The 56,710-nt window shown below is 62.7% G+C and carries 52 protein-coding genes, 1 tRNA gene, 1 pseudogene and 1 riboswitch (1 of these 55 cut by a window edge); of the genes and pseudogenes, 34 read left to right on the top strand and 20 right to left on the bottom strand.

The genetic code is table 11. The features are described from left to right. The 3 genes and pseudogenes from ACX3P1_RS16900 to ACX3P1_RS16910 all read left to right on the top strand — a co-directional run. Nucleotides 1-403 (top strand): annotated as a pseudogene (locus tag ACX3P1_RS16900) (ATP-binding cassette domain-containing protein); the annotation flags it as partial. 19 nt (nt 404-422) lie between these two features. Next, nucleotides 423-599: a TOBE domain-containing protein gene (locus tag ACX3P1_RS16905; RefSeq protein WP_459080764.1), complete on the top strand. Its 177-nt coding sequence runs from the start codon at nt 423-425 to the stop codon at nt 597-599. Between the two features lie 280 nt (nt 600-879). Then, nucleotides 880-1,722, top strand: a complete 843-nt coding sequence (locus tag ACX3P1_RS16910) for an outer membrane protein (RefSeq protein ID WP_459080765.1) — start codon at nt 880-882, stop codon at nt 1,720-1,722. A 15-nt stretch (nt 1,723-1,737) separates the two neighbouring features. On the opposite strand, the gene ACX3P1_RS16915 is transcribed toward ACX3P1_RS16910, so the two are convergent. Continuing rightward, the gene (locus tag ACX3P1_RS16915; RefSeq protein WP_459080766.1) at nt 1,738-2,730 is read right to left on the bottom strand and encodes a LysR family transcriptional regulator; all 993 of its coding nucleotides are present in this window, start codon (nt 2,728-2,730) and stop codon (nt 1,738-1,740) included. A gap of 294 nt (nt 2,731-3,024) precedes the next feature. Between ACX3P1_RS16915 and chvE the strand changes: the two genes are divergently transcribed. The 4 genes from chvE (at nt 3,025) to araD1 (ending at nt 8,121) form a co-directional block, all read left to right on the top strand. Continuing rightward, nucleotides 3,025-4,101 carry a multiple monosaccharide ABC transporter substrate-binding protein gene (chvE, locus tag ACX3P1_RS16920; protein ID WP_459080767.1) on the top strand — a complete coding sequence of 359 codons (1,077 nt, stop codon included), beginning with the start codon at nt 3,025-3,027 and terminating at the stop codon, nt 4,099-4,101. Between the two features lie 143 nt (nt 4,102-4,244). Next, nucleotides 4,245-5,780 (top strand): multiple monosaccharide ABC transporter ATP-binding protein, encoded by a 1,536-nt coding sequence (gene mmsA, locus ACX3P1_RS16925; RefSeq protein WP_459080768.1) that lies wholly within the window; start codon nt 4,245-4,247, stop codon nt 5,778-5,780. Beyond that, nucleotides 5,777-6,991, top strand: coding sequence for a multiple monosaccharide ABC transporter permease (gene mmsB, locus ACX3P1_RS16930; RefSeq protein ID WP_459080769.1), 1,215 nt, complete (start codon nt 5,777-5,779; stop codon nt 6,989-6,991). Before mmsA ends, mmsB begins: the two co-directional genes overlap by 4 nt. A gap of 137 nt (nt 6,992-7,128) precedes the next feature. Next, the gene (araD1, locus tag ACX3P1_RS16935; RefSeq protein WP_459080770.1) at nt 7,129-8,121 is read left to right on the top strand and encodes an AraD1 family protein; all 993 of its coding nucleotides are present in this window, start codon (nt 7,129-7,131) and stop codon (nt 8,119-8,121) included. On the opposite strand, the gene ACX3P1_RS16940 is transcribed toward araD1, so the two are convergent. Beyond that, nucleotides 8,118-9,212: a 2'-deoxycytidine 5'-triphosphate deaminase gene (locus ACX3P1_RS16940; protein ID WP_459080771.1), complete on the bottom strand. Its 1,095-nt coding sequence runs from the start codon at nt 9,210-9,212 to the stop codon at nt 8,118-8,120. The genes araD1 and ACX3P1_RS16940 overlap by 4 nt on opposite strands. A 93-nt stretch (nt 9,213-9,305) precedes the next feature. Beyond that, nucleotides 9,306-9,383, top strand: a riboswitch (SAM riboswitch). Nucleotides 9,384-9,438: 55 nt separating this feature from the next. Here ACX3P1_RS16940 and ACX3P1_RS16945 point away from each other — a divergent pair. Next, on the top strand, nt 9,439-10,629 hold the full coding sequence (locus ACX3P1_RS16945; RefSeq protein ID WP_459080772.1) for an O-succinylhomoserine sulfhydrylase: 1,191 nt from the start codon (nt 9,439-9,441) through the stop codon (nt 10,627-10,629). A gap of 105 nt (nt 10,630-10,734) precedes the next feature. Further along, nucleotides 10,735-11,127 (top strand): Co2+/Mg2+ efflux protein ApaG, encoded by a 393-nt coding sequence (gene apaG, locus ACX3P1_RS16950; RefSeq protein ID WP_459080853.1) that lies wholly within the window; start codon nt 10,735-10,737, stop codon nt 11,125-11,127. A gap of 32 nt (nt 11,128-11,159) precedes the next feature. Here apaG and ACX3P1_RS16955 read toward each other — a convergent pair whose 3' ends face one another. The 3 genes from ACX3P1_RS16955 to ACX3P1_RS16965 all read right to left on the bottom strand — a co-directional run bounded on the left by ACX3P1_RS16955 (nt 11,160) and on the right by ACX3P1_RS16965 (nt 14,393). Then, nucleotides 11,160-12,149, bottom strand: coding sequence for an Hsp33 family molecular chaperone (locus ACX3P1_RS16955; RefSeq protein WP_459080773.1), 990 nt, complete (start codon nt 12,147-12,149; stop codon nt 11,160-11,162). Nucleotides 12,150-12,251: 102 nt separating this feature from the next. Next, on the bottom strand, nt 12,252-13,163 hold the full coding sequence (gene argF / locus ACX3P1_RS16960) for an ornithine carbamoyltransferase (protein ID WP_459080774.1): 912 nt from the start codon (nt 13,161-13,163) through the stop codon (nt 12,252-12,254). A gap of 12 nt (nt 13,164-13,175) precedes the next feature. After that, nucleotides 13,176-14,393 (bottom strand): acetylornithine transaminase, encoded by a 1,218-nt coding sequence (locus tag ACX3P1_RS16965; RefSeq protein WP_459080775.1) that lies wholly within the window; start codon nt 14,391-14,393, stop codon nt 13,176-13,178. Nucleotides 14,394-14,734: 341 nt separating this feature from the next. Between ACX3P1_RS16965 and ACX3P1_RS16970 the strand changes: the two genes are divergently transcribed. After that, entirely contained in the window at nt 14,735-15,259 is a 525-nt protein-coding gene (locus tag ACX3P1_RS16970) for a GcrA family cell cycle regulator (RefSeq protein ID WP_459080776.1), read from the top strand. A 71-nt stretch (nt 15,260-15,330) separates the two neighbouring features. Here ACX3P1_RS16970 and ACX3P1_RS16975 read toward each other — a convergent pair whose 3' ends face one another. The 3 genes from ACX3P1_RS16975 to ACX3P1_RS16985 all read right to left on the bottom strand — a co-directional run bounded on the left by ACX3P1_RS16975 (nt 15,331) and on the right by ACX3P1_RS16985 (nt 18,431). Continuing rightward, nucleotides 15,331-16,338, bottom strand: a complete 1,008-nt coding sequence (locus ACX3P1_RS16975) for a magnesium and cobalt transport protein CorA (RefSeq protein WP_459080777.1) — start codon at nt 16,336-16,338, stop codon at nt 15,331-15,333. Between the two features lie 88 nt (nt 16,339-16,426). Continuing rightward, a complete protein-coding gene (gene phoU / locus ACX3P1_RS16980; RefSeq protein ID WP_459080778.1) occupies nt 16,427-17,152 on the bottom strand; it encodes a phosphate signaling complex protein PhoU in 726 nt (241 codons plus the stop codon). Nucleotides 17,153-17,279: 127 nt separating this feature from the next. After that, nucleotides 17,280-18,431, bottom strand: a complete 1,152-nt coding sequence (locus ACX3P1_RS16985) for a sensor histidine kinase (RefSeq protein WP_459080779.1) — start codon at nt 18,429-18,431, stop codon at nt 17,280-17,282. Nucleotides 18,432-18,618: 187 nt separating this feature from the next. Here ACX3P1_RS16985 and ppk2 point away from each other — a divergent pair, with 187 nt between their 5' ends. Beyond that, nucleotides 18,619-19,515 carry a polyphosphate kinase 2 gene (ppk2, locus tag ACX3P1_RS16990; RefSeq protein ID WP_459080780.1) on the top strand — a complete coding sequence of 299 codons (897 nt, stop codon included), beginning with the start codon at nt 18,619-18,621 and terminating at the stop codon, nt 19,513-19,515. On the opposite strand, the gene ACX3P1_RS16995 is transcribed toward ppk2, so the two are convergent. After that, nucleotides 19,481-21,484 carry a glycosyltransferase gene (locus tag ACX3P1_RS16995; RefSeq protein WP_459080781.1) on the bottom strand — a complete coding sequence of 668 codons (2,004 nt, stop codon included), beginning with the start codon at nt 21,482-21,484 and terminating at the stop codon, nt 19,481-19,483. The genes ppk2 and ACX3P1_RS16995 overlap by 35 nt on opposite strands. Before the next feature lie 330 nt (nt 21,485-21,814). Here ACX3P1_RS16995 and ACX3P1_RS17000 point away from each other — a divergent pair, with 330 nt between their 5' ends. Further along, nucleotides 21,815-22,663: a transporter substrate-binding domain-containing protein gene (locus tag ACX3P1_RS17000; RefSeq protein ID WP_459080854.1), complete on the top strand. Its 849-nt coding sequence runs from the start codon at nt 21,815-21,817 to the stop codon at nt 22,661-22,663. A 141-nt stretch (nt 22,664-22,804) separates the two neighbouring features. Further along, nucleotides 22,805-24,454 (top strand): lysine--tRNA ligase, encoded by a 1,650-nt coding sequence (locus ACX3P1_RS17005; RefSeq protein ID WP_459080782.1) that lies wholly within the window; start codon nt 22,805-22,807, stop codon nt 24,452-24,454. Here the strand turns inward: ACX3P1_RS17005 and ACX3P1_RS17010 are convergent. The 4 genes from ACX3P1_RS17010 to pgi all read right to left on the bottom strand — a co-directional run bounded on the left by ACX3P1_RS17010 (nt 24,417) and on the right by pgi (nt 28,341). Further along, nucleotides 24,417-25,268 carry a thermonuclease family protein gene (locus ACX3P1_RS17010; protein WP_459080783.1) on the bottom strand — a complete coding sequence of 284 codons (852 nt, stop codon included), beginning with the start codon at nt 25,266-25,268 and terminating at the stop codon, nt 24,417-24,419. The genes ACX3P1_RS17005 and ACX3P1_RS17010 overlap by 38 nt on opposite strands. A gap of 8 nt (nt 25,269-25,276) precedes the next feature. Further along, complete coding sequence (locus tag ACX3P1_RS17015) at nt 25,277-25,921, bottom strand: S24 family peptidase (RefSeq protein ID WP_459080784.1); 645 nt, start codon at nt 25,919-25,921, stop codon at nt 25,277-25,279. A gap of 96 nt (nt 25,922-26,017) precedes the next feature. Then, nucleotides 26,018-26,728: an HAD family hydrolase gene (locus ACX3P1_RS17020; RefSeq protein WP_459080785.1), complete on the bottom strand. Its 711-nt coding sequence runs from the start codon at nt 26,726-26,728 to the stop codon at nt 26,018-26,020. A 5-nt stretch (nt 26,729-26,733) separates the two neighbouring features. Next, nucleotides 26,734-28,341 (bottom strand): glucose-6-phosphate isomerase, encoded by a 1,608-nt coding sequence (gene pgi / locus ACX3P1_RS17025; protein ID WP_459080855.1) that lies wholly within the window; start codon nt 28,339-28,341, stop codon nt 26,734-26,736. A gap of 300 nt (nt 28,342-28,641) precedes the next feature. On the opposite strand from pgi, the gene pdxR reads away from it, so the two are divergent. From pdxR to msrB, 6 genes are all read left to right on the top strand, one after another. After that, the gene (gene pdxR, locus ACX3P1_RS17030) at nt 28,642-30,135 is read left to right on the top strand and encodes a MocR-like pyridoxine biosynthesis transcription factor PdxR (RefSeq protein WP_459080786.1); all 1,494 of its coding nucleotides are present in this window, start codon (nt 28,642-28,644) and stop codon (nt 30,133-30,135) included. 158 nt (nt 30,136-30,293) lie between these two features. Further along, the gene (locus ACX3P1_RS17035; RefSeq protein WP_459080787.1) at nt 30,294-31,847 is read left to right on the top strand and encodes a trimethylamine methyltransferase family protein; all 1,554 of its coding nucleotides are present in this window, start codon (nt 30,294-30,296) and stop codon (nt 31,845-31,847) included. Nucleotides 31,848-31,899: 52 nt separating this feature from the next. Then, the gene (locus ACX3P1_RS17040; protein WP_459080788.1) at nt 31,900-32,439 is read left to right on the top strand and encodes a sigma-70 family RNA polymerase sigma factor; all 540 of its coding nucleotides are present in this window, start codon (nt 31,900-31,902) and stop codon (nt 32,437-32,439) included. Beyond that, nucleotides 32,436-33,155 (top strand): anti-sigma factor, encoded by a 720-nt coding sequence (locus tag ACX3P1_RS17045; protein WP_459080789.1) that lies wholly within the window; start codon nt 32,436-32,438, stop codon nt 33,153-33,155. Before ACX3P1_RS17040 ends, ACX3P1_RS17045 begins: the two co-directional genes overlap by 4 nt. Before the next feature lie 104 nt (nt 33,156-33,259). Next, nucleotides 33,260-33,817, top strand: coding sequence for a fasciclin domain-containing protein (locus ACX3P1_RS17050; protein WP_459080790.1), 558 nt, complete (start codon nt 33,260-33,262; stop codon nt 33,815-33,817). A gap of 181 nt (nt 33,818-33,998) precedes the next feature. Next, the gene (msrB, locus tag ACX3P1_RS17055) at nt 33,999-34,502 is read left to right on the top strand and encodes a peptide-methionine (R)-S-oxide reductase MsrB (protein ID WP_459080791.1); all 504 of its coding nucleotides are present in this window, start codon (nt 33,999-34,001) and stop codon (nt 34,500-34,502) included. Between the two features lie 12 nt (nt 34,503-34,514). Here msrB and yihA read toward each other — a convergent pair whose 3' ends face one another. The 5 genes from yihA to rpmH form a co-directional block, all read right to left on the bottom strand. Then, the gene (gene yihA / locus ACX3P1_RS17060) at nt 34,515-35,165 is read right to left on the bottom strand and encodes a ribosome biogenesis GTP-binding protein YihA/YsxC (RefSeq protein WP_459080856.1); all 651 of its coding nucleotides are present in this window, start codon (nt 35,163-35,165) and stop codon (nt 34,515-34,517) included. A 5-nt stretch (nt 35,166-35,170) separates the two neighbouring features. Further along, nucleotides 35,171-35,809, bottom strand: coding sequence for a CatB-related O-acetyltransferase (locus tag ACX3P1_RS17065; protein WP_459080792.1), 639 nt, complete (start codon nt 35,807-35,809; stop codon nt 35,171-35,173). Between the two features lie 126 nt (nt 35,810-35,935). After that, nucleotides 35,936-37,744, bottom strand: a complete 1,809-nt coding sequence (gene yidC / locus ACX3P1_RS17070; RefSeq protein WP_459080793.1) for a membrane protein insertase YidC — start codon at nt 37,742-37,744, stop codon at nt 35,936-35,938. A gap of 12 nt (nt 37,745-37,756) precedes the next feature. Beyond that, nucleotides 37,757-38,089: a ribonuclease P protein component gene (rnpA, locus tag ACX3P1_RS17075; RefSeq protein WP_459080794.1), complete on the bottom strand. Its 333-nt coding sequence runs from the start codon at nt 38,087-38,089 to the stop codon at nt 37,757-37,759. Nucleotides 38,090-38,123: 34 nt separating this feature from the next. Next, a complete protein-coding gene (rpmH, locus tag ACX3P1_RS17080) occupies nt 38,124-38,258 on the bottom strand; it encodes a 50S ribosomal protein L34 (RefSeq protein WP_459080796.1) in 135 nt (44 codons plus the stop codon). Nucleotides 38,259-38,536: 278 nt separating this feature from the next. Here rpmH and ACX3P1_RS17085 point away from each other — a divergent pair, with 278 nt between their 5' ends. The 15 genes from ACX3P1_RS17085 (at nt 38,537) to ACX3P1_RS17155 (ending at nt 54,338) form a co-directional block, all read left to right on the top strand. After that, nucleotides 38,537-40,024, top strand: a complete 1,488-nt coding sequence (locus ACX3P1_RS17085; RefSeq protein ID WP_459080798.1) for a sensor histidine kinase — start codon at nt 38,537-38,539, stop codon at nt 40,022-40,024. Nucleotides 40,025-40,188: 164 nt separating this feature from the next. Beyond that, nucleotides 40,189-40,265 (top strand) — tRNA-Arg (locus ACX3P1_RS17090). Between the two features lie 98 nt (nt 40,266-40,363). Continuing rightward, a complete protein-coding gene (locus ACX3P1_RS17095; protein ID WP_459080799.1) occupies nt 40,364-40,531 on the top strand; it encodes a hypothetical protein in 168 nt (55 codons plus the stop codon). A 268-nt stretch (nt 40,532-40,799) separates the two neighbouring features. Continuing rightward, on the top strand, nt 40,800-42,590 hold the full coding sequence (locus tag ACX3P1_RS17100; protein WP_459080800.1) for a GtrA family protein: 1,791 nt from the start codon (nt 40,800-40,802) through the stop codon (nt 42,588-42,590). Nucleotides 42,591-42,666: 76 nt separating this feature from the next. After that, nucleotides 42,667-44,016, top strand: coding sequence for a putative bifunctional diguanylate cyclase/phosphodiesterase (locus tag ACX3P1_RS17105; protein ID WP_459080801.1), 1,350 nt, complete (start codon nt 42,667-42,669; stop codon nt 44,014-44,016). A 136-nt stretch (nt 44,017-44,152) separates the two neighbouring features. Then, the gene (locus ACX3P1_RS17110) at nt 44,153-44,920 is read left to right on the top strand and encodes an SDR family NAD(P)-dependent oxidoreductase (RefSeq protein WP_459080857.1); all 768 of its coding nucleotides are present in this window, start codon (nt 44,153-44,155) and stop codon (nt 44,918-44,920) included. Beyond that, a complete protein-coding gene (locus tag ACX3P1_RS17115; protein ID WP_459080802.1) occupies nt 44,917-45,855 on the top strand; it encodes a 2-dehydro-3-deoxygalactonokinase in 939 nt (312 codons plus the stop codon). The genes ACX3P1_RS17110 and ACX3P1_RS17115 overlap by 4 nt, the downstream gene beginning before the upstream one ends. Next, nucleotides 45,852-46,490, top strand: a complete 639-nt coding sequence (locus ACX3P1_RS17120) for a 2-dehydro-3-deoxy-6-phosphogalactonate aldolase (protein WP_459080803.1) — start codon at nt 45,852-45,854, stop codon at nt 46,488-46,490. The genes ACX3P1_RS17115 and ACX3P1_RS17120 overlap by 4 nt, the downstream gene beginning before the upstream one ends. Continuing rightward, nucleotides 46,490-47,560: a D-alanine--D-alanine ligase family protein gene (locus ACX3P1_RS17125; protein WP_459080858.1), complete on the top strand. Its 1,071-nt coding sequence runs from the start codon at nt 46,490-46,492 to the stop codon at nt 47,558-47,560. Before ACX3P1_RS17120 ends, ACX3P1_RS17125 begins: the two co-directional genes overlap by 1 nt. A gap of 78 nt (nt 47,561-47,638) precedes the next feature. Beyond that, the gene (locus tag ACX3P1_RS17130) at nt 47,639-49,288 is read left to right on the top strand and encodes an ABC transporter substrate-binding protein (protein ID WP_459080804.1); all 1,650 of its coding nucleotides are present in this window, start codon (nt 47,639-47,641) and stop codon (nt 49,286-49,288) included. Between the two features lie 18 nt (nt 49,289-49,306). Continuing rightward, the gene (locus tag ACX3P1_RS17135; protein ID WP_459080805.1) at nt 49,307-50,374 is read left to right on the top strand and encodes an ABC transporter permease; all 1,068 of its coding nucleotides are present in this window, start codon (nt 49,307-49,309) and stop codon (nt 50,372-50,374) included. A 55-nt stretch (nt 50,375-50,429) separates the two neighbouring features. Beyond that, nucleotides 50,430-51,356: a nickel transporter permease gene (nikC, locus tag ACX3P1_RS17140; protein ID WP_459080806.1), complete on the top strand. Its 927-nt coding sequence runs from the start codon at nt 50,430-50,432 to the stop codon at nt 51,354-51,356. After that, nucleotides 51,353-52,189, top strand: a complete 837-nt coding sequence (locus ACX3P1_RS17145; RefSeq protein ID WP_459080807.1) for an ABC transporter ATP-binding protein — start codon at nt 51,353-51,355, stop codon at nt 52,187-52,189. Before nikC ends, ACX3P1_RS17145 begins: the two co-directional genes overlap by 4 nt. Further along, nucleotides 52,186-52,935 (top strand): ABC transporter ATP-binding protein, encoded by a 750-nt coding sequence (locus ACX3P1_RS17150; RefSeq protein WP_459080808.1) that lies wholly within the window; start codon nt 52,186-52,188, stop codon nt 52,933-52,935. Before ACX3P1_RS17145 ends, ACX3P1_RS17150 begins: the two co-directional genes overlap by 4 nt. 128 nt (nt 52,936-53,063) lie before the next feature. Further along, entirely contained in the window at nt 53,064-54,338 is a 1,275-nt protein-coding gene (locus ACX3P1_RS17155; protein ID WP_459080809.1) for a 4-aminobutyrate--2-oxoglutarate transaminase, read from the top strand. A gap of 485 nt (nt 54,339-54,823) precedes the next feature. Here ACX3P1_RS17155 and ACX3P1_RS17160 read toward each other — a convergent pair whose 3' ends face one another. After that, nucleotides 54,824-55,360 (bottom strand): L-2-amino-thiazoline-4-carboxylic acid hydrolase, encoded by a 537-nt coding sequence (locus tag ACX3P1_RS17160; RefSeq protein ID WP_459080810.1) that lies wholly within the window; start codon nt 55,358-55,360, stop codon nt 54,824-54,826. Between the two features lie 68 nt (nt 55,361-55,428). After that, a protein-coding gene (locus tag ACX3P1_RS17165) for an aldehyde dehydrogenase family protein (protein WP_459080811.1) crosses the window boundary here: on the bottom strand, nt 55,429-56,710 show its 3' portion. It continues 1,115 nt past the right edge of the window; 1,282 of the gene's 2,397 nt are visible here — the last part of the coding sequence; its start codon lies off the right edge, out of view — the gene reads right to left on this strand; its stop codon occupies nt 55,429-55,431.

Genomic DNA, 56,710 nt, shown 5'->3' on the forward strand with positions numbered 1-56,710 from the left:
GCCCGACGAAGTCTATGCTATGGCGGAAATGACGGAGCAGTTGGCGGCGTAGAAACAACCCGATCCACCTTAGCCAAGCCGCCCGCCAAACTGTCTCAGCAGGCGGGTCCACCTCACTTTCCGCTGGAGATGGCCAAGCGCCCCAAGGCGGAGATCGAGCGCAAAGTGGCGGAGGCGGCAAAAATCCTGCACCTCGAAGCCTATTTGAACCGCAAGCCGCGCGAACTCTCCGGGGCAGCGCCAGCGCGTCGCCATCGGCCGCGCCATCGTGCGCCAGCCCGATATATTCCTGTTCGACGAACCGCTGTCGAACCTCGATGCCGAACTGCGCGTGCAGATGCGCATAGAAATCGCGCGCCTGCATCAGCAACTCGGCACGACGATGATCTATGTGACGCACGACTAGGTCGAAGCCAGGCCAGGTGACGCTCGTCGAATGCCTCGGAAACGTCACCTATTTTCATGCGGTGCTCGCCGACGGTTCGATGATAACCGTCCAAAGCCAAGGGAACGCCAGACCTGCGGTCGGCGAAACGAGCATCATCGGCCTGAATGCCGCCCGCGTATTCTTGTTTGACGCAGCCGGCATGCGGCTATGAAGACACAATCAAATTTCGGGCCTGCTCTTCCAATGTTTGCGGCGACTTGCGTTTCGTAATTTCGGGAAAGCCAATGGTTGGCTTGCCGGTGTGCTGCTTCCTATTGGTGAATACAACCGGCTTCCCAAGCTGAACGCGCGGGTTCTTTTCCCGCTGGCGTGTCGTCCCCTCGAATGTCGAGCGAAGGCTTTATCGCTTGTTAACCATACTGGCCTGATAGTGCGGCTACGCACTTTTGGAACGGCACGATGTCTGCGCCGTCAAGACACAGGTAGTCGACATGACTTTCGCAACACGCATGACAACGCTGGCTGTCGCGCTGGTGATGAGCGCCCCCGTTCTTGCCGCCGACCTCTATGTCGAGGAAGCACCGCCGCCGGTCGTCCAGCCTGCCCCCTATTCGGGATGGTACATACGGGGCGACGTCGGCTACGTGTTCAAGTCGCGCAACGAGGGAGACTGGGATTTCTACAACCAGTTTCCGGGCGTGGAAGGGATCGATGGCACCTTCCGCTACGACCATCTCGATTTCGGCGGCGCTGCAAGCCTCGGCGGCGGTGTTGGCTACCGCTTCAACGATTATCTCCGCGCCGACGCAACGCTCGACTTTTTCCACGCCAAGATTTCGGGCGGCACGGATTGCCCCTACATGATCAAGACGGACCCGCAGCATGCGTTGCCGATGGGCGCCGATTGCCATTATGAAAACCAGGCTTCCGCCAATGTGTGGGCGCCGATGCTCAACGCCTATGTCGATCTGCCGGCGTGGGGAGCGATCACGCCCTATGTGGGCCTCGGCATCGGCGCGGCCTTCGTGGACTATGGCAAGCTTAGCGTGCAGGAAGTCTGCGCGCTCTGCCAGCCGGGCTACACGCCCTACACGGCAACCAATGAGGGGCTGAGCAGTTGGCGGCTTGCCGGCTCGGCCATGGCCGGCCTGTCTTATCGTCTTTCCGACCATTTCCTGCTCGACGCCGGCTACAAATATACGCGGGTCGGAAGCGGCAAGGCATTCGCCTATGACGCCGCAGACAAGGCGTTCGGAGCCAAGGGCGAGCAGATCCGCGACAACGGCTTCGACTTCCATGCCCTGCGCCTCGGCGTCCGCTACGAACTCAACTAAGTCGGAAGCGGGCAGCTACCCCACCTGGCGCAAGATGGAATCATACAGCATCTTGGCCGCAGGCGAGAGTACGCGGTTGCGGACCGTAATCAGGCTGTAGGGCCGGACCTCGATGTCGAATTCCGTCGGGATGATGTCGATCGCGCCGGCCAGTCCTTCGGGACTCTGGATGAACTTCGCCACCTGAATGGACACCGGTGCAATGGCGTCGGACTGCGCCACCATGACCAGCGTCAGCAACAGCGAGCTTGTGTTCAAAATCCGTTCCGGCAAGGCGATGTTGCGGTTGAGGAAATTCGCCTCCATCGCCTGGCGCAGCGGCGATCCACCCGACTGGAAGACCCAATCGTAAGCGCCGGTCTGTTCAAGCCGCACGGCCGCGCCCCGGCTTGTGAGGGGATGGCCGCGCCGGACGATCAGGCAGGCCTTCTCGATGCCGATCACGCGCGATTCGAACAGGCGCGGATTGAGATCGTCGGGAATGCGGGCGATGATGAAATCGTGGCGGCTGGCGACCAGTTCGCGCGCCAGCACGTTGGATGTCTCGACCTGCATGGTGATTTCGATGCGCGGATAGAGGCGGCGGATTTCCCGGATCGCCGGCACGGCCAGTTCGATTGCCGGGGCCGTCACCGCGCCCAGGAACACCGAACCGCCCTTGCCCGCCTTGAGTTCTGAAATATCGCGGCCCGCCTCGCGCATTTCGAGCAGGATCGAGCGCGCCCGCCGCGCCAGCGCCTTGCCATAGGGCGTCAGCGCGACGCCGCGCGGCAGCCGTTCGGCCAGCTTCACGTCGAGGATGGCTTCCATTTCCGCAATGATGCGCGACGCCGCCGGCTGCGAGATGTTCATCACCTGGGCAGCCGCGCTGACGCGGCCATGGTCGTCCAGCGCCACGATCATGCGCATGTGGCGCAGGCTCAGGCCGCTGCGCAGCAGGGTTTCGCCACCGCCCGAAAATCTGTCGAGCTTGGCGGTAGCCCCATCCTGGTTTCGAAAAGCAGCCATACCGATCTCCCCTCCAAACGTCAGTGGTAAGCCTGTATCCCCGGCCTATCCATATCATTTCCGATATACCAATCATCGTAGATCGCATTTGACAGTTATGGCAATGCAACACAAATTTCGCGTGCCTTGCGCAGCACCGGTCGATGGCGAAGACTATCGCATCGATTGAAATTACTGACGCACGGCCGGGAGGATACCGAATATCGACACAATGGCGGGGCGCGTCGGCGCGCTGCCTGAATTGCGCAGCCGTCAGGCGCGTCGCCTCGCGCAACAACCAGGGAGACAGTGAACGTGAAAATCATCCGGACGTTAATCGCCGCATTGACGGTAGGCCTCGCGGCCACGACCTATTCGGTACAGGCACAAGCCCAGGACAAGGGTACCGTGGGCATCGCCATGCCGACCAAGTCTTCGTTGCGCTGGATCAGTGACGGCAACGAACTGGTCAAGGCGCTGGAAGCGAAGGGTTACAAGACCGATCTCCAGTTTGCCGAAGACGACATCCCCAACCAGCTCGCCCAGATCGAGAACATGGTGACCAAGGATGCCAAGGTGCTGATCATCGCTTCGATCGACGGCACCACCCTGTCGGCCGTGCTGCAGCAGGCGCACGACAAGGGCGTCAAGGTCATCGCCTATGACCGCCTCATCCGCGACAGCCCGAATGTCGACTACTACACCACTTTCGACAATTTCCAGGTCGGCGTGCTGCAGGCCAATTCGATCCTCAAGGGTCTTGGCTACCCGGAAAAGAAGGGGCCGTTCAACCTCGAACTGTTCGGCGGCTCGCCGGACGACAACAACGCCTTCTTCTTCTACGACGGCGCGATGAGCGTCTTCCAGCCACTGATCGACAAGGGCGATTTCGTCGTCAAGTCGGGCCAGATGGGCATGGACAAGGTCGGCACGCTGCGCTGGGACGGCGCGGTTGCGCAGGCGCGCATGGACAATCTGCTTTCGGCCAACTACTCGGACGGCAGCCGCGTCGATGCGGTTCTGGCGCCCTATGACGGCCTGTCGCGCGGCATCATCTCGTCGCTGCGCGGCGTCGGTTACGGCACCGCCGACCAGCCATGGCCGATCATTTCCGGCCAGGACGCGGAAGTCCCCTCGATCAAGGCGATCATAGCGGGCGAACAGTATTCGACCGTCTACAAGGACACCCGCGAGCTTGCCAAGGTGACGGCCGGCCTCGTCGACGAAGTCATGCAGGGCAAGGAGCCTTCGCAGGTCAACGACACCAAGACCTACAACAACGGCGTCAAGGTGGTGCCGTCGGTGCTTCTGACCCCGTATGAAGTCGACAAGTCCAACTACAAGGAAAAAGTGGTCGACTCGGGCTACGTCAAGGCCGAAGACCTGCAGTAAGCAACCCTCTGGAGGGGTTTCGCCCTTGGCGGAACCCCTTTCAATCCCGCTTCCCTTCTGTATCATCTGCCGAGTTCGATCCGGCCGGTTTCGCGCACCATTTGGGTGAAGTCGGGACGCTCTGGCAAAAATGGGTTTCCGCAATGGAAAAGACCATTCTGGAGATGCGCGGCATCACCAAGACCTTTCCCGGCGTCAAGGCTCTTCAGGACGTCAACCTGGATGTCCGGGAGGGTGAGATACACGCCATCGTCGGCGAGAACGGCGCCGGCAAATCCACGCTGATGAAGGTGCTCTCGGGCGTCTATCCGCACGGCGCCTATTCCGGCGACATTCGCTTTCTCGGCCAGGAATGCCGGTTCGGCGGCATCCATGACAGCGAGAAGGTCGGCATCGTCATCATCCACCAGGAACTGGCGCTGGTGCCGTTGCTGTCGATTGCCGAAAACATCTTCCTCGGCAACGAGCAGGCGCATAACGGCATAATCGACTGGAACCTGGTGCGCTCGCGTGCATCCAAGCTTCTCGCCCGCGTCGGCCTCAAGGAAGACCCCGACACGCTCATCACCAATATCGGCGTCGGCAAGCAGCAACTGGTCGAGATCGCCAAGGCGCTGTCGAAAGAGGTCAAGCTCTTGATCCTCGACGAGCCGACCGCCTCCTTGAGCGAAAAGGACAGCGACGCGCTGTTGTCGCTGCTGGTCGACTTCAAGCAGAAGGGCATCGCCTCGATCCTGATTTCCCACAAGCTGAACGAGATCGACAAGGTCGCCGACCGCATCACCATCCTGCGCGACGGCAAGACCATCGAGACGCTCGATCCGCACGACATCAGCGAAGCGCGTATCATTACCTCGATGGTCGGCCGCTCGCTCGACGACCGTTTTCCGGCGCGTACGCCAAACATCGGCGAGACCATCTTCGAGGTGAAGAACTGGGTCGTCCATCATCCGCAACATTGCGACCGCCAGGTGGTGAAGGGCGTCAACCTTTCCGTTCGCAAGGGCGAAGTCGTCGGCATCGCCGGCCTGATGGGGGCCGGCCGCACCGAATTCGCCATGAGCGTCTTCGGCAGGAGCTACGGCCAGGGCATCAGCGGCGACGTGTTCCTGCACGGCAAGAAAATCGATACGTCGAGCGTCGACCGCGCCGTTGCCCACGGCATCGCCTATGCGACCGAGGACCGCAAGACTTTCGGCCTCAACCTCATCGACCATATCAAGCACAACATCACCATCGCCAATTTGAAAGCCGTATCCTCTGCCGGCGTGCTTGACGAAATGCGCGAACTCAACGCCGCCAACGACTATCGCAAGAAGACCAATATCCGCTCGTCCAGCGTCTACCAGATCACCGGCAACCTTTCCGGCGGCAACCAGCAGAAGGTGGTGCTGTCGAAGTGGCTGTTTTCCAGCCCCGACATGCTGATCCTCGACGAGCCGACGCGCGGCATCGATGTCGGCGCGAAATACGAGATCTACACCATCATCAACCGGCTGGCGGACGAGGGCAAAGGCGTCCTCGTCATCTCGTCCGAAATGCCCGAACTGCTCGGCATCTGCGACCGCATCTACGTCATGAACGAGGGCCGCATCGTCGGCGAGATGGCGGCCAAGGAAGCGTCGCAGGAAAAGATCATGCGGGCAATCGTCCACGCGGAAGCAAAGGCAGCATCATGAGCACCGACACCCTTCCGAACGCCGAACGCAATGCGCGCGCTTCCGCCATGAGCGCGCTCAAGGAAAATCTGCGCGACTATGGGCTGGTGATCGCGCTTATCCTGATCATGCTGTTCTTCCAGTATTTCACCAATGGCGTCTTGTTCAAGCCGGTGAACCTCACCAACATCGTGCTGCAGAACAGCTACATCATCATCATGGCGCTCGGCATGCTTCTGGTCATCGTCGCCGGGCATATCGACCTTTCGGTCGGTTCGGTGTCCGGCTTCGTCGGCGCCATCGCTGCCGTCTTGATGGTGCAATACCACATGAACCCGTTCCTGGCCGGGCTGATCTGCCTGATCGCCGGCGGCGTCATCGGCGCCAGCCAGGGCTACTGGATCGCCTATCTGAAGATACCCTCCTTCATCGTCACGCTGGCCGGCATGCTGGTGTTCAAGGGGCTGGCGCTGTGGCTTCTGGGCGGCATGTCGGTCGGGCCGTTCCCGCGCGAATTCCAGTTGCTTTCAGCCGGCTTCATCCCGGACGTCATCGGCCCAATCACGCTCGGCGCCACCAAGCTGCATGCAACGACGCTGGTGATCGGCATCGCGATCGTCGCCGCCATGCTCAATTTCGCGCTGAAGAGCCGACGCAACCGCGAGAGCCATGGCTACGAGGCCGAGCCGTTCGCTCTGTTCGTTGTCAAGAACGTCATCCTCTCGGGGGTGATCCTGTTCCTCACCACCATGATGGCGTCTTATCGCGGCCTGCCCAACGTGCTGATCGTCATGGGCATCCTGATCGCGCTGTTCGTGTTCCTGACCAAGCGCATGACCATCGGCCGGCGCATCTACGCCATGGGCGGCAACGTCAAGGCGGCCGCCCTGTCCGGCATCAAGACCGAGCGGCTGACCTTCTACGTGTTCATCATCATGGGCGTGCTGTCGGCCCTTGCCGGCCTGATCTTCGCCGCGCGCCTCAATACGGCGACGCCGAAGGCCGGCCTCGGCTTCGAACTCGACGTGATCGCGGCCGTGTTCATCGGCGGCGCCTCGATGGCCGGCGGCGCCGGTCAGGTCGCGGGCGCTGTCATCGGTGCGTTCATCATGGGCGTGATGAACAACGGCATGTCGATCATGGGCGTCAACATCGACTGGCAACAGGTCATCAAGGGGCTGGTGCTGCTCGGTGCGGTCGTCTTCGACGTCTACAACAAGAACAAGAACTGAGCCGGGAGCCACCGGACCCATAACCCCGAACGGAGCAAGGGCGCTCCACATGAACAGCCGGTCATGGCGCGAGCTTCGCGCGCCGTGCAGGGCAACGATTGCCGCGCGACCTGCGACTATGGAGAGAAAGAGCTGCCATGCTGATTTCCCAAATCCTCGACGAGAGTGAAACGATCCGGGTAGCCGCGCGCGAAGGCGGCAAGGCGCGCATCGTCAACGGCGCGCGCAGCGTCTATTCGCTGGCGCTGGAAGCGGCGCGCACAGGCCTTGGCCTTGCGGCGCTGATAGAGCGCAAGGGCCTGGGCGAGACCGTCGACCTCGAAAGCGCGTACAAGAAGGGCCGGGTGCTCTCGCCGATCAACCATCCGGACCCGGCACACCTGCACCTCACCGGCACCGGGCTGACCCACCTTGGATCGGCGGCGACGCGCGACAGCATGCACAAGAAGCTCAGCGCGGAGGGCGAGGAGCAACTGACGGATTCCATGAAGATGTTCCGCATGGGGCTCGAAGGCGGCAAGCCTCAGGGCGGAATACCCGGCGTGCAGCCGGAGTGGTTCTACAAGGGCAACGGCACCATGGCGGTGGCGCCGGGCGCGCCGCTGGTCTCGCCGGCCTTTGCCGCCGACGCCGGCGAAGAACCCGAGATTGCCGGCATCTACATCATCGGCGACGACGGCCAACCCTTCCGCGTCGGCTTCACGCTCTCCAACGAATTTTCCGATCACGTCACCGAACGGGTGAACTACCTTTACCTGGCCCATTCCAAGCTGCGCAACGCGTCCTTCGGGCCGGAAATCCTTGTCGGCAACCTGCCTGCCGACATTCGCGGTTCATCGCGCATTATCCGCGACGGCGAGGTGTTTTGGGAAAAGCCCTTCCTGTCGGGCGAGACGAACATGTCCCACTCGATCGCCAATCTCGAATACCATCACTTCAAATATTCGGCCTTCCGCCAGCCGGGCGACGTGCATGTGCATATGTTCGGCACCGCAACGCTGTCCTTCGCCGACGGCATCACCACCAGAGCCGACGACATGTTCGAGATCGAGGCAAAGGCGTTCGGCCTGCCGCTGCGCAATTCGATCGAGATCGAGGCGCCGACGAATGTCGCAGTGAAGGTGCTTTAGCTGGCGGCCCGAAAGTGCTTTGACAGCTTCAGGCCCTGCGCCTGATAGTTGGAGCCTAGATCGGTGCCATAGAGCGCCTTCGGTCGGACCAGCATGTGCTCGTAGACCAGCCGGCCGACGATCTGGCCGTGGTCGAGGATGAACGGCACTTCGTGGCTGCGCACTTCCAGCACGGCGCGGCTGCCGGTGCCGCCGGCGGCCGAATGGCCGAAACCGGGATCGAAGAAGCCGGCATAGTGGACGCGAAATTCGCCGACCAGCGGATCGAAAGGCGTCATCTCGGCGGCGTAGAGCGGCGGCACATGCACTGCTTCGCGGCTGACGAGAATGTAGAATTCGTCGGGGTCGAGCACCAGTTCGCCATCGCGGCGCTTGTAGAGCGGCTCCCAGAAATCGACGACGTCGTGGGCCGCGCGCTTGTCGACGTCGACAAGGCCGGTGTAGTGCTTGCCGCGATAGCCGACCAGCCCGTTCTCGTCGCCGGCTAGATCGATAGACAGCGCGATGCCGCCGCCCGAAATGTTCGGCGGCTCGGTGGCGACCAGCATTTCAGTGCGGTGCAGTTCATTCAACTCGGCTTCCGACAGCAGCGCGTTACCGGTGCGAAACCGGATTTGCGACAGCCGCGAACCGGCGCGGGCGACGATGGGAAACGTGCGCGGGCTGACTTCCAGATAGAGCGGGCCATGATAGCCGGCGGCTATCTTGTCGAACTCGTGGCCGTGGTCGGTCATGACGCGGGTGAAGATGTCGAGGCGGCCAGTCGAGCTTTTCGGATTGGCCGAAGCGGAAATCTCCGCCGGCAGCGCCAGGCTTTCCATCAGCGGCACGATATAGACGCAGCCGGTTTCCAGCACCGATCCCTCGCTCAGATTGATCTCGTGCAGCTTGAGCCGGTCGAGCTTGTCGGCGACGGTATGATTAGGGCCGGGCAGGAAGGAGGCACGCACGCGCCAGGCTTTTTTGCCCAGCCGCAAGTCGAGGCTTGCCGGCTGAATCTGGTCGCCGTCAAGCGGACGCTCGCTCTTAAGCGCGCCCGATTGAAACAGCGCCGCAATGTCTTGGTCGGGAAGAATGCCTGTCTTGCGCAAAGGTCCACTCCGCAGTCTGGCCCAGATGTCATAGTTCCCCCAAATTTCTTAATAAGCGGGGCGGTTGACGCAAGCAAAAGCGAGGAATAAAGGGCGTTATCCCGTGGTGATTTGGCCGGTCGGCTTGCAGCCACGTTAAACAAGTCGCTAAGGGACCGTCGGCCGCGAGGCAGCATGGACCGGTGGCGATTTCCGCGACCGGTTTTTTTGTTTTTAAGGCACGCCCATGACCATCGAAAATAAGCGTAACTGGAAGCCGGCCACCCAACTCGTGCATTCGGGCACGCTTCGCTCGCAGTTCGGCGAAATGTCCGAAGCGATTTTCCTCACCCAAGGCTATGTCTATCCGACCGCCGAGGCCGCCGAAGCGCGCTTCAAGGGCGAGGAACCCGGCTTCATCTATTCGCGCTACGCCAACCCGACCGTGGATATGTTCGAAAAGCGCATGTGCGCGCTGGAAGGGGCCGAAGACGCCCGCGCCACCGCGTCCGGCATGGCAGCAGTTGCGGCAGCGGTCCTGTGCGGCCTGAATGCCGGCGATCACATTCTGGCGGCGCGCGCGGTCTTCGGCTCCTGCCGCTGGATCGTCGAAACGCTGGCGCCGAAATACGGCATCGAAGCGACACTGGTCGACGGCAAGGACATCGCCAACTGGGAACAGGCGGTTCGGCCCAACACGAAGCTGTTCTTCCTGGAAAGCCCGACCAACCCGACGCTGGAAGTCGTCGATATCGCAGCCGTCGCTTCGCTGGCGCGATCGATCGGCGCGCGGCTGGTGGTCGATAATGTGTTCGCTACGCCCTTGCAGCAGAAGCCGCTGGAACTTGGCGCGCATGTCGTCGTCTATTCGGCAACCAAGCACATTGACGGGCAAGGCCGCTGCCTTGGCGGCATCATCCTGTCCGACAAGGACTGGATCGACGAGAACCTGCACAATTATTTCCGCCATACCGGCCCGAGCCTGTCGCCGTTCAACGCATGGACGCTGCTGAAGGGGCTGGAGACGTTGCCGATCCGCGTCGCGCACCAGACGCAAAGCGCCGGCAGAATCGCGGATTTCCTCGCCGAGCGGCCGGAAATCGCGCGCGTCATCTATCCGGGGCGCGCCGACCATCCGCAGGCGGAGATCGTCAAGAAGCAGATGGCCGGCGGTTCGACGCTGATCTGCCTCGACATCAAGGGCGGCAAGCAGGCCGCCTTCGCCTTCCAGAACGCACTCGACATCGTGCTGATTTCCAACAATCTCGGCGACGCCAAAAGCCTGATTACGCATCCGGCAACGACGACGCACAAAAACCTGACCGACGAGGCGCGCGCCGAACTCGGCATCGGCGACGGCACGCTGCGGTTCTCCATCGGATTGGAAGACGTCGACGATCTGCTGGAGGACATCGACCAGGCGCTTGCCAGAGCATGACCCTGAAAAGCGGAAACCGGTTTTCGGACAAGATCATGCTCGAACAAGAAAACGGAAAACGATGATCGCTTTGGCGAAAAGAGCAAAGGTGTGAGCCGCCGAAACCTGTACAGCGCGACGACCCGTGGCATCGAGGTACAGGTCGAGCCGTTCTATCTGGAGGATCGTTCCGATCCCTCGGAGGGCCACTATGTCTGGGGTTATCGGGTTACCATCGACAACCAATCGGACAGCCCCGTGCAGTTGCTGTCGCGCTACTGGCGCATCACCGACGGCACGGGCCGGGTCGAGGAAGTAAGGGGCGAAGGCGTCGTCGGCGAACAGCCCGAATTGAACCCCGGCGACAGCTATCAATATTCGTCCGGCTGCCCGCTAGCCACCCCGTCCGGCATCATGGTCGGGCGCTATACGATGCACGACGGCAAAGGCGAGACGTTCGACATCGACATCCCCGCCTTCTCGCTCGACCTGCCGGACTCGAAAAGAACGGTGAACTGAGCTTCTCCCCCGGTGCCGGGGGAGAAGAGAATTTACTTCGCGTCGAATTCCGACGGATCGAATTCATACTCCGTCGAACAGAATTCGCACGCCACCTCGATCTTACCGTCGCGCGTGCTTTCCTTGATTTCCTCGGCGGAAAATCCCTGGAGGATGCCCTGGATCTTGTCCCTCGAGCAGGAGCACTGGTCGGCGACGCGGACGCCATCGAAGGCGCGCACGCCATGCTCGTGGAACAGGCGATAGAGCAATCGCTCCGTACCGACGGTCGGGTCGATCAGTTCGGTCGGCTCGACCGTCGCAAGCAGCGCCTGCACTTCCAGCCAGGCGTTATCCGCATGAACGGAGGTTTCATCGCCATCGCCACCGGGCAGGTCCGGTAGCCGCATCCGCTCCGTCGATTCCGGCAGGAACTGCACCAGCATGCCGCCCGCGCGCCACTGTTCGCGCGCGCCCGGCACCACCAGCTTCGCCACCGACAGTTTCAGGTCGGTCGGTATCTGTTCCGACTGGCGGAAATAGGTGCGCGCCGCCGCTTCCAGCGTCACGCCGTCGAGCGAGACGATGCCCTGATAGCGCTGCGTGTGCTCGCCCTGGTCGACAGTCAGCGCCAGAACGCCGTTGCCGAGCAGCGTCTGCTGCGAACTTTCGCCAACCGCCATCAACGCTTCCAGCCTATCCGCATCGTAGCGGGCATAGGCGCGCAGCGCATGCGGCGTGGAAAAATCCGCGACAAGCATGTCGACCGGCCCGTCGGTACGGGTCTGCAGGATGAACTTGCCCTGGAATTTCAACGATGTGCCGAGCAGGACGGCCAGCACGCAGGCCTCCGCCAAAAGGCGGGCAACCGGCTCGGGATAGTCGTGGCGCGAAAGGATTCCGTCGAGCATTTCGCCCAACTGCACGGCGCGGCCGCGCGCATCGAGCGAATCGACCTCGAACGGTACGACATGGTCGTCGCCGGCATAGCCGAATTCGCCGAGTTTGGGTCCGTGTTCAGTCACTTGAATGGCTTCCAGCATGGCACGTCTCCGGCCGCCAGCCCGGCTGTTCTTGCAACAGCACGGCTCCATCGGCCCATTTTTGCGGTGATGGGCCGCAGATAGGCACCGTGCGGCCGCGATTCAAGCGCGAAGGCACCACGCAAGCACGGCCTTTTGCGCGTGGAGGCGGTTTTCCGCCTCGTCGAACACTACCGATTGCGGGCCGTCCATGACCTCGTCGGTCACTTCCTCACCCCTATGCGCCGGCAGGCAGTGCATGAACAGCGCATCCGGATTGGCTTTCGCCATCAGCGCCGCATTGACCTGATAGGGCAGGAAGACGTTGTTGCCGCGCGCCCGATGCTCCTGGCCCATCGACACCCAGCTGTCGGTGACGACGCAGTCCGCCCCGTCGACCGCTTCCTCGGCCGAGCGGAAAAAGCGAACCACGCCGCCATTCGCTTGGGACCAGTCGACGAACTTCTGTTCCGGCTCGCTGCCATTGGGTACGGCGATGTTCAGGTTGAACCGCAGTCGGGCCGAAGCTTCCAGCAGCGAATGCAGCACATTATTACCGTCGCCGGTCCAGGCAAAGGTCTTGCCGGCAACCGGGCCGCGATGCTCCTCGAAAGTCAGCACGTCAGCCATGATCTGGCAGGGATGCGTATCGTCGGTCAGGCCGTTGATGACAGGAACGGTAGCGTTTTCGGTCAGTTCGACCATCCGGTCGTGCGACGTGGTGCGGATCATGATCGCATCGACATAACGCGACAGGACCTTGGCCGTGTCGGCGATGGTTTCGGAACGGCCAAGCTGCATTTCCGTACCCGTCAGCATGATCGTCTCGCCGCCGAGCTGGCGCATGCCGACGTCGAAGGAAACGCGCGTGCGCGTCGAAGGCTTGTCGAAGACCATCGCCAGCACCTTGCCCTCGAGCGGCTTCGACCGCTCGCCAGCCTTGAGACGGGTTTTGCGCGCAACCGCATCGTTCAACATGGCGCGCAGATCGCTTTCCGAAACGGTGGAAAGATCGGTAAAATGGCGAAGGGTCATCAAGGAATTCCGTTACTTGGCGGCGACGGCGGCGCGTTCGGCCATGCTGGCGGCGTGTTCGGCCATGCTCGCGGCGCCGGCGCGGATACGGGCCAGCGCCTCGTGGATTTCCGCATCGGTGACGGTGAGCGGCGGCAGCAGGCGGATGACGTTGTCGCCGGCCGGAACGGCCAGCAGATGCTGGCTGCGCAACGCCGTGTTCACGTCCTTGTTCGGCAGGACGCATTTCAGGCCGAGCATCAAGCCGGAACCCCGAATACCTTCGATGACGCTCGGGAATTCATCGGCCACGGCGGCCAGACCCTGCTTCATCAACAGCGCCTTGCGCTGCACTTCTTCGAGAAAGCCGTCTTCCAGCACCACGTCGAGCACGGCATTGCCGACGGCCATGGCCAACGGATTGCCGCCGAAAGTGGTGCCGTGGACGCCGGCGGTCATGCCGCTTGCGGCTTCCTCGGTGGCAAGGCAGGCACCCATGGGAAAGCCGCCGCCAATGCCCTTGGCGATAGCCATCAGGTCCGGGGTCACGCACGCCCATTCATGCGCGAACAGTTTGCCGGTGCGGCCGACGCCGCATTGCACTTCGTCGAAGATCAGCAACAGGCCGTGCTCGTCGCACAATTCGCGAAGCCGCTTCAATGTCGGCGTCGGAACGGCGCGAAGGCCGCCCTCGCCCTGCACCGGCTCGATCAGGATGGCGGCGGTCTCCGGCGTGATCGCCTTTACGACGGCCTCGATGTCGTCGAACGGAACCTGGTCGAAACCGTCGACCTTAGGCCCGTACCCTTCGAGGTATTTTTCCTGACCGCCGGCGGCGATGGTCGCCAGCGTGCGGCCATGGAAAGCGCCTTCGAAGGTGATGGTGCGGAAACGCTCCGGATGGCCCGACACGTAATGATAGCGGCGCGCCGTCTTGATCGCGCATTCAAGCGCCTCGGCGCCCGAATTGGTGAAAAACACCTTATCGGCAAAGGTCGCATCGACAAGCCGCTCGGCCAGACGGGTCTGTTCCGGAATTTCGTAAAGATTGGAGACATGCCACAGCTTGGCCGCCTGCGCGGTCAAGGCGGCGACCAGATGCGGATGGGCGTGTCCAAGCGAATTCACCGCGATGCCGGCGGCGAAATCGAGGTATCGCTCGCCATCCGTGGTGACCAGCCAGCACCCTTCACCATGGTCGAATGCCAAAGGCGCCCGAGCAAAGGTCTCGAAAATCGGCGAACCGCTCATTATATCCGTCTCCGGAACCGAAAAATCAAAAAGCCGCCCACGCGGCGGCCTTTGCGGCTTATCTCGTTTTTCGGCCTCCAAGTCAACGAAAAGGTCGGAAAGCCCGGCCTTGCGGCGATCTCGTCCAACAGCGAACCGGCAAGTTGGGGAAAACCGAAAAAACCGATTCGTGTTGCCGTTGGGACTCTTGTCACAGAGTCCACCCATAAGGTAGTTGTAGTCGAGAAATAACTAGATTTCGTGCGGCGGACCCCATCACTAGGTATATGTGGTGCCTGCCCGGTGAAAACCGGGTCGAGAAAGGATTCATGCCCCCGTACGCTTAACAGGAGTGCAGTCGCATGAACTGGACTGACGAACGCGTAGAACTTTTGACAAAGCTGTGGGCCGAAGGCCTCAGCGCCAGTCAGATTGCGGCTCAGTTGGGCGGCGTCAGCCGCAATGCGGTGATCGGCAAGGTACATCGGTTGAAGCTTTCGGGCCGCGGCCGCACAACCGCCGCGCCCACGCGCCAGAAGAAGCCGGCGCAGCAGGGTGCGGGCGCTACCAAATCGGTTTCACGCGCAGCCAGCACCGCGCGCCATGTGACCACTTCGGTCGGCGCGACCGCGCTGCAGACGCAGTTCGACGCCGAACCCATGGCACGCAGCTTCATCCGGCCGGTGGCGGAGAACGTCGTCGTTCCGATTTCCCGGCATTTGACCCTGGTCGAGCTTACCGAGCGGACATGCAAATGGCCGAATGGCGACCCGCTTTCAGAGGACTTCCATTTCTGCGGCAACGACGCCGCCGAAACCGGACCCTATTGCAACTATCATGCCCGCCTGGCGTTCCAGCCGGCCTCGGAGCGTCGCCGCAGCAGGTAAGGGAATAGAACGGATCCTGCGCCGCACGGTGCAAGTCCTTGTTCTACTCGCTATTCGCTATCTCGCTCCCTTCACAACCAGCCATTCTTGCGGAACCGCCAGTAGAGAAAACAGCAGATCGCGGCGATCGATGCCAGGACGACGGGATAGCCATAGGTCATCTTGAGTTCCGGCATGTCGGTGAAGTTCATGCCGTAGATGCCGGCGAAGGCGGTCGGCACCGCCAGGATGGCGGCCCATGAAGCGAGCTTCTTGGTGGTCGCCGTTTCCTGGCTTTGACCAACCAGCAGGCTCGCCTCGAAGGCGAAGGCCAGCACCTCGCGCAAACTATCGATCTTTTCCTGCACGGTGCGGATGTGATCGGTGACGTCGCGAAACAGCGGGTGCATGGCGGTGTGGATCTGCGGCAGGTCGGGACTGGTCAGCCGCCGGCACACTTCCACCAGCGGCAGCGCCGCATTGCGTAGCCGCAGCAGGTCGCGGCGCAGCATGTAGAGCCGCTCGATATCGGCCGGAGACATGGGCTTCAGCAGCACCTTGTCTTCGATGGCCTCCACCTCGTCCTCGATCTGCTCAAGCACCGGCATGTAGTTGTCGACGATGAAATCGAGGATGGCGTAGAGGACGAAATCCTCGCCCTTGACAAGCGAATGCGGGCACGATTCCCAATGCTGGCGCACGGCGGTGTAGGAGGTCGAGGGGCCATGCCGGACGCTGATTATATAACCGGCGCCGACAAAAAGATGCGTCTCGCCGAAGGTGACGCGGCCATCGATCAGTTGCGCGGTGCGGGCGACGATGAACAGCGCATCGCCATATTGCTCGATCTTGGGCCGCTGATGCGGATTTTCGGCATCCTCGATGGCCAGGTCGTGCAAATTGAACTGGGCCTGCACCCGCAAAAGCAGGTTCCGATCCGGCTCCAGCAGGCCGATCCAGACGACATGGCCCTCTTTTTTCGTCCATTCGCCGGCTTCCTCGATCGGAATGTCGGCGACGCGCTTGCCGCCGGCATAGACGCTCGATGCGATGATGCCGTTGGCGGGAACCGCTGCTGTGACGTTACGGGCGTATTCCATCGCAACCTCCAGAAGCGGGACGAATACCGCTCAATCCGGCAAGCAGGCGCTTCATTGTATCGCTTCCGGGCCGGCCATGAAAGCCAGTCTAGGAAAGGTGCGGTTTCGGCGGCAGGATGACCCGGTCCGTCTTGTCGCCCTTGGGCCGCTCCGCCGGCATCTGCTCGCCGGTGACGATATAGTAGATCGTCTCGGCGACATTGGTGGCATGGTCGCCGATGCGTTCGACATTCTTGGCGCAAAACAGCAGATGCGTGCAGGGCGTGATGTTGCGCGGGTCTTCCATCATGTAGGTCAAAAGCTCGCGAAACAGCGAGGTGTACATCGCGTCGATCTGGTCGTCGCGGTCGCGCACGAGGCCGATCTTCTCGATGGATCGCGACGCATAAATATCCAGCACTTCCTTCAACTGCGCCAATGCCATGCCGGCCAGCGCATCGATGCCGCGAAAGAGGCTGGTCTGCTGGCGGCCCTCACCCACCGCGACCATCCGCTTGGCGATGCTCTTGGCGAGGTCACCGACCCGTTCGAGATCGGCCGAGATGCGGATCGCGCCGATGATCTCGCGCAAATCCGTCGCCATTGGCTGGCGGCGCGCGATGATGATGACCGCCTTGTCGTCTATCTCGCGCTGCGCTTCGTCGAGAACCACGTCGTCGGCGATGACCTTCTGGGCGAGGCTGGAATCGGCATTGACGAGCGCTGCAATCGCCTGCTCGACCATGCGCTCGGCATGCCCCCCCATCGCGGCGATGCGCTTGGCAAGGTATTTGAGTTCGCCTTCATAGGCGCTTGCCGTGTGCGCGAACTGCATGAACGAAAGCCCCCCGGTATTTTGATCTGTTCCAAATCACCGGTCTACGCTAACCGCATGACAGAAAAAAGAAACAGCCTTGGCCGCTCTGACACTTCGATCGAGCATCGGAATAATCCGAAAATCGTCAGCCGGCGCCTCGTTTGACCGGCAGGTGCACGGTAAAGGCGGCGCCCTTGCCGATTTCGGAGGTCACCGAAAGCCGCCCCCTGTGCCGGGTAAGGATGTGCTTGACGATGGCAAGGCCCAAGCCGGTTCCCTTGCGCGGGCGTCCGGTGTCGGCATCGATCCGGTAAAAGCGCTCGGTGATCCGGGGAATATGCTCTTCCGCGATACCCGGCCCGAAATCGCGGACGGTGACATCCACGGTCGGTTCCGGGCCATCATTGCTTTGCGCCAGCCAGACCTCGACGCGGCCGCCCGCCTCGCCATATTTGCAGGCATTTTCCAGCAGGTTTTCGAAAACCTGGAAAAGCTCGTCGCGATTTCCCGGAACGTACGGCCCATTCCCGGGAAAATGCCGTTCGACGATAACGGCGTTGTCCTTGGCCAGCGGTGCCAGCGAATCGATGACGTCGGTCAGGACGACTGAAAGATCGACTTCCTTTCCCGGCGTCAGATAGGGCTTCATTTCCAGCCGCGACAGCGAGAGCAGATCGTCGATCAGCCGCGCCATACGCCCAGTCTGCTCCTGCATGATGGCGAGAAATTTCTCGCGCGCGGCGGGATCGTTGCGGGCGGGGCCACGCAGCGCCTCGATAAAGCCGGTGATCGAGGCCAGCGGGGTGCGCAATTCGTGGCTGGCATTGGCGATGAAGTCGGCGCGCATCCGATCGATCCGCCGCGTCTCGCTCTGGTCCTTGAAGGCCACGATATAAAGCCCCGTGGCGCGCCCCACTGCGGACGCGCTTACCTTGTAGCTGCGCTCGACCGGCAGCTTTTCGACATATTCGACCGCATCCGCCACAGGTTGCCCCGAGAGCACGGCATCGAACAAAGCCTGCATCTCGGGCGCGCGAAAGCGCAAGGGCAGCGCCATCCCGGGAACAATCCCGCCAAAAGCGGCGAACGCGGCGGCATTGGCATGCACAAGCGACGCGTTGCCGTCGAAGACGATCAGCGGGTCGGTAACGGCGGCGGCCAGATATTCGCCGGAAAGAGCCTGAAGCCCAGCGGCTTCAACCGTGGCACGGTTACCGCTTTTCGGGTCGGCCAAGGCGCTGGCGGCAAGCCCCCTGCCCTCTCCCCGGTCATGCTGGCCCCGGATACGCTGGCCCAAGGCGTCAACCCAGCGACGGAGGCCTTGGCGCAGGAACACATTCATTGCGCGCACATTTTCAGGGGCACGCACATTTTCAGGGGCAGAATTAAACCGGACCTGCGCATGAACCCATCGCCAACTTCCCGCTGGACCGTCAGCGAGCCCCCAAATAGCATGCCATCCGCAACTGGAAAGGTTCGCATCAATGAAAAAATCCAAGCAAGGCTCTTTGGCCGCCGCACCCCTGAAAATCAAGGTCGCCGGCAAGGAACGGGTGTTCGATATCGACGACCCGAAGCTGCCTGACTGGATCGAAGATAACAAGCTCACCACTGGCGACTATCCGTATGACAAGAAGATGAAGGGGAAGGAATACGACCAGACGCTGGAGGCGCTGCAGATCGAACTCGTCAAGGCGCTGGCGTGGGTGCAATCGGCCGGGAAAAGGGTGCTGGTCCTATTCGAAGGGCGTGACGCGGCCGGCAAGGGCGGCACCATCTCGGCGCTCCGCGAATACATGAACCCGCGCACGGCGCGCAACGTGGCGCTGACAAAGCCCACCGAAGTGGAAAGCGGACAGTGGTATTTCCAGCGCTATGTGACCCATTTTCCGACGGTCGGCGAGTTCGTCACCTTCGACCGCTCATGGTACAATCGCGCCGGCGTCGAGCCGGTAATGGGTTTTTGTACGCCGAAACAGCATGAGCAATTCCTGGAGGAAGCACCGCATTTCGAGCGGATGATCCACAATGACGGCATCCATTTCTTCAAATTCTGGCTGGATATCGGTCAGGAAACGCAGCTCGACCGCTTTCACGACCGCAGGCACAGCCCGCTGAAAAGCTGGAAGTTCTCTCCCATCGACATTGCCGGCCTGAGCAAATGGGACGCGTACACCAAGGCTCGCGGTACGATGGTCGAGCGCACGCACACGGCCGTCGCTCCGTGGCTCATCGTGCGCGCCAACGACAAGCGGCGCGCCCGGCTCGCCGTCATGCGGCGCATCCTCTTGTCGCTGCCCTATGACGGGCGCGATCTGGAAGCCATCGGCAAGGAAGACCTGAAGATCATCGGCGAAGGCCCCAGCTTCCTCGATGAATAGCCGGCCGGCTTGCCGCTGTAGCGCCTGACCGTGCGACAGGCTCATGCGGTGTCTTTTCCCAGTGATGGGGCTTGCGCCACAGATACCAGAGCGCCCGCCACCCGGCCCATGACAGCAAGACCCAATAGGCCGGCGTAAACAGAACGATCTTCCAGAACCCGCGCTTTTCGCCTGCGGTCAGCGTTTGCCAGCCGAGCATCAGGAACGAGAGGTAGCCGCAGGTTATGTTGACGATGTCCATCGCAAACAGCATCGAGCGATACGTTCCGAGGTCATAGCCCATCGCCAGTTGGACGACGAGCACGCCGAACGTGGCCAAAAGCACGGGGTGGAGAAGCGCCGAAGCCAGCATCCCGGCGAAAAGGACTTGCGCGACCAGAAAGGATTTCACGCCCAGATCCGTCCCCAGGCGGGCGGGATCGCGCATATGGACAAGCCATGTCTGCGCCCATCCCTTGAACCAGCGCGTCCTTTGCGGAAGCCAGACTTCGAACCGCTTCGGCGCCGCTTCGCAGGTCGGGCGTGAGATGACTTCGGTATGGTAGCCCAAGCGCGCCAGGCGCATGCCCAAATCCGCATCCTCGGTGACGTTGAACGGGTCCCAGCCGCCTGCTTCGAACAGAACCGCGCGTCGAAAATGGTTCGAAGTACCGCCGAGCGGCAACATCAGCCGACGCTGCGAAAGCCAGGGCAGCAAGCCGCGAAAGAGCCCGGCATATTCGAAAGCGAACATGCGGGCCATCAGGGTGTCGCTTCGATTGGAAATTTCAAGCGGCGCCTGAACCGCGGCCAGATCGGGGCCGCGATCGCGGAAACGATGCCACGCTTCGAGCAGTTGCAGGGGGTGCGGCTGGTCCTCGGCATCGTACAGGGCGACGAATTCTCCGCCGGCCATCTGCAAGGCATAGGCCAGCGCCTTGGGTTTCGTGCGGGGGCCTTCCGGCGGAACCTCGACGATTTCGATGTGGGAGGGCAAACCGCTTGCGCGGATGGCGTCAAGGGTAGCGGCGTCGTCGGCCTCGCAAACAAGCTTGATCTCCAGCCTGTCGCGCGGCCACACCAGTCGATCGAGCGCGTCCAGAAGATCCGGCACGATGGCCGCTTCCTGATAGAGCGCGACCAGAACCGAATAGACGGGCATTTCCCCTTCCGGCAGTGGCGGCAGCGGCTGCGGCGGCTGCAATGGACGCACCGATGCCACCGCCGCGAATCTGAGGACCACGCAGGCCAGAAAGAAGATCGTTGCCAGAACGTGCAGAGCGGCTAGAACTTCGTTCCAGTGCAGCAGCAGGCCTACCGGCAATGCGGTGATCACAACGCCTGCCATCGTTCCCTGCCAGGCGTTGGCGACGATGCGGGCAGAAAAGGACGGATACCGTTCGAACAGGCCAAGGATGGCTTCACGCTCCAGAACGGGTTGCGACCTTGCCAGAACGGCGGCGCGCAGAACCTGCGGATCGACGATCTTGAGATGCCTGGCCAATGCCGGATGGTCCGCGATCCGCCGACGCATGTCGCCTAGCCGCAAGCGCTCGAACGTTATCAGGAAGGCTATGCCGCCGTCCTTCTCCAGCAGCTTGACGGGAATTTGCCCGTTGCGGCCCCGCAACAGCACGGAGGCATGTTCGTCGCTGACAATAATCCGGGCTGGATCGATGGCTTCCACGACACCGAGGTCGAGGTCGGCTCCAATGGCCCGAAGCATGTCCACGCGGCTGATGACGCCCGACGCCAGCAGCGCGGACTGAAAATCACCGGCTCCGGTGCGAACGCTGATGGCGGCTTCGACAGCCGTTTGCCAAGGCACCGAAAGCCGCACCAGGACCTGCCGCCATTCGGCCAGCTCCGGGAAGAAGACCTCGGCAAGAGGCAAACCCTGATCGGGCCGACGCTCGCAATCCCTTGCGTCGAATGGTTCGCCAGTCGCGGACGGCGCGTTTTCCCCGCCGTCGAATCCAAACGGTCGCATCCCCGTTGCCCCCGCATCCGCACGATAGCAAGCTGTTCCGCGCCTTTCTGCGCAGACCGGTTGTTTCTCCAGCTAGATTTTTCTCGCCCGCGTCCCTTCGCGGTGGCCCCATTTACCGAAGAGCCGATTTGCCCAACCGCACCCCTGCCGCCGATGAGCGGCCTCATTTCGCCGAAAGTCTTCGGCGCCCCACCGGTGAGCATAACCGCAATTGAATTCATTGAAACCGAAATCCGTTGTGCCGGCTCCCGTTTCATACCAAAAGCCTAGGCCAGGACCTAACCGAGAGGAGTTTCAGCCTTGCAATCGTCATTGCCGGCATTTCGTTGGATGGGCCCGGTGCTGACGACCGTGCTGGCGGTGCTGCTGGCGGGAGCAGCCACGATGGGCGCGGCGGCCGTTGCGGCAGAGCCGCAGGTTCCCGTTTTCTGGGATGCCAAGGAAAGGCTGCCAAAGCCGGACCTTTCCGCCTTGACGAGGCTGCGCTTCCTGACGACCATCGATTTCCCGCCATTCAATTTTCTCGACCGCGAGGGCCGGCTTTCCGGCTTTCATATCGATCTCGCCCGCGCCATCTGCGCCAGGCTGGACCTTGCCGACAAATGCCAAATCCAGGCGCTGCCGTGGGCGGAACTGGATGGCGCCCTGCAAAAAGGCGAAGGGGAGGCGATCCTGGCCGGCATCGCCGCGACGCCGGAAACCCGTGCGAAATACGCCTTTTCCCGCCCCTATCTGCAATTTCCCGCCCGCTTCGTGATGCCCAAAGCCAATGCGGTCGCGGAGCCCATCTTTGCCAAGCTGAAGGGCAAACGTGTCGGCGTCGTCGCCGGTTCGGCGCATGAGCGCATGCTTCATGATAATTTCGGGGGTCTCGCCTTCGTTCCATTTCCCAAACCGGAAGATCTGTATGTGGCGCTGCGGGCGGGCAGCATCGGCGCCGCATTCGGCGACGGGATGCGGCTTGCCTTCTGGCTGGCCGGGCCGGACGCTGCCGGATGCTGCCGCTTCGCCGGAGGGCCCTATCTCGCACCCGAATATCTGGGAACGGGGTTGGCGATCGCCGTCAGGCCGGACGACCCGACGCTGGCCGCGGCCTTTGACTACGCACTGCAGGAAATTTCCCAGGACGGCACGTTCGCCGAACTTTACCTGCGCTATTTCCCCGTCAGTTTCTTCTGACGTTCAGACCCGGAGCGGGCCATTCAGCGCAGTGAAGAGGCGGGCAATCGTTGACGCTCCAGTCTCCGACGCATAGAGCATCCCCGTAACGGCACCAAAGGCCGACGCACTTTCTAGAACCTTGACGCCAGGATTATCGAAATGGCCGGAACCACCCCGCTCGATCTCAACCCGGAAATGCTGGCTGCCGCTGCGGAAAGCAAAGCCTGGCCGTTCGAGGAAGCCAAAAAGATCGTCGCGCGCTACGCCAAGACGGGCTTTCCGGAAACGGTGCTGTTCGAGACCGGCTACGGCCCGTCCGGCCTGCCGCATATCGGCACTTTCGGCGAGGTCGCCCGCACCACCATGGTGCGCCATGCCTTCCGCATTCTCACCGGCGACAAGGTCAAGACGCGCCTGTTGTGCTTCTCCGACGATCTCGACGGCATGCGCAAGATTCCCGACAACGTGCCGGATCGCGCGGCACTCGAGCCTTATCTGCACATGCCGCTGACCTCGGTGCCCAATCCGTTCGGCGGCGATTACGAGAGCTTCGGGCATCACAACAACGCGATGCTGCGCCGCTTCCTCGACACATTCGGTTTCGACTACGAATTCGCCAGCGCCACGGACTACTACAAGTCGGGCCGCTTCGATGACGTGCTTTTGCGCGCCGCCGAGAAGTACGACGCCATCATGGCGGTGATGCTGCCGACGCTCGGGCCGGAGCGTCAGGCGACCTACAGCCCGTTCCTGCCGATCTCGCCGAAGAGCGGGCGCGTGCTCTACGTGCCGATGAAGCATGTCGACGCCAAGGCCGGCACGATCACCTTCGACGACGAAGGCACCGAAACCACGCTGCCCGTCACCGGCGGCAAGGTGAAGCTGCAGTGGAAGCCGGATTTTGGCATGCGCTGGGCCGCCCTTGGCGTCGATTTCGAGATGTTCGGCAAGGACCACCAGACCAATGCCGTCATCTATGACAAGATCTGCGTTATCCTGGGCGGAAGGGCACCGGAGCATTTCGTCTATGAACTGTTCCTGGACGACAAGGGCCAAAAAATTTCCAAGTCGAAGGGCAACGGCCTGAGCATCGACGACTGGCTGACCTATGCCCCGACCGAAAGCCTCGGCCTTTACATGTTTCAGAAGCCGCGCGTGGCCAAAAAACTCTATTTCGACGTCATTCCGCGCGCCGTCGATGAATATTACACCTTCCTGTCGGCCTATCAGCGGCAGGACTGGAAGAACCGTCTCGGCAATCCCGTCTGGCACATGCACAGCGGCAACCCGCCGGCAATCGACCTGGCCGTGCCGTTTTCACTGCTGCTCAATCTGGTCAGCGCCTCGAACGCGCAGGACAAGGCCGTGCTATGGGGCTTCATCTCGCGCTATGCGCCGGGCGTCACGCCGGAAAAGAACCCGGAACTCGACCGGCTGGCCGGTTACGCCATCCGCTATTTCGACGATTTCGTGAAGCCGGCGAAGGTTTTTCGCGCGGCCGACGAGGTCGAACGCGACGCGCTGGCGAAACTGTCGGACGCGCTGGCGGCGCTGCCTGCCAACGCGGACGGCGAAACGATCCAGAACGCCACGCTCAACGTCGCACGCAAGATCGAACGCTACCAGGATCATTCCAAGCAGGCGCCTGAGGGCGGGCCGGGCGTGTCCGTCGCCTTCTTCCAGATGATTTATCAGGTGCTGATTGGCCAGGAACGGGGCCCGCGTTTCGGCTCGTTCGCCGCCCTTTACGGCATTGGCGAAACGCGCGCGCTCATTGAAAAGGCGCTGGCTGGCCAATTGGTGGCGTAGCCGCCTCACCAGACAGGTCGAGGATGGAAGTTCGGCCTTCCGGCGGAGCCTCGACCGGTGCGGGGGCCGGCGGCAGGCCGGAAAGATCGGGCGCTTCGCCAAAGATGCCCTTCATTGCCGCCTTCGCCTTTTCGCCGACTTCGACATAGGGGCCGTCCTCGGCGGGGCGCGCCCAACCGTTCGAAACCAGCCACGTCCCGATATCCTGCTTGCCAATACTGCATGGCGAGACGACGGATTTTCCGGCGGGGTCCGGTGGCAGCGTGCAGACCGGCGCACGGCCGCGCAGGAACGCACGAAAGGCGCCGCGTGCGCGCAAGCCACAGGCCCAACGCCGGCCGTGCTCGTCGGTGCAGGTTTCATCCTGAGCTATCATGTCGATGCCGGCGATGGTTACGGAGCGGTCCTTGGTCTCGATCACCCCGGCGGCGGAAGCAATCGACTGAAACAGCGTGGTGCCTTTGGGGCCGTCTGCCGCATTTTGTGCATCAGACGCTCGCGGCTCTGGTGGCTTGGGCGGCATGGCCAGCGACAGATTGCTCAAGGGTGCGCGAGGCTCGATCCGCTCGAGCTGACCCGCATCGAATTGCCGCGGCGCGACGATCTCGGGATCGATTGCCCTGGACCTGACGGGGACTTTTTCGACGCGCTTTTCCGGAATGGTCGCCGTGCTCGGTTCCACTGGTGAGGGAGCGGTCACCTCATCGACAACAACCGCCTCTTGCTGCCGCAGCACGGCGTGGCCGCCGATTGCGACCGAGGCGACCATCACCAGAAGCGCGAGAGCGGCAATGGCCTCATTGCGAAACGGCATCCGCTTTCCTATTGGCTTGCCCAGACAATACGCGCCACCCAATCGACATCGGCCGTGGCAATGTCGCGGTTGGGGTGGTCGGGGTTGAGCGACACCAGTGAAACGGATTTAGACGTCTGGCGTTCCAGCACCTTGGCCATGACCTCGCCGGCATTGGTCTTGACCACGACGCGGTCGCCCTTGCGCACCGTCGCCCCCGGCTCGACAATCAGGACGTCGCCATTGCGGTAGAGCGGCAGCATGGAATCACCCTGCACCTTCAGCGCATAGGAACTGGCGGTGGATTGCGCCGGCAGTTCGATCAGGTCCCAGCCATGGCCGACCGGAAAGCCGGCATCGTCGAAGAAACCGCCGGCACCTGCCTGCGCGAAGCCGACGAGCGGCACGGTCGGCTTCTGCACAGGCAGCGCGTCCATGTCGGTCCGGTTGATGAGCAGCGCCATGAAATCGTCCAGCGAAGCGCCGGTCGCCTCGATGATCTTGGCGAGCGATTCCGTCGACGGCCAGCGCGGGCGTCCGTCGGACGCCAGCCGCTTGGACTTATTGAAGGCCGTCGAATCCAGCCCCGCGCGCTTTGCAAGACCGGAAGCCGATAGCGAGTAGCGCTCGGCCAGAGCATCGATGGCTGCCCATACGCGATCATGCGAGAGCATGGCGAGCCCTCCTTCAAAACAGGAAAAAATACCTCGCTTCAGGTACTAAACCGCGGATCGGCCGCTGTCGAGCCGAAACCGCGCGTTGGACAAGGCCTATCCCCGAGCCGCGAGATAGGCCGGCAGGTCGGCGATCGAATCGAGCAGGACGTCCGCCATCTCGGCCAGCGCCTGGCGCGTGCCGGTTCCCGAAAGCACGCCGATGGCCAGGCCGCAGCCGCCGGCGCGCGCCATTTCGAGGTCGTGGCGATTGTCCCCCACCATGGCGATCTCGGTCGAGCGCAGGCCGGTCAGGTCGGAAAATGCCTGCACCGTGTCCGGCGCCGGCTTGGGGTTGGCCACGGCATCGTAGCCATAGGCAGCGTCGAACATCTGCGCCATGCCGAGCGCCAGAAGCGTCTTTTCCGCGCCGCTGGTGGAATCGTTGGTGGCAACGCCCAGCCGGAAGCCTGAGCCGTGCAAACTTGCAATGGCGTCCTTGCTGCCGGGCAGCGGCACCGCCTGCAATGCGCCCTGCTCGGCGGTAAAGGTGTCGAAATGGATGATCATCGCCCGCCTGCGGTCGGCATCGGCGGCGGGATACCAAAGCGACACGATGTCGGCATTGGTGCCGGCGGCAAACGCCGAATCGCCCTTGAAGCAATGCGCGTCGAAATCGTAGCCGGCAGCCTGCATCAGCCTGTCGGCTTCGTCGCGGTTGCCGCCTGCGGCGTCGAGCGCCATCAGATCGCCGATGGCAAACCACGTCGCCTGGAAATCGACCAGCGTGCCGTCCTTGTCGAACAGAATTCCCTTGATGCCCGCCAAGCCGTTTACTCCGATCCGCGCAGATGGTGGATATGTGCCACCAGGCCGGCGGTGGAGGCATCTCTCTTCGCGGCACTCTCCTTGCCTTCTACGACAGGCAGAAGACTGGTCGCCAGTTCCTTGCCGAGTTCCACGCCCCACTGGTCGAAGGAATTGATGTCGTAAAGTGTCCCCTCGACAAAGACCCGGTGTTCGTAAAGCGCGATCAACCGTCCGAGCGTGCGCGGATCGAGCTTGCGGTACAGGATCGTCATCGACGGGCGATTGCCGGAAAAGACGCGGTGCGGCGCAACCTTGTCCACCTCTTGCGGCTTCATGCCCTTGGCCAGCATCTGCGCCCGCGCTTCCTCCAGCGTACGGCCCTTCATCAAGGCTTCCGATTGCGCCAGAACGTTGGCAAGCAGCAGGTCGTGGTGATGCTTCAGTTGCGGCTCATGCCCTACGGCGGCCGCGAGGAATTCTATCGGGATAATGTCGGTGCCCTGGTGCAGCAGTTGGAAGAAAGCGTGCTGGCCGTTGGTGCCGGGCTCGCCCCACACCAGCGGGCCGGTCGGCGTCGTCACCGCCGTGCTTTCAAGGGTAACGCTTTTACCGTTCGATTCCATGTCGAGCTGCTGCAGGTAAGCCGGCAGCCGCGACAGGCGCTGATCGTAGGGGATGACCGCGCGGGCCGGATACTGGCACACTACCCGGTGCCACCAGCCGACCAAGCCAAGCAGCATCGGCAGGTTCTTCGCCAGAGGCGTGGTGCGGAAATGCTCGTCCATTTCGTGCGCGCCACCAAGAAAGGCGCGAAAGTTCGAAGGACCGACCGCGATCATCACCGACAGCCCGATCGCACCCCAGACGGAATAGCGCCCGCCAACCCAGTCCCAGAAGCCGAAAACCCGATCCTTTTCGATGCCGAATTTAGCGACCAGGTCGAGCGCGGTGGAAACGGCGGCGAAGTGCTTGCTGACCGCTGCCTCTCCAAGCGCCTTTGCGACCCATTTGCGCGCGGTCGCCGCATTGGTCATCGTCTCGACCGTGGTGAACGTCTTGGACGCGATGATGAACAGCGTCGTCTCGGCGGAAAGGCCCTTCAGCGTATCGTGGATATGGGCGCTGTCGATGTTGGAAACATAATGCGTGCGCGGGCCGTCGTGATAGGGCGCCAGCGCCAGCGTCGCCATGGCCGGACCAAGATCGGAGCCGCCGATGCCGATATTGACGATGTCGGTTATCTTTTTCCCGGAAGCGCCGGGTGCCTTGCCGGAGCGGATCGCGTCGGAGAATGTCCCCATCGTAGCCAGCACGGATAAAACTTCCGCCTGAACGTCCTGGCCGTCGACGGTAAGCCCCTTGCCGTCGAGATTGCGCAGGGCCGTATGCAGCACGGCGCGGTCTTCCGTCACGTTAATGTGTTTTCCCGAAAACATGGCCGCGCGCCGTCCCTCGACATCGGCAGCCTTGGCCAGATCTTCCAGCAATTCCATGGTGCGGGCATCGACCGCGCATTTCGACCAGTCGAGCAGCAGGTCGCCGTCTGACGCCGAAAACCGCGAAAATCGCCCGGAATCGGCATCGAATACGCCGCGCATATTCCACGCTCCCGCCGAATGCTGGTCGCGCAACGCGCCTAGTGTCTTTTGAAAGGGCGATTGTGCCACTGTTCATCTCCTCGATAGCTGTGTCGGCACCATATCAGACCTGCCGTTCGCGCAAGAGGGCATTGCGGGTGGAACGGTGGAAAATTTCAATCGGTTCAAACCGGCTTCCCGGCAGGATTGGGCCAGCATCGATCACTGGCATACATCCTAGCAATAAGAAAAATTCATTGGTGCAACGCCTTGTGCCAGGGCTAGGTTCGACTGGTCCACGAAATGGATTCGACTGGCCCTAGTTGAAATCGACCGGCCCTGAGGAACACGTCCATGTCACAGCGAAACGATACGGCCATATGGTCCGGCCTGTTCCGGATTTCGGCGGAGTCCGGTCAGACCTTGCAGGCGCAGATCCGGCAGGCGATCGTCGCGGCCATTCTCGACCGGCAGATCGCCGCTTCGATGCCCTTGCCGTCCTGCCGTATCCTGGCGGAAAAGCTCGGCGTCGCGCGCGGCACCGTGGTGCTGGCGTTCCAGCAACTGGTCGATCAGGGGTTTCTGGTCGCGCGCGAGCGGCGCGGCCACTTCGTCAACCCCGAAGTTCTGGCGACACCGGCCAAGCCGCACCAGAAGGCGCCGGACCAGGCCAACGAGATCGACTGGAAGGCGCGCCGACAGATCGCGGCCAGCGACATGCCGCCGCCCAACAAGAACGAGAACTGGATCAAGTCTTCCTATCCGTTCGTCTATGGCCAGTTCGACCCGACGCTGTTTCCGACCGCCGAGTGGCGCGAATGCAACCGCATGGCGCTGGCGGTTCTGGAAATCCGCAACTGGGCGTCCGACATGGTGGACCGCGACGACCCGCTGCTGATCGAGCAGATCCAGGCGCGCCTGTTGCCGCGCCGCGGCATCTTCGCCAATCCCGACGAGATCATCGTGACGCTCGGCGCACAGCACGCGCTCTACATGCTGGCGACGCTCTTGATGACCAAGGGCTCGAAGGTGGCGATGGAAGACCCCGGCTATCCCGATGCGCGCTCCATCTTCCGGCTGGCCGGCGCGGAAATCCAGCCGGTGCCGGTGGACCAGTCCGGCATCGTGACGAGCGCCATTTCAACCGATCCCGGTTTCGTCTTCGTTACACCGAGCCACCATTGCCCGACCATGGCGCCGCTTTCGGAGGAGCGACGGCAGGACTTGCTGGCGCGCGCCAACCGCCACAACAAGATCATCATCGAGGACGGTTACGACAGCCAGCTTCTGGACGAGGCTCCGCAGCAGGCTCTCAAGAGCACCGACCGCTCGGGCCGCGTTGTCTATGTCGGCTCGATGTCCAAGACGCTCGCGCCGGGGCTTCGGCTTGGCTATATTGTGGCTTCCGCCGATCTCATCACCGAATTGCGGGCGCTGCGCCGCTTCATGCTGCGCCATCCGCCGGCCAACAACCAGCGCGCCGTCGCCCTGTTCCTGTCGCTCGGCCACCACGAAGCCCTGGTGAGGCGGCTGTCTTCGGCCTTCGACGAGCGCCGCAAACGTCTGGTCCAGGCGATTTCGGCCTTCCTGCCGGAGTGGCATGCCAACAGTTCCGCCGGCGGAACCTCGCTGTGGCTGGAAGGACCGCGCGGCACCAACGCCCGCGCGCTGGCCGAAATCGCCGCCACGCGCGGTGTGCTGATCGAACCGGGAGACCGCTTCTTCGACCAGGACAACGCCCCCTCGCGGTTCATGCGGCTGGGTATTTCGTCGATCGCACTCCAGCACATCGAGCCGGGCATCCGCGAACTGGCGACGGCGGCGGGACGCCGTCCGGCGGCAGCCTGACGGTATTCGAGTAATCTTGTCGGCCGGCCTGCGGGCTGGCCCATGCAGCAAATTGCGCTGGGCCTTAGGCCGCCAGACCGGGAGCGCCATAGTCGAAGCAGGAAAAGTATCGGGCCGGAGCATGGCATTCCGGCACGCCGCTTCGACCGGGAGTGTCCATGTCGTTAGCAAACAAGCCGGTTTCGTCGCAACGGCCGCATAAATCGGCCACCCCCTGCCGGCAGCCTGCCGAACTGAATTTCCGCTCGGGCGGCGCGCCCTACAGTCCCCTGAAGCACCAGGACCTCGAGCGCATCCATGAGGCGGCGCTTGGCTTGCTCGAAACGGTGGGGTTCGCCAATCCCATACCGTCTTGCATTGCTGTGCTGAACGCAGCCGGCGCGGTCATGGGAGAGGACGGCCGCATCCGCTTTCCACGCGCGCTGATCACACGGACCATCGCGAAAGCGGGACGGCATTTTACGCTGCACGGCCAGGCACCGCGTCACGACATGGCCATCCAGGGCGGCAACATCTATTTCGGCACCGCCGGCCTTGCCGTCCATCTGGTCGATGCGGAGAAGGGCTGCTACCGGCAATCGCTGCTGCAAGACATCTACGACGCCGCCCGCATCGTCGATGGGCTGGACCACATCCATTTCTTTCAGCGCCCGATGGTGGCGCGCGACATTTCCGATCCGCTCGAACTGGACATCAACACGCTCTATGCCTGCGCGATGGGCACGTCGAAGCATATCGGCACGTCGTTTACCGTGCGCGAAAACGTGCGGCCGGCGCTCGATATGCTCCATGCGCTGGCCGGCGGCGAGGAAGCGTTTCGCGCACGGCCGTTCGTGTCGAGTTCAACGCCGTTTGTCGTTTCGCCGATGAAATTCGCGGAGGACGCCTGCGGCGTGCTGGAAGAATGCGTCAAGGGCGGCATCCCGATATTGCTGCTTTCCACCGGCCAGGCAGGCACGACGGCGCCGGCGCCGATCCTCGGAGCGGTGGTGCAGGCGGTGGCCGAAGTTCTGGCGGGGCTGGCCTATGTCAACGCGCTGAAACCCGGCCATCCGGCGATGCTCGGCGCATGGCCGTTCGTGTCCGATCCGCGCAACGGTGCGATGTCCGGCGGCTCGGCGGAGCAGGCGCTGCTGACGGCTGCCTGTTCGCAAATGGCGCAATTCTATGATCTTCCCGGCGCTTCGGCGGCGGGGATGACCGATTCGAAGCTACCCGATATCCAGTCGGGTTACGAAAAAGGCATCTCCAATGTGATGGCCGGCCTGTCGGGCCTGAACCTCGTCTATGAAGCGGCCGGCATGCATGCTTCGCTGCTCGGCTTTTGCCTCGAAAGCCTCATCATCGACAACGACATGCTGGGCCATTGCCTTCGCTGTGCGCGCGGCATCGATACGGGCGAGGCCGCGTTGGCGGTCGACACCATCGCCCATGTCTGCCTCGACGGGCCGGGGCACTATCTGGGCCAAGAGAAAGCCGCCGGCCAGGCGCCGGACGATTGTTTCTACCCGGCCATCAGCGACCGCCTGTCGCCGAAGGAATGGAACGACAGCGGCAGGCCGGACATGCTGCAAAAGGCGATCGCCGAGAAGAAACGCATCCTCGCCGAGCGCTTTCCCCGGCATGTGACCAAGGCGATTGACGACCGGCTGCGCGCCCGTTTCGGCGACCTGATCAAATTGCCGCGCAGCGCCATGGGCGGACGGTCTTAAAGACCATCACGGCCCTGTTGCAAATCGACGTCAAAACCCTAGTTTGGCTGCGATGACGCCTCCCGATATCAGCAAGCTCATAGTTCGCACGTCGATGAGGGACCGCGCAGCCTTCGATCTTCTCTATCGGCACACGAGCGCGAAACTTTTCGGCGTATGCTTGCGTGTCTTGAACGATCGGGCCGATGCCGAGGAGGCGCTTCAGGAGGTTTTCGTCAAGGTATGGACCAAGGCGGATCGTTTCGCGGTGTCGGATCTCAGCCCGATTTCGTGGCTTGTGGCGGTTGCCCGCAATCACTCGATCGACCGGATAAGGACGCGACGGCTGCCTGCGACAGACATTGACGCGGCGCTTGATGTCGCCGACCCGGCGCTGAGTCCGGAAGCGGCGGCGGTAGCCGTCGATGAGAACGAGCGCATCCATCATTGCCTCGACGAGCTTGAGCAAGACCGGGCAGCGGCTGTCCGCGGTGCCTATCTTACGGGCGAAAGCTATGCCGAACTGGCGGCTCGCCATGGCGTGCCGCTGAACACGATGCGAACCTGGCTGCGGCGCAGCCTGTTGAAATTGCGGGAATGCCTGGAAAGATGACATCGGCACAAGCAAACGAACCGGAACGTGAAGGCGACGATCTGCTCGCCGCCGAATACGTTCTAGGCGTGCTCTCCGTGCAGGAGCGCCAATCGGCGGCGCAGCGCGTCGAAACCGATGCCGCGTTCGCGCGTCTTGTCGATTCCTGGGAGGTGCGGCTTTCGCCGCTGGCGGCCGGCTATGGCGAAGTCGAGGTACCCGCTTCGGTGAGAACCGCTCTCGACCGGCGGCTGTTCGCCTCGACTGAGGCCGCCGCCACGACACGACACGGCATTTGGTCGAGCCTCGCCTTCTGGCGGGGAATGGCGGTCGCCGCCTGCGCGGCGCTTGCGCTTTATATCGCAGTGCCCCTCGTCACTTCGCCCGGACAGCAACCGCAGGCGCGGCTTGTCGCTTCGCTTGCGGCCGACGGCAGCGATGTCAAATACCTCGCCATCTACGACGCCGCGCAGCACGCCATCGACCTTTCGCATGTGGCGGGCACGCGCGCGGCGGGCAAGGATTTCGAACTGTGGATGATCGAGGGCAAGAACCTTCCAGTCTCGATGGGCGTCATCCCGGCCGGTCCGACAGCACAGGTTCCTGTGCCACCGGCGGCACGGGAGAAGCTCGCGCAGGGCGCGGTGCTTGCCGTCAGTCTGGAACCTGCCGGCGGCTCGCCGACCGGCCAGCCGACGGGTCCGGTCGTCGCCGCGGGCGATCTGAAAAATATCTGACACCTTCGATTTTTTCTCGACCCTTCTGAAACTCCCCGGAATTCTCTCCGTATCTCCTTGTGCCCCAGACAAGCTGGGAAACAAAACTCAAGGAGTTTGACACCATGCGTAAGTTTACCACCGCTCTGTTTGCCGGCGTCGTTGCCTTTTCCGCGCTTGGCACCGTTGCCTATGCCGAGAACCCGCATGTCGGCGGCGCCGCCATGTTCACCGACAAGAACATCGTTGAAAACGCGATGAACTCGAAGGACCACACCACTCTGGTCGCAGCGGTGAAGGCAGCAGGTCTTGTCGATACGCTGCAAGGCAAGGGTCCGTTCACCGTTTTCGCACCGACCAATGAAGCCTTCGCGGCCCTCCCCGAGGGCACCGTCGACACGCTGCTGAAGCCCGAGAACAAAGACAAGCTCGTCAAGATCCTGACCTGCCATGTCATCGCCGCCAAGGCGATGGCGTCGGATGTCATGCAGATGGTCAAGGACGATGGCGGCATGCACAAGGTCAAGACCGTCGGCGGCTGCGAACTGACGCTGAAGGATGAAGGCGGCAAGGTCACCGTCACCGACGAGAACGGCAACGTCGCCAATGTGACGATCGCCGATGTCGAGCAGTCGAATGGCGTCATTCATGTCATCGACAAGGTTCTCCTGCCGAAGATGTGACAGGCTCCATGATCGGTTGCGGGATTACGTCCCTCTCCCTGCAACCGATCCGAGCGCCCCGCGCCGTTCATTCCGAGTATCGATCCGGCGCGGGGTGGCTTTTTGCAAAAATTACCTCACCCGCAATTGATTTCCGCGTGACAGAGGCGTCTGTCAAAAAGGCTGCCGGAGGTATGTGAATATGAACCGTCGTGATCTTCTCTTGAGCGGGGCCGCAGGCGTGGCGTTCGTGGCGGGCGCTTCTGCGCTGGTGCGCATGGGAAACCCCGAGCCGGCCCGCGCCGCCGAAGCTTTTGCCGTCACCAAGACCGACGCCGAATGGCGAGCGGCGCTTTCCGATGCCGCCTACACCGTGTTGCGCAAGGAAGGCACCGAATATCCCGGCTCCAGCCCGCTCCTGCAGGAACATCGCCAGGGCACCTTCGCCTGTGCCGGCTGCGACCTGCCGGTCTATTCGTCCGAGACGAAATTCGAATCCGGCACCGGCTGGCCGAGCTTCTGGAAGGCGCTGCCGGACGGCATTGCCACCCACGAGGATACAACGTTGGGAATGGTGCGCGTCGAATGCCATTGCAGCCGCTGCGGCGGGCATCTCGGCCACATCTTCGACGATGGGCCAAAGCCGACCGGCAAACGCCACTGCATCAACGGCGTGGCGCTGAGCTTCAAGCCGACGACGGCCTGAGAGTATCGTCTATCAGCCGCCGTTTGCCGCGAGTACGATGGCGGCGCGCAGATCGTCCAGGCCTTCCATCTTTTCCGAAGATGTCGCGAGCACGAAGGGAAACGCGGCCGGGCGCTTCTTGATCTTTTCCAGCGTTTCCTCGATCAGCCGCGGCACCCCGGCGACCTTGATCTTGTCGGTCTTGGTCAGCACGATCTGATAGGATACGGCAGCCTTGTCGAGCAGCGAAAGCACCTCCTCGTCCTTGGCCTTGATGCCATGGCGGGAATCGATCAGCACATAGACGCGCTTCAGCGTGACGCGGCCCTTGAGATAGTCGAAGACGAGCTTCGTCCATGAATCGACCTTGTCCTTCGGCGCCGCGGCGTAGCCGTAGCCGGGCATGTCGACCATGGCCATCGGCGGCAGGTCGGCGCCCTCGCCCGAAAACCCGTCCGGCACGAAGTAGTTGAGTTCCTGCGTACGGCCCGGCGTGTTGGATGTGCGCGCCAGTCCCTTCTGGTTGACCAGGGCGTTGATCAGCGACGACTTGCCGACATTGGAGCGCCCGGCAAAGGCGATCTCCGGCGGACCTTCCGGCGGCAGGAACTTCATCGACGGCACGCCGCGAATGAAGACCCAGGCGCGCGGGAAAAGCTCGACGCCGATTTCGGATTTGTACAGGGGGGTCAAAGCGCCGCCTCCAGACGGGAAATGTCGCTGCCGCGAATGGCATCGAGGTTACGGCTGATCTTTTCAACGGGCCAATCCCACCATGCAACGGCCAGCAGGCGCTGCACGGTTTCGTCATCGAAGCGGGTCTTTACCGGTTGGGCGGGATTGCCGGCAACGATGGAATAGGGCGCGACGTCATGCGCCACCACGGCCTTGGCAGCTATGATAGCGCCGTGGCCGATCTTTATGCCGGGCAGGATGATGGCCTCCATGCCGATCCACACATCGCTGCCGACGATCGTGTCGCCCCGGTTTTCTTTCTCCCAGGTGGAGATTTCGAATCCTTCTTCCCAGCCATGCTCGAAAATGTTGAACGGATAGGTCGAAAAACCGGACATCGCGTGATTTGCGCCATTCATGATGAAACGCGCGCCCTCGGCAATGGCGCAGAATCGGCCGATGACCAACCTGTCGCCAATGAAGGGATAGTGATGCAGCACGCATTTTTCAGCGAACTTCTCAGGGCCGTCCGGGTCGTCGTAATAGGTAAATTCGCCGATCTCGATATTTTCCGCCATGACCAGCGGCTTCAGGAAGCCGACGCGCTTATGCAGCGGCATCGGATGCTTGATATCGGGATTGGGTCCGGTCATCTCACGTCCGTCCGCTTGTCGGCGCCGCAAAAGTAGCGCGATCCGCCTGCGAGTACCATTCGAAACCGCATTCAGCAAAAACCCCGGACAGGCCGGGGCTTTTGTTAAGGTCAGGTGGCGCGCCGGCTACTTGACCGGTTCCGGTTTCTTCTTGAACAGCCCCACCAAATTGTCCCACAATTCGACCTTCACGCCCTGCCGCTTCATGATGATGCCCTGCTGGATAATCGAGAGCGTGTTGTTCCATGCCCAGTAGATGACCAGCCCTGCCGGGAAGCCCGCCATCATGAAGGTGAAGACGACCGGCATCCAGGTGAAGATCATCGCCTGCGTCGGGTCCGGCGGAGTCGGGTTCATGCGCATCTGCAGGAACATGGTGATACCCATGATGAGCGGCCAGACGCCGATCATCAGGAAGGCCGGAGCCGCGAACGGCAGCAGGCCGAACAGGTTGAACAGCGATGTCGGGTCGGGCGCAGCCAGGTCGTGAATCCAGCCGAAGAACGGCGCGTGCCGCATCTCGATGGTGATGTAGAGCACCTTATACAGCGCGAAGAACACCGGAATCTGCACCAGCATCGGCCAACAGCCCGCGACCGGATTGATCTTCTCGGTCTTGTAGAGCTGCATCATCGCCTTTTGCTGGGCCATCTTGTCGTCCGCGTATTTCTCGCGGATTTCGGCCATCTTGGGCTGGACCTTCTTCATGTTCGCCATCGACGAATAGGACTTGTTGGCGAGCGGGAAGAACACGGCCTTCACCAGGACGGTGGTGGCGATGATCGCCAGGCCGAAATTGCCGAAGAATTTGTACAGCGTGTCGATCAGCCAGAACATCGGCTTGGTGATGAAATGGAACCAGCCCCAATCGATCAGCAGATCGAAGCGGCGGATGTCGCGGTCCTTTTCATAGGCGTTGATCTTGGCGACTTCCTTGGCCCCGGCGAACACCAGCGATTCGACCGTGGCGGACTGGCCGCCGGCAATCGTCATCGGATCGGACAAATAGTCCGACTGATAGCGATGGCGGCCGTCTTCGAAATAGGCGAAGCGCGGCTGGAACGGCTGCTTGGCCGACGGCACCAGCGTGACCGCCCAGTATTTGTCGGTGATGCCCAGCCAGCCGTCGGTGGACTTGCCCGGGGTAAATTGCTTGTCCTTTTCGACCGCCGAGTATTTGTGCTCCTGCAATCCCTCTTCACCGGTCACGCCGATGAGGCCCTCATGCAGCACATAGGTGCTCTGGTCGTGCGGCTTGCCGAAACGGGTAACGCGTCCGTAATTCGACAGCACGACCGCATCGGTTCCCGGATTCTGTACCGTGTCGGAAATCGTGAACATGTAGTTTTCATCGACGCTGAAGATGCGCTTGAAAACCAGGCCCTTGTCGTTGGTATAGGTCAGGGTGACGGGGGTGGTGGGGGTCAGCGTCGAGTTACCGTCCACGGTCCACACCGTTTCGGGGCCGGGCACCGTGCCGGTCTTGTCGTTGCCGACGAAACCGATTTCGGCAAAGTAGCCGCTGGGCAGGGAAGCCGGGTTCAGCAATTCGATTTCGGGCGAGTCCTTGTCGACGGTCAGCCGGTAGTGCTTCAGGCTAAGATCGTCGAGGCGAGCGCCGGTCAGGTTGATGGAGCCCTCGAGGCTAGGCGTCTCGATCTTGATGCGCGCCGCCGCAGCCAGCGCCTGCTCGCGCCCGGCCGGCGTCGACCCGTCGGTGCCCACCGCATTGGGGATCGCCCCCTGCGACGTGGCTTCCGTTGCCGCGCCCGGCGTGGCTGTATCCCCAGCCTTGCTGTCTTCGACGCGCGACGCCTCGACCTTGGCGGTCTCGCGCTGCGCCTCGATGCGCGGGTTCATGTAGAACACCTGCCACACGGTCAGGATCAGCACCGACAGCGCGATCGTGATAAAGAAATTGCGGTTATTTTGCATCGAGCTTCGGGCCTATCGTGTTGCGCGAATTCGGCGGGAGAGTTCGGCTGCCAGTGAACCGAACGGAGCGGAAAGCACGTCTTCGCGCCCGACGATGACATAGTCCCTGCCCGGCGCCATGTCATCAGCGGCATGCGTGCGGACGGCCTCTTTGAGCCGCCGCCTGATACGGTTGCGGACAACCGCATTGCCGACCTTCTTGGTCACGGTATAGCCAACGCGCGCCAACCCGCCGTCGCCCCTGTCCAGGACTTCAACGAGAAAAAGCCGTCCCCGGCGCTTTTCGCCACGCCTGACGGCAAGAAATTCTGCACGCTTCAGTAACCGTCCGGGACTTTGCCCCATTGGCTTTCCCGTAGCCGGCAACGGGTCTTGCGCCTCAGGCGCTTAGCCGCGCGCGGCCGCGATTGCGACGGGCAGCAACGACGGCACGGCCGCTCTTGGTGGCCATGCGCGCGCGAAAGCCGTGACGGCGCTTGCGGACGAGTTTGGAAGGCTGATAGGTACGCTTCATTTGTTTAATACCGCGGAGTGCGGCCCTTCTTGAATCTGCTACTTATGCAACAGGAGCTTTGCCGGGCGTAGCTGGCGCGACCGAAACCGCGCCGGGTTGTACGGCCCGAGCGTGAGCGGGCTTATAGAAAGAAGGCTTTTGGAAGTCAATCCGACCGGACCGCTCGGCAGACGCCCATATTGTCGCCCGGCATCCCCGGCCTATCTCAAGGAACCGGCAGGAAATTTGCAGAATGACTTCTCGCCGGATAGCATGATCGGATATGGCATCGGCCGCGAATGAGCGACATCAATCCCGTAAATCACAGTTCGGTTACTGAACCGCAAGCTGCCCGCTCGGTGCCCTTGGCGCGTAGCTTGTCGGCCAAGCTTTTGCTGTTCACCATCGTCTTCGGTCTTTTGGCCGAAATCCTCATTTTTCTCCCCTCGATCGCCAGTTACCGCGTGACCTGGCTGAAGGAGCGCCTTGCGACCGCGGCGGCGGTTTCGATCGTTCTGCTGCAAAGCGACACAAAGAGCCTGTCTCAGGCGGCGCAAAACGATGTGCTGATGGCCATCGGCGCCAAGGCGATCGCGCTGCGCGACGGCGGCGTCTCCCGCTTGCTTGCCGTCGCGGAAATGCCGCCGCAGGTGGATGAGCATATCGACATCGCCCATATCGGCATGGCGGATGAGATGACGGGCGCACTCAGCACACTCGTATTCGGCGGCGACCGGATGCTGCGCGTGTTCGGCCCCGTCGGCGACAATGGCAAGGAATTCGAGCTGGTCATGCCGGACCATCGGCTGCGCAGCGCCATGCTGAGCTATTCGCGCACGGTCGCCGTCATTTCCTTGCTGATTTCGCTGTTTACCGCGGCCCTTGTCTACGTAACCATCGACCGCATCATGATCCGGCCGATGCAGGCGATCAGCCGGTCGATGCTGTCCTTTTCGCAGGCGCCGGACGATCCTTCCCGGATAATCCGCCCTGCCCTGCGGGCGGACGAGATCGGCGTCGTCGAGCGCGAGCTTTCCCTGATGCAGCAGCGCGTGCACAGGATGCTGGCGGACCAGAAGCATCTGGCCGACCTTGGCCTGGCGGTATCCAAGATCAATCACGACATGCGCAACATCCTGGCGTCGGCGCAACTGATGTCGGACCGCCTTGGCCAGGTGAAGGATCCGACCGTCCAGGCTTACGCGCCAAGGCTCTTGAAGGCCCTCGACCGGGCCGTTGCCTATTCGGAAGGCGTGCTGGCCTACGGGCGCACGCAAGAGGCGCCGCCGACGCGCCGCAGGCTTCGGCTGCGCCAGTTGGTCGAGGAGGTGCAAAGCCTGCTGGATATGGAAGGCGGCATCGAATTCGAAAACGCCGTCCCCGTCGGCTTCGAGATGGACGCCGACGCCGAGCAACTGTTCCGGGTGCTGACCAATCTGTTCCGCAATGCCGTGCAGGCGATGGCCGGCGACACCGACAGCACCGTCGTGCGCAGGCTGACGGTGTCGGTCGAACGACACGGCAGCGTCAGCCGCATCCTTGTCACCGATACTGGCCCCGGCCTGCCGGCAAAGGCGCGCGAAAACCTGTTTGCGGCATTTCGCGGCGCGGCCCGCAGCGGTGGCACCGGCCTTGGCCTGGCCATCGCCCAGGAACTGGTGCGCGCCCATGGCGGCACATTGGAACTGATGGAAAGCATCGGCGGGCGCACCACATTTGCGGTATCCATTCCCGACCAACCGGCCCAACTTGCCCGGCTCCGTGGAAATTTGCGCCGACCCGCCTGACGATTGGACCGCAATAACCGCAGTTGGCCACACACGCGGTTTTCGAGCGGAAAACTTTTGGCAAGATCGACTTGCTTTTCAGGAATTCAATCGCTAGTGAACAGCCGTTCGCTGCCGTTCGTTCTGGAACGGCATGCGAGGTCGTGTCCTGCACGGCCTGTTGCGCGCCCGTAGCTCAGCTGGATAGAGCACCAGACTACGAATCTGGGGGTCGGAGGTTCGAATCCTTCCGGGCGCGCCAATTTTGATAATGAAATCAATACGTTAACACTGCTGCGAGGCTTACGGCGAAAAGCCTCTTCGGTTAAGCTACTAAGGCGCTACTACCGGGAGAGGCAAATGGCTAACACGATCACAGATTTCGGCGATTGGCTCGATGGAGGCAACGTTCCGCTATCGGGCGCCGACCGCGGCTATGTCATGGAAGCCGGGCACATCGTCCACCATGGCGAGGCCAAGGCCCTCATCAACGACCCGGAAGTGCGCCGCGCCTATCTTGGGCTATAGAGCGCGATCGTAAGGGGCTTCTTCTGCCGCACCGCGAAACCGGCGGCGAGGGTTTTTCGGGATCGAGAAGTCGCGATTCTACGATTTCCTGTCTCGAGCCATATCCTCGATGCCATGAGCCGGTCTCCGGCTATTTCCCCGGACGCCGTCGCTGGCGAACAGGTGCGCAGGGTCAGGACGGCTTTACGCTTTATTGAAGCCGGTCCGCATACTATCCGCCTTCAGTTCGGTCCCAGGGTCTGTTCCCATGTCCTCCACCAGTGCCGTAATGGCTTCGAAGCTTCCGCAAACGGGCTGGCGGCAAGATTTTGGCTTTGCCGTGCTGGCCATGCTGGTCGCGCTTGCCGTCGAGGCGGTCGGCGGCTTCAAGACATTGAGCAGCGCCAGCGACAATGACAGCCTGTTCAGGCTGGTCGAGGTTCGCGACTGGCTGGCCGGGCAAGGCTGGTTCGACCTGCATCAATACAGGATGGGGCCTGAAGGCGGCTTCATCATGCACTGGTCGCGGCTGGTCGACGCGCCCATCGCCGCCATCGTCCTGGCCGTATCCGCCTTGACCGGTAGCATGGCAGCAGCCGAAACCACCGCCAGAATTGCGTGGCCGGCCCTCACATTCTGCCTCAGCGTGTTCTTCATCGCCCGCTCGGCACGCCGTTTCGCAGGAGAAGGCGCTGTCCTGCCCGCTGTCGTAACAGGGGCGGCGGCACTGCATTTCCTCGGCATTTTTTCGCCGGGTTCGCTCGATCATCATAACATCCAGCTCACATTGACGCTGGCCAGCGTGTCCTTCCTGCTGGCGGCGCCAACGCGCAAGGGCGCGGCCCTGCTTTCGGGCGTCTGTGCGGGCCTGACGCTTGCAGTCGGGATGGAAACCGCCCCCTATGTCGCGGCCATCGGGTTGTGCGCGGCGGGCCTATTCGTCTTCGGTGCGGACGAAGAAAGAGCCGTCGCCAGGGATTACGGCCTCGGCTTTGCAGGCATCTCGGCGCTGGTATTCGCAGCAACCATTCCGGCCTCCGAATGGGGTCAGGCCCGATGCGACGCCTTCTCGATGACCCAGTTTGCCGTCGCAGCCATTGCCGGGGGAGGCCTTGCCGCCGTGGCGTCGAGCGAACTCCTGCGCGGCAGTTTCCAACGAAGACTGGCAGCAACGGCAGCACTTGGGGCCGGGCTGGTCTTCGTGGTCCTGCACTGGTTTCCCGAATGTCTCGCGGCCCCCTATGCGGGGCTTGATCCCCGCCTGCACGAATACTGGCTGGACCACATTTCCGAGGCCCAGTCGCTGTTCGAACTCATCGCGCACAAAGATCCTTCCGTGGTCGGGCGCTATATCACGCCTGCGATAGCACTTGCCTTGATGGCGCTCAGCCTGCGCCAGCGGGCTTGGCGCAGGGCCGACTGCGTGGTGGCGGCCGTTCTGGCCGCCGCGTTCGTCGCCAGCATCTGGCAGGTCCGCGGTTCGACGTTTTCCATCGCTTTCGCCACCCTGCCGCTTGCGGCCTGGATCGCCGTCTGGCGCGAGCGGGCCCAGACCACGCCCACCAAAATTGTTTCGCTCAAGATGATCGCGGTGTGGCTCGTATCGCTGAACGCGGTGTGGGCGGGCATGGCGGCAGCGGCGGCCACCGCGTTTGACGAAAAGGCGGCGCAAGCGGGCAAAGGCGCGACGGCAGACTGCGATGTCGCAAAAGACTTCCTGCCGCTTGCCGCCCAGCCCGATACCACCGTGCTGGCGACGTCCAACCTCGGCTCGCCGATCCTGTTCTATTCGCGCCATCGCGCCTTGGCCGGCCCCTACCACCGCAACGGAAAAGGCAATCTCATCGCGCTCAACGCGCTCATGGGAACACCGGCCGAAGCCAGGGCGCTGGTCGATGCCAACCATGTCGGCCTTGTCGCCATTTGCCCGCAAAACGCCGAGAACCAGCTTCTCGTCGATGGCGCCCCGAACGGGCTTCTTGCCCAGATGCTGCGCGGCACCGTGCCCGAGTGGCTGGAGCCCGTCTCGGGGACACCCGGCAAGCCACTGGAGCTTTATCGCGTTATTTCAGACAAATGAGCAGCCACCGATACGTTTCCTAAATGGTTTTCTGCCAATTTCCGGATCGAATGATTTAAAAAACACAGGAAGACCGATGCAAACATCGTTTGGCACCGGGGAAACGACCAGGGCGGGCACAGACCTGGCGTTTACCGATGCCCTTACCGGGCTTGGCAATCAGCGCCGATTTGTCGACAAGGTCGAACGGCTGATCGGCGAGCGGGCCGAGGATCCGGCGCCGTTTGCCGTCGGCATCATCGACCTCGACGGATTCAAGCCGATCAACGACCTGTTCGGCCAAAAGGCGGGGGACGACATCCTTGCCCAGGTGGCCATGCGGCTCAGCGCATCGATGGATGCCAATTCGACCGTATGCAGGATAGGCGCTGACGAATTCGCCTTTCTTTATCCGCTCGTCTTCAGCGAAGAGGCCGCGACCGCGAAGGCGCGCATGCTGATCGAGATCCTGTCGGCGCCCTACGATGTCGGCGAACGCACCGCGCGGCTGTCGGCCTCGGCCGGCTGCTCGCTGTTCTATTCCGGCGACGAGACGACGGAAATCCTGCTCAATAAGGCCGAAACCGCGCTCTATCACGCCAAGCGGTCGGGACGCAGCCAGGTGTTCGTCTATACCCACGAAATGGAGGAAGCGGCCAAGCGCGTCACCCGTATCGAACAGGCGCTGCGCCGGGCGGTATCGGCGGGCGAGGTCGAGCCGTATTTCCAGCCTATCGTCGACCTCAAGAGCCGGCGAACCATGGGTTTCGAAACACTGGCGCGCTGGACCGACCGCGACCTCGGCCAGGTTTCTCCGGTCGTGTTCATTCCGATCGCCGAAGAGCGGGGCATCATCGGGCCGATGTCGCAGTTACTGCTGCGCAAGGCGACGGAATCGGCGCGCAACTGGCCAAAGGAACTGTTCCTGTCCTTCAACCTGTCGCCGTCGCAACTGGTCGACCAGAACACCGGCCTGCATATCCTGTCCATCCTCGACCGGAGCGGGTTCGATCCGCGCCGACTGGAGGTCGAGATCACCGAATCGGGCCTGATGAACGACCCGGCATCGGCGGAGAAGATCATGGACGATTTGCGCCGCGTCGGAATCCGCGTGTCGCTCGACGATTTCGGAACCGGCCAGTCGTCGCTTGGGCGCTTGCGCGAATTCCACTTCGACAAGCTGAAGATCGACCGGGCCTTCGTGTCGTCCATCCTCGAAGACCGGCCCTCGGAGCATATAATCCGCGCCATCCTGGCGATGTGCGACGGGCTGGGCATGGATGTCGTGGCCGAAGGGATCGAGCACGAGGAGCAGGCCGAACGGCTCATTCAGTTCGGCTGCGCCGGCGGGCAGGGTTTCCTGTTCGGCAAGCCGGTGGACGCGAACGCGACGCTCGCTTATCTGCGCAACGCCTATCATGACAAGAATCGCGCCAAGGCCGTTTGAAGGCCTCGCAAAGTGTGATTTCCGGGTAACCGTAGCCACAGCATCGCGCGCGACAAAGTCGCCTGATCGGTGTTTTCGCGCTTGCCCGCACCATGGCCGCCGCTAGGATGCGCCGCGCGAAATGAGAGACACAAGCATGATGCCATCGGCACGTTTCACCGACCTTGAAGGCGCTTCCGTGCTGATTACAGGCGGCGGGTCCGGCATCGGCGCGAAACTGACGGAAGGCTTTGTCCGCCAGGGCGCGAAGGTCGCCTTCATCGACATTGCCGAGCAGCAGAGCCTGGCATTATGCGACGAGATTGCCGCGGCAACCGGCAGCCGGCCGCTGCCCATCACGGCCGATCTGCGCGATGTCGCCGCCTTGCGCGCGGCGGTTCAACAGGCAGTGGCCGCGCATGGACCGGTGACGGTGCTGGTCAACAACGCGGCGCGCGACGACCGCCACGCGGCCGAAGACCTGACGCCGGAAGCCTGGGACGCCAACCACGCGATCAATTTGCGGCCGCATTTCTTCACCGCACAAGCGGTCGTGGGCGGCATGAAGAAAGCCGGCCACGGGTCGATCGTCAATTTCACCTCGACCTCCTACATGCTCAATCTGGGCGACATGCCCGCCTACACCACGGCGAAAGCTGGCATTGTCGGCCTGACCAAAGGGCTTGCCGGCCGCTACGGCAAGGATGGAATCCGGGTCAACGCCATCGCGCCGGGATGGGTCGTCACCGAGCGCCAGCGCGACCTGTGGGTTACGCAAGAAAGCCTCGACCGGCACATTTCCCGCCAGGCGATCCCGAAGATGATGGTGGCCGAAGACATGGTCGGGCCGTGTCTCTTCCTCGCCTCCAACGCCTCGTCCATGCTGACGGCACAGACCCTTATCGTCGATGGAGGCATGCTGTGACGAACCGGCCGGCGATCGCCGCCGTCGACTGGGGCACCACCCGACTGCGGCTATGGCTGCTCGATGCTTCCGGCAACGTTCTGGCCGAGCGGCGCGGCGATGACGGGCTGATCACGGCAAAGGCAACCGGTTTCTACACCGTTCTCGAAGGCCATCTCACCGCCATGGCGGCACCGGCAACGCTGCCGGTCATCGTCTGCGGCATGGCCGGTTCGCGGCAGGGCTGGATCGAAGCGCCCTATGTCGATACGCCGGCGCCGATCGATGCCATCCTGAAGGGGGCCGTGCGCTTGCCGGGCCAAGCGCGGGACATTCGCATCGTACCGGGCCTTGCCCAGCGGCTGGCCGACGCGCCCGACGTGATGCGCGGCGAGGAGACGCAGCTTGCCGGCGCCGGTCTGCCTCCAAAGGGCCGGCATCTCGCCTGCATGCCCGGCACCCATTCGAAATGGGTCGAGGTCGAGGACGGCGCGGTCATCGGCTTCGGCACCTGGCCGACCGGCGAATTGTTCTCGCTGCTGGCCACGCATTCGATCCTGCGCCATTCGCTGGGAGAAAGCGCGGCCCCGGTCAGCCCCACAAATGAAGTCTTCCCGCGTTCCTGCGGGGCAGCCCTGGCCGAGGGTGGCGACGTCACGGCCAGCCTGTTTGCGATCCGTGCCGCCAGCCTGTTGCAGGGTCTGGAGCCCGGCGATGCGGCGGCGCGCCTGTCGGGTCTTTTGATCGGCGGCGAAATCGCTTCGGCCAAGCGCCGCTATGGAGCAGTGCAGGGGCCGATCACGCTGGTTGCCTCGGGAGCGCTCGGCGCACTCTATCTCGCCGCTTTCGACCTCGCCGGGCTGGCGGTCCGGCAGGTCGATGCTGAAAACGCCGTGCGGATCGGCCTGTTTGCCGCCGCCCGCCACAATGGCATGGTTCAGGAAACGCCCGCATGACCCAGACCGCTCCCTTTCCAAAGCTTCGACGCGGCCTTGTCGCGATCCTGCGCGGGCTGAAGCCTGACGAAGCCGTGGCCATGGGCCAGGCGATCTTCGAGGCCGGCATCGAGGCGATCGAGGTGCCGCTCAATTCGCCGGACCCTTTTTCCTCAATTGCCAAACTCGTCGAGGCGCTGCCTGAAACGGCGCTGATCGGCGCCGGTACAGTGCTGACCGCTGCCGATGTCGACGCCCTCCACCATGCCGGCGGCCGCCTGTTGGTCAGCCCCAATATCGATGCCGACGTGATGTGCCGGGCCGCGACGCATGGCATGGTGACGATGCCCGGCGTTTTTTCTCCCACGGAAGCTTTTCAGGCGATCCGCCTCGGCGCGTCGGCGCTGAAATTCTTTCCCGCCAGCGTGCTTGGCGCGTCTGGCATCGCGGCCATGCGCGCCGTGCTGCCTGCCGACACGCTGGTCGGGGCCGTCGGCGGCGTTTCCGACAAGGATTTCGCCGGTTACAAGGCGGCCGGCGTGTCGGTGTTCGGCCTCGGTTCCAGCCTGTTCAAGCCGGGCATGAGCGTGGACGAGGTGGCAGACCGCGCCCGCACTGCTGCAAGCGCCTGGAACAGCGCGTTCAAGGCCGCATGATGGCATCCGTGAAACCGCATCTGGCGCTGGTCTATGAACCGGAACGCGCCTGTTTCGACCGGCTGCTCGCCGACGGTCACGCAGCCGAGCGTGCCGCCGAGATTTCCTCCTATCTGGCGCAGTCGAGCGATCTTTTTCCCGAATTCGATGTACTGGCGGCAGCCTGCCGGGAACGCGGAGTGACTTTCGTACCGGTTGAACTGGACGATGCCGCAAAGGCGCTCGCCGGCTTCGACCCTCAAGCAACACTGGTGTGGACGCTGACCGACGGCATCGCCTATTTTCGTGGCGGCGCGGCCCCGGCGCTGGCCCGGCTGAACGGCTTGCGAACCATCGGCAGCGACGATTCCCTGTTTGCACTGTGCCAGGACAAGTTCCGCTCAGGTGCTGTGCTCGGCGCGCTTGGCCTGCCGGTCCCGCGCGGCGGGCTTGCCCGTGGCGGGAAATGGCTGGTGGAGCCGCCCGCCTCGCCCGATGGCTGGTTCGTCAAGCCGAACCGGCTCGGCGCCAAGATCGGTATCTGGCCGGATTCGCGCTGCGAAAACCTCGCCCACGCGCTGGAAATCAGCCGCCGCATCTTTGCCCTCTACCGCGACGACACCATCGTGCAACCCTATGTCGCTGGGCGCAATGTGCGCGCCAGCTTTCTCGGCTTGACGCCGCAGACCGGCGCGGAAGCGCTGGGCGTCGCTTTCGTCGATTCCGGGGCCGACTTCCAGACCATGGAAGACAGTCTTGCCCTCTATGGCGCAACCGGCGAACAGGCGAAGATGGACGGCAAATACGCCGAACCCGAACTTTTGGCCGTGGCAGCCAGCCAACCGGCGGCGGACGCCGAAATCCGCGGCATCGCCGAAACGCTGATGCGGACGCTTGGCCTGCGCGACGTCTTTTCCCTCGATTTCCGCGTCGAGCCCGACGACACCGTCCACCTGATCGAATTCGAAGTCTGCCCCGGCCTGCCCTGCTTCGATTTTCGGGCTTATTGCCGGACGCAATGGAATATGACGCTGGCCGATGCCATGGCAGAGGCTGCCGCAAACCGCTTCATACCCCGTTGCGGGGCCTGAAACCTGCCGCTATGGTTAGGATAAACCGGCTCGTCCTGATGCCGGCAAAAACAACAACAACCACAGGGAACGTCTGAAATGATGATGGAAAAGATCGCCTTGCGCCCGCGCTTCTGGCTCGCCGGTGTCGCCCTATCCGCGCTTCTGGTTGCCGGTGTCCCGATTGTCACCTATGCCGCGACCCCGGCCGACACGTTGGTCGAAGGCTTTGCCATCGACGACATCATCTCGATGGATCCGGCGGAAGCGTTCGAGCTTTCCACGGCGGAGGTGACCGGCAACACCTATGACCTCCTGGTGCGCCTCGACCTCAGCGACACCTCCAAGGTCAAGGGCGACCTGGCCGAAAGCTGGAGCATTTCCGACGACGGCCTGACCTACACGTTCAAGCTGCGGCCCGGCCTGAAATTCGCTTCCGGCAACCCTTTGACCGCCGCCGACGTGGCCTGGTCGTTCGAGCGCGTCGTCAAGCTCGACAAGAGCCCGGCCTTCATCCTCACTCAGTTCGGGCTGACCGCCGACAACGTCGCGGAAAAGGCCAAGGCCACCGACGACACAACCTTTGTCTTCACCGTCGACAAGTCCTATGCGCCAAGCTTCGTGCTCAACTGCCTGTCGGCGACGGTCGGTTCCGTGGTCGACAAGAAGCTGATGTCCGAGCATCTCAAGACGATGACGCCGAGCGACGACTACAAATACGACAATGACTTCGGCAATGAATGGCTGAAAACCCATTCTGCCGGCTCGGGTGTCTTCACGCTGCGCGAATGGCGCGCCAACGAAGCCGTCGTCATGGACCGCAACGACAATTATTACGGCGAAAAGGCCAAGCTCGCCCGCGTCATCTATCGCCACATGAAGGAAAGTTCCGGCCAGCGGCTGGCACTGGAAGCCGGCGACATCGATGTCGCCCGCAACCTCGAGCCGAACGATCTCGAGGCGGTCACCAAGAACAGCGAGATCGTCACCACCAGCGCGCCGAAAGGCACGGTCTATTACATCAGCCTCAACCAGAAGAACGAGACGCTGGCCAAGCCGGAAGTGCGCCAGGCCTTCAAGTACCTGGTCAACTACGAAGCCATCGGCTCGACGCTGATCAAGGGCATCGGCGAAATCCACCAGACCTTCCTGCCCAAGGGCGTGCTTGGCGAACTGGACGAGAACCCCTTCAAGCTCGACGTCGCCAAGGCCAAGGAACTGCTGGAAAAAGCCGGCCTCAAGGACGGGTTTTCCGTCACCATGGACGTGCGCAGCAGCCAGCCGGTAACCGGCATCGCCGAATCCATCCAGCAGACGGCCGGACAGGCGGGCATCAAGATCGAGATCATTCCGGGAGACGGCAAGCAGACGCTGACCAAGTACCGCGCCCGCAACCACGACATCTATATCGGCCAGTGGGGGCAGGATTATTTCGACCCGAATTCCAACGCCCAGACCTTCGCCTCAAATCCCGACAATGCCGACACCGGCAAGGTGGCGACACTCGCATGGCGCAATGCCTGGGACATTCCCGAACTGAGCAAGCAGACCGAAGCCGCCCTGCTGGAAAAGGACTCGGCCAAGCGCGCCGACATGTACAAGGACCTGCAACAGAAGGTTCTCGACACCAGCCCCTTCGTCATCATCTACCAGCAGACCGAGGTGGCCGCTACTCGCAACAATCTCAAGGGCTTCAAGCTTGGCCCGAGCTTCGACACCAACTTCGTTGGGCCGATCTCGAAGGAATGATCGTTCGGAGAGCGGCGCGTGAGCGCGGTTGATTCCGAGACGGCGGCGCCCGGTGGCGCCGCCCGCAGCCTGGCGATTGCATCGGCGATCGGGCGTTTCCTGCTGATTGCGGTAACGACCTATCTCGGCCTTCTGGCGGTAACCTTCTTCATCGGACGGATCATTCCGATCGACCCGGTGCTGGCGGTGCTGGGCGACCGCGCCAACGCCAATGTCATCGAGCGGACGCGGCGGGAAATGGGTCTCGACCTGCCGCTAATCGAGCAATTCTACATCTATGTGAAGAGCGCCCTGAACGGGGATTTCGGCATTTCGGTCCTGACCACCCATCCGGTCATGGAAGACATCCGCCGGGTGTTTCCCGCCACCATCGAGTTGGCGACCGTCGGTACGCTGATCGGCACGCTGCTCGGGGTTCCGCTCGGCGTGCTGGCCGCCGTCAAGCGCGGCAGCCTCATCGACCAGATCGTGCGCGTCATCGGCCTAATCGGCTATTCGGTGCCGATCTTCTGGCTTGGCCTTCTGGGCCTGGTGCTGTTTTACGCCAAGCTGCAATGGGTGGCCTTTCCCGGCCGCCTCGACATCGTCTACCAATACACCTTCACGCCGATCACTGGTTTCTACCTGCTGGACGCGGCATGGCAGGGCCAGTGGGACGTGTTTGGCGACGCCTTCCGCCACATCATCTTGCCGGCGCTGCTGCTCGGCTATTTCTCGCTGGCCTATATCAGCCGCATGACGCGGTCCTTCATGCTGAACGAACTGGCGCAGGAATATATCGTCGCGGCCCGCGCCAAGGGATTGTCGGAAACGCGCATCATCTGGGCGCATGCGCTGCGCAACGCCGCCGTGCCGCTGATCACCGTCATCGCGCTTTCCTATGCGGGATTGCTGGAAGGCTCGGTGCTGACCGAGACGGTGTTTTCCTGGCCGGGGATCGGCCTCTACATCACCAATTCGCTGCAAAATGCCGACATGAACGCCGTGCTCGGCGGCACGATCGTCATCGGTTCCGTCTTCATCGCCATCAATCTTTTCTCGGACCTGCTCTACCAGGTGCTCGACCCAAGGACGAAGGCGCAATGACGATGGCCCGATATCGCCTCTGGACAGCCCCCCTCAACCCCACTGAGGCGCACGCATGAGCGCTTCCGAAGCCGCCCTTTTGTCCCGCCGCGACTGGCTCTTGTCGGAACGCCCCGCATCGCGCATGCAGGCGCGGCTCGGGCGTGCCTATGTGGCATGGCTGCGCTTTTCGGCCAACCGGCTGGCGCTGCTCGGCCTTTTCATCATCCTCGCGCTGATCCTGGGCGCCGCCCTGGCCGATGTGCTGGCGCCCTACTCCGCCACCATCGGCGATCTCGCCGGCGCGCGCCTGCTGCCGCCCGGCGCCGACCACTGGTTCGGCACCGACGATCTTGGCCGCGACATCTATTCGCGCATTCTCTACGGCTCGCGCTGGACGCTTTATGTCGTGGTGCTCGTCGCCATCATCGCTGCCCCTATCGGCCTTTTGGTCGGCACGGTCGCTGGCTATGCCGGCGGCTGGCTCGACACGATACTGATGCGCATCACCGACATTTTCCTCGCCTTTCCAAAACTGATCCTGGCGCTGGCCTTCGTCGCGGCCCTCGGGCCCGGCATCGAAAACGCGGTTCTAGCCATCGCCATCACCTCATGGCCGCCCTATGCCCGCATCGCGCGCGCCGAAACGCTGACGGTGCGTAACTCCGACTACATCAAGGCAGTGCAATTGATGGGCGCGTCGCCGTTCCGCATCGTCTTGCGCCACATCATGCCGCTGTGCATTTCCTCGCTGATCGTGCGGGTGACGCTCGACATGGCCGGTATCATCCTGACCGCCGCCGGCCTCGGCTTCCTTGGCCTCGGCGCGCAGCCGCCGCTGCCGGAATGGGGCGCGATGATCGCGTCGGGCCGCCGCTTCGTGCTCGACCAATGGTGGGTCGCCGGCGCGCCGGGCTTCGCCATCCTCATCGTCAGCCTCGGCTTCAACCTGCTCGGCGACGGCTTGCGCGACGCGCTTGATCCCCGCAGTGGTGACCAATGAGCGACACGCTGCTCGAAGTCGACGATCTGCGCGTCACTTTTCCAACGCGCACGGGCGCCGTTGAGGCGGTGCGCGGCGTTTCCTTCTCGCTCGGCCGCGAGCGGCTTGGCATCGTCGGCGAATCCGGCTCCGGAAAATCCCAGACCGGCCGGGCGATCATGCAACTGACGCCACCGCAGGCCATCGTCAGCGCCAAAAAACTCGCCTTCGACGGCATCGACCTGCTTGCCGCCACCAATGCCGAACGCCGTGCGCTGCGCGGCAAGCGCATCGCCATGATCCTGCAGGACCCGAAATATTCGCTCGATCCGGTCATGACTATTGGCCGCCAGATCGTCGAGACGCTGCGCACGCATGAAAAGGTGGGCAAGGCCGAGGCGCGCGATCGCGCGCTGGCCATGCTGGAAGCGGTGCAGATCCGCGAGCCTGGCCGTGTCTTCGACCTGCATCCGCACGAGGTTTCAGGCGGCATGGGCCAGCGCGCCATGATCGCGATGATGCTGGTCGCCGGACCGGAAATGATGATTGCCGACGAGCCGACCTCGGCGCTCGACGTCACCGTACAGCTCGACGTGCTCGGCATCCTCGACAAGCTGGTCAGCGAACGCGGCATGGGGCTAATCTTCATCTCGCACGATTTGCGGCTCGTCTCCTCCTTCTGCGACCGCGTCATCGTCATGTATGCGGGCAAGGTGGTGGAGCAGTTGAAAGCTTCGGAACTCTCCAACGCCCAGCACCCCTATACGCGCGGCCTGCTCAACTGCATGCCCAAGATCGGCGACGACCGCCACCCGCTGCCGGTGCTGGAGCGCAAGCCGGAGTGGGCGGAATGACCCCGGCCCTCGCCGTCCACGATCTGGAAGTGGTCTATGACCGCTTTCGCGCACTCAGGGGCGTGAGCCTAGAGGTGAAGGCGGGCGAATCCTTCGGGCTGGTCGGCGAATCCGGTTCCGGCAAATCGACCTTGCTGCGGGCTATCGCAGGGCTGGCGCCAGTCGCTTCCGGCACCATCACCGTCGACGGCAAGAAGCTAGGCAAGCGGCGCGACAAGGAATTTTACCGCAAGGTGCAGATGGTCTTTCAGGACCCCTACGGCTCGCTGCATCCGCGCCAGACCATCGACCGGCTGTTGCAGGAGCCGCTTGCCATCCACGGCATTGCCGACGGCGAAAAGCGTATCAGCCGAGCGCTGGATGAAGTCGGCTTGGGCTCCGGCTTCCGCTTCCGCTATTCGCACCAGCTTTCCGGCGGCCAGCGCCAACGCGTGGCAATCGCCCGCGCGCTGATCCTCGAGCCGTCGATCCTGCTGCTCGACGAGCCGACCTCGGCGCTGGACGCCTCGGTGCAGGCGGAAGTGCTGAACCTGCTCGAAGAGGTGCGCCGCGCGCGCGGCCTGACTTTCCTGATGGTCAGCCACGACCTCGCCATCGTCACCCATATGTGCGACCGCCTGATGGTGATGCAGAACGGCGAAGGCGTCGAAAACCTCGAGGCCGCAGCCCTTGCCGAACACCGCGTGACCAAGGCCTACACGCGCAACCTTTTGACCGCCAGCGCAGGCTTCGTGCGCGACGCCTGATTGCTCGACAGCGCCCCGCGCAGGCCCAATCGCTCGGTTGCGGTGAGGGCTTGAGCAAATGCCGGAATAAGCCGACAAGGGGATGAGCACACTGCCCGTCCAGACAATTTTCGCCCGAAGAGGTAAAGATGAAAAACGCCGCCATATCCGAACGCAAGAACCAGTCGATTTCGCGCGGCGTCGGCATGACCACGCAAATCTACGCCGACCGCGCCGAAAATTCGGAAATCTGGGATGTCGAAGGCAACCGCTACATCGACTTTTCCTCCGGCATCGCGGTCGTCAATACCGGCCACCGCCATCCGAAGGTGATCGCGGCGGTCAAGGCGCAGCTCGACCGCTTTACCCACACCTGCCACCAAGTCGTTCCCTACGAAAACTATGTGCATTTGGCCGAACGGCTGAACGCCATGTTGCCCGGCAAGTTCGAGAAGAAGACGATCTTCGTCACCACGGGCGCGGAAGCGGTGGAAAACGCCATCAAAATCGCGCGCGCCGCCACCGGCCGTTCGGCCGTCATCGCCTTTGCCGGCGGCTTCCATGGCCGCACCTTCATGGGCATGGCGCTGACCGGCAAGGTCGTGCCCTACAAGGTCGGCTTCGGCGCCATGCCGGGCGACGTGTTCCACGCGCCGTTCCCGGTGCCGCTGCACGGCGTGACGGTGGCCGATTCGCTGGCGGCGCTGGACAAGCTGTTCAAGGCCGACGTCGATCCGGGCCGCGTCGCCGCCATCATCATCGAGCCGGTACAGGGCGAAGGCGGCTTCTACGAAGCGCCGCGCGAGTTCATCTCGGCGCTGCGCAAAATCTGCGACCAGCACGGCATCCTGCTCATCGCCGACGAGGTGCAGACCGGCTTTGCCCGCACCGGCAAGATGTTCGCCATGGAGCACCACGATGTCGCCGCCGACATCACCACCATGGCCAAGAGCCTGGCCGGCGGTTTTCCGCTTTCGGCGGTGACCGGCCGCGCCGAACTGATGGACGCGCCGGGACCGGGCGGCCTCGGCGGCACCTATGCCGGCAATCCGCTGGGCGTGGCGGCGGCGCATGCCGTGCTCGACGTGATCGAGGAGGAAAAGCTGTGCGACCGCGCCAACATGCTAGGCAACCGGTTGAAACAGCGGCTGGATTCGCTGCGGGCGGACGTGCCCGAGATCGTCGATATTCGCGGCCTCGGCTTCATGAACGCGGTCGAGTTCAACGACGTGAAAAAGGGATTGCCCTCGGCCGAATTCGCCAATGCGGTCCGGCTGAAGGCGCTGGAAAAGGGCCTGATCCTGCTCACCTGCGGTGTCTATGGCAATGTCATCCGCTTCCTGGCCCCAATCACCATCCAGGACAGCGTAATGACCGAAGCGCTGGATATTCTGGAGGCGTCGATCCGCGAAGCGCGGGCCTGAAGGCCCCGCCACCGAGACCCGTGCTTCTTCGTTGCCACGCCCTGCATTCGCAGTCTGGCCATTTCAAAGAGCAGACCTCTTGTCCAAGAGGTCGGAAAAACGGGCGGCCGCACGGACGCTCGTTTTAGTTAGATATGCGCCCTTGCGGCCGCCCGTCCGGCTTTGTCTCCGAATCGTCCGCCGGGATCGCCCGTAGCCGGGAACGGCAAAAGTGCCTTTCCAGACGACGGCCCAGCGCTGAACGCTGAATTGAGCCGGCAACCCCGAAGGGCAGGCCGACCTTTGATGAAGCCGCCATCCATGCGAACTTTCCAGGTCCGTCCTCACAGCCACGTTAGCCGCGAAGGCGGAAGCCGGTTCCTCCCCACACAATCACCGTCGCGACCGGCGTTCCCATGGGAGAAACTGCCGGCGATTATGCGGGGAGGAAAAAGGGTGTGGATATAATTTTTCGAGGTAGCGCCACCCTGTTGGAGGGAACGCCTTCAGCTTCCCACCTCGGCCCCCGCTTCTTTTTCGAGCCGGTAGCGGAAGTTGCAGTGGCTGGCGCCTTCCATCAGCGTTTGCGTGCGTTCCAGCTTGATGTTCGGATTGTAGCCGGCGCAGAAGACGCCGTCGCGGTTGCAGGACAACAGATGCCCGATATGGCCCAGCCCCATTTCGCGATAGGTTTCCGGATAGCGGCAGCGAAGGACGTTGTAATCGAACTCGGTATCCGTCGCCTTCACGATTTCGATAACCAGCGCGTCGTCCTGCGTCCACAATGCCTGCAATTCCTGAAAGGTCCGCAGGTTGGTGCCGCCCGGCGTCTTGTCGGCAAAGCTTTTGCCGGCAGCTATGGCCGCCTTGCGGATAGCCTGATCCAGGATGGATTGCGCCATTTCCTCGCAGATACGGGCGCGCATTTCCTCGTAGATCGGCGCGATGATGCCGGCTTCAATCCTGCGCCGCGCGAGAATGCCTATCTCGCCGGCAAAAGCCGCATTGGTTTCCTTTTCCGCGCCGTCGCCTGTACCTGCCACCGAATTTTCCTTTCTTCGCAGCGTACGCCCCCGACTGCTGGTCATCCAGACAAAGTTGCGCAAACGCCCTATTCGCCGTAGGGCACCCAGATGTTTTTCACCTGATTTGCCCGGCGCAGATAGTCCTTGCCTTGGCCCTGTCGCGTGTCCATCCAGTCGCGCTGACGGCCATGGTTGACCCATGTCACCTTGAGATTTCCGCTGGATGCTTTCTCCACCATGGCGCTGCCCTCCTTCGAGCCGACATACCAAAGTGCTGCGACCTCGTCGTGCTCGGCCAGCGTTTTTGCCAGCACATCCCGCTCGCCGGTGACGATGTTGACGACGCCCGCCGGCACGTCGGAGGTGTCGAGCACTTGATAGAAATTGGCGGCAAGCAGCGGGTGCCGTGCCGACGGAATGGCGACGACGCGGTTGCCCATGGAAATAGTCGGCAGCACCAGCGAGACGAAGGACAAAAGCGGCTGCTCGTCCGGGCAGACGATGCCCATCACCCCCCATGGCTCATTCATCGCCAGCGTCACATGGCGCGACTTGGTGGAATGCACCGCGCCGTCATATTTGTCGGACTGCGCCGCGTAGTAGAAAATTCGGCGTACCGTCACCGCGAATTCGTCAGCCGCTGCCTTTGCTGACACGCCGGTGCTTTCCACCAGTAGCGCTTCGAATTCCGCCTGCCGGGCGGAAAGGTTCTCGCCCAGATAATAGAGCACCTGCGCCCGGTTATGCGCGGTCACGCCGCTCCACGAACCGGCCTTGGCGGCTGCCTCCACCGCGTTGCGGATGTCCTTGCGGCTGCCGATGCCGGTCTGTCCTATGATCTTTCCGCCCTTGCCTGTGACGGAGTAGCTGGTGCCGCCGTCGGGCCGCGCCTGTTTGCCGCCGACATAGTTCTTTGCTGTGCGGTCGATGGCGCCGGATGCCGCACTGCCGTCACCGCCCGGAGCCGCCGAGGGCTTGAACACCTGTTCTACCTTGGCCTTCGGAAGCCGCTTTTCCCAATCCGCTACCAGATATTCGGTGAGGCCTTCGCGGCCGCCCTCGCGCCCGAAACCGCTTTCGCGATAGCCGCCGAAGCCGGCGCCCGCATCGAGCAAGTTGGTCGAGTTGATCCAGACGACACCGGCCTTGATCCTCGCCGCCATGTCGAGCGCGAGATTGATGTTTTCCGACCAGACCGAGGCGGCGAGGCCGTAGCGCGTGTTGTTGGCAAGCTGGATCGCCTCGTCGGGCGTGCGGAACGTGGTGGCGGTGGCGACCGGGCCGAAAATCTCGACTTCGCATACCGTCGATGCCGGCTCGACCTCGGTAAAGAAGCCGGGCGCGAAGAAATTACCCTTGGGAGGAAGC

This window comes from Mesorhizobium sp. A623 (genome assembly GCF_054489405.1).

What these genes read in the sequence shown, in the direction of transcription:
- ACX3P1_RS16910 (WP_459080765.1), top strand. Translation starts at nt 880, where the DNA reads ATGACTTTCGCAACACGCATGACAACGCTGGCTGTCGCGCTGGTGATG.
- ACX3P1_RS16915 (WP_459080766.1), bottom strand. Translation starts at nt 2,730, where the DNA reads ATGGCTGCTTTTCGAAACCAGGATGGGGCTACCGCCAAGCTCGACAGA.
- mmsA (WP_459080768.1), top strand. Translation starts at nt 4,245, where the DNA reads ATGGAAAAGACCATTCTGGAGATGCGCGGCATCACCAAGACCTTTCCC.
- mmsB (WP_459080769.1), top strand. Translation starts at nt 5,777, where the DNA reads ATGAGCACCGACACCCTTCCGAACGCCGAACGCAATGCGCGCGCTTCC.
- araD1 (WP_459080770.1), top strand. Translation starts at nt 7,129, where the DNA reads ATGCTGATTTCCCAAATCCTCGACGAGAGTGAAACGATCCGGGTAGCC.
- ACX3P1_RS16945 (WP_459080772.1), top strand. Translation starts at nt 9,439, where the DNA reads ATGACCATCGAAAATAAGCGTAACTGGAAGCCGGCCACCCAACTCGTG.
- ACX3P1_RS16955 (WP_459080773.1), bottom strand. Translation starts at nt 12,149, where the DNA reads ATGCTGGAAGCCATTCAAGTGACTGAACACGGACCCAAACTCGGCGAA.
- argF (WP_459080774.1), bottom strand. Translation starts at nt 13,163, where the DNA reads ATGACCCTTCGCCATTTTACCGATCTTTCCACCGTTTCGGAAAGCGAT.
- ACX3P1_RS16965 (WP_459080775.1), bottom strand. Translation starts at nt 14,393, where the DNA reads ATGAGCGGTTCGCCGATTTTCGAGACCTTTGCTCGGGCGCCTTTGGCA.
- ACX3P1_RS16970 (WP_459080776.1), top strand. Translation starts at nt 14,735, where the DNA reads ATGAACTGGACTGACGAACGCGTAGAACTTTTGACAAAGCTGTGGGCC.
- ACX3P1_RS16975 (WP_459080777.1), bottom strand. Translation starts at nt 16,338, where the DNA reads ATGGAATACGCCCGTAACGTCACAGCAGCGGTTCCCGCCAACGGCATC.
- phoU (WP_459080778.1), bottom strand. Translation starts at nt 17,152, where the DNA reads ATGCAGTTCGCGCACACGGCAAGCGCCTATGAAGGCGAACTCAAATAC.
- ppk2 (WP_459080780.1), top strand. Translation starts at nt 18,619, where the DNA reads ATGAAAAAATCCAAGCAAGGCTCTTTGGCCGCCGCACCCCTGAAAATC.
- ACX3P1_RS16995 (WP_459080781.1), bottom strand. Translation starts at nt 21,484, where the DNA reads ATGCGACCGTTTGGATTCGACGGCGGGGAAAACGCGCCGTCCGCGACT.
- ACX3P1_RS17000 (WP_459080854.1), top strand. Translation starts at nt 21,815, where the DNA reads ATGGGCCCGGTGCTGACGACCGTGCTGGCGGTGCTGCTGGCGGGAGCA.
- ACX3P1_RS17005 (WP_459080782.1), top strand. Translation starts at nt 22,805, where the DNA reads ATGGCCGGAACCACCCCGCTCGATCTCAACCCGGAAATGCTGGCTGCC.
- ACX3P1_RS17010 (WP_459080783.1), bottom strand. Translation starts at nt 25,268, where the DNA reads ATGCCGTTTCGCAATGAGGCCATTGCCGCTCTCGCGCTTCTGGTGATG.
- ACX3P1_RS17015 (WP_459080784.1), bottom strand. Translation starts at nt 25,921, where the DNA reads ATGCTCTCGCATGATCGCGTATGGGCAGCCATCGATGCTCTGGCCGAG.
- pdxR (WP_459080786.1), top strand. Translation starts at nt 28,642, where the DNA reads ATGTCACAGCGAAACGATACGGCCATATGGTCCGGCCTGTTCCGGATT.
- ACX3P1_RS17035 (WP_459080787.1), top strand. Translation starts at nt 30,294, where the DNA reads ATGTCGTTAGCAAACAAGCCGGTTTCGTCGCAACGGCCGCATAAATCG.
- ACX3P1_RS17040 (WP_459080788.1), top strand. Translation starts at nt 31,900, where the DNA reads ATGACGCCTCCCGATATCAGCAAGCTCATAGTTCGCACGTCGATGAGG.
- ACX3P1_RS17045 (WP_459080789.1), top strand. Translation starts at nt 32,436, where the DNA reads ATGACATCGGCACAAGCAAACGAACCGGAACGTGAAGGCGACGATCTG.
- ACX3P1_RS17050 (WP_459080790.1), top strand. Translation starts at nt 33,260, where the DNA reads ATGCGTAAGTTTACCACCGCTCTGTTTGCCGGCGTCGTTGCCTTTTCC.
- msrB (WP_459080791.1), top strand. Translation starts at nt 33,999, where the DNA reads ATGAACCGTCGTGATCTTCTCTTGAGCGGGGCCGCAGGCGTGGCGTTC.
- ACX3P1_RS17065 (WP_459080792.1), bottom strand. Translation starts at nt 35,809, where the DNA reads ATGACCGGACCCAATCCCGATATCAAGCATCCGATGCCGCTGCATAAG.
- yidC (WP_459080793.1), bottom strand. Translation starts at nt 37,744, where the DNA reads ATGCAAAATAACCGCAATTTCTTTATCACGATCGCGCTGTCGGTGCTG.
- rnpA (WP_459080794.1), bottom strand. Translation starts at nt 38,089, where the DNA reads ATGGGGCAAAGTCCCGGACGGTTACTGAAGCGTGCAGAATTTCTTGCC.
- rpmH (WP_459080796.1), bottom strand. Translation starts at nt 38,258, where the DNA reads ATGAAGCGTACCTATCAGCCTTCCAAACTCGTCCGCAAGCGCCGTCAC.
- ACX3P1_RS17085 (WP_459080798.1), top strand. Translation starts at nt 38,537, where the DNA reads ATGAGCGACATCAATCCCGTAAATCACAGTTCGGTTACTGAACCGCAA.
- ACX3P1_RS17095 (WP_459080799.1), top strand. Translation starts at nt 40,364, where the DNA reads ATGGCTAACACGATCACAGATTTCGGCGATTGGCTCGATGGAGGCAAC.
- ACX3P1_RS17100 (WP_459080800.1), top strand. Translation starts at nt 40,800, where the DNA reads ATGGCTTCGAAGCTTCCGCAAACGGGCTGGCGGCAAGATTTTGGCTTT.
- ACX3P1_RS17105 (WP_459080801.1), top strand. Translation starts at nt 42,667, where the DNA reads ATGCAAACATCGTTTGGCACCGGGGAAACGACCAGGGCGGGCACAGAC.
- ACX3P1_RS17110 (WP_459080857.1), top strand. Translation starts at nt 44,153, where the DNA reads ATGATGCCATCGGCACGTTTCACCGACCTTGAAGGCGCTTCCGTGCTG.
- ACX3P1_RS17120 (WP_459080803.1), top strand. Translation starts at nt 45,852, where the DNA reads ATGACCCAGACCGCTCCCTTTCCAAAGCTTCGACGCGGCCTTGTCGCG.
- ACX3P1_RS17125 (WP_459080858.1), top strand. Translation starts at nt 46,490, where the DNA reads ATGGCATCCGTGAAACCGCATCTGGCGCTGGTCTATGAACCGGAACGC.
- ACX3P1_RS17130 (WP_459080804.1), top strand. Translation starts at nt 47,639, where the DNA reads ATGATGATGGAAAAGATCGCCTTGCGCCCGCGCTTCTGGCTCGCCGGT.
- nikC (WP_459080806.1), top strand. Translation starts at nt 50,430, where the DNA reads ATGAGCGCTTCCGAAGCCGCCCTTTTGTCCCGCCGCGACTGGCTCTTG.
- ACX3P1_RS17145 (WP_459080807.1), top strand. Translation starts at nt 51,353, where the DNA reads ATGAGCGACACGCTGCTCGAAGTCGACGATCTGCGCGTCACTTTTCCA.
- ACX3P1_RS17150 (WP_459080808.1), top strand. Translation starts at nt 52,186, where the DNA reads ATGACCCCGGCCCTCGCCGTCCACGATCTGGAAGTGGTCTATGACCGC.
- ACX3P1_RS17155 (WP_459080809.1), top strand. Translation starts at nt 53,064, where the DNA reads ATGAAAAACGCCGCCATATCCGAACGCAAGAACCAGTCGATTTCGCGC.